The organism is Flavobacterium xylosi (assembly GCF_042787345.1).
Lineage (GTDB): Bacteria > Bacteroidota > Bacteroidia > Flavobacteriales > Flavobacteriaceae > Flavobacterium > Flavobacterium xylosi.
In genome coordinates this window covers 1-57,671 of sequence record NZ_JBHZPZ010000006.1, presented here as the reverse complement: position 1 = coordinate 57,671, position 57,671 = coordinate 1, and the positions used below count along the sequence as shown (strand labels likewise).

The window sequence follows — 57,671 nt, the reverse complement described above, 5'->3', positions numbered from 1 at the left end:
TCAATATAACTGGCTCCCTTTCCTTTGGAGAGGGCTGGGGAGAGGAAAAAATAATTTAACAATGATACAATCATCAGAATTAATATTAAATCCGGACGGTAGTGTTTACCATTTGAATTTAAAACCAGAACATATCGCAAATGACATCATCTTTGTAGGGGATCAAAATCGCGTGGAGAAAATCACACAATTTTTTGACAGTATTGAATTTTCGACACAAAAAAGAGAATTCAAAACGCAAACCGGAACTTTCAAAGGCAAAAGAATAACGGTGATGTCAACAGGAATTGGTCCTGATAATATTGATATTGTCATCAACGAACTGGATGCATTGGTTAATATCGATCTGGAAACCCGACAACCAAAAGAAAAGTTAACTTCATTGAACATCATCCGTATTGGAACTTCGGGTTCATTACAAGCAGATATTCCTGTGGATAGTTTTGTGATGTCAAAATTTGGTTTAGGATTAGACAATATGCTTCGCTCCTATCTGATTAATGAAGTTTCGAATATCGAAATGGAAGATGCTTTTGTAAAACACACCAATTGGGATTTAAGAAAAGGAAAACCATACGTGATTGCTTGTTCCGAAAAATTGGAAAAATTGATAGAAAGCGATAAAATGCACAAAGGAATCACAGCAACCGCCGGAGGTTTTTATGGTCCTCAAGGACGTGTTTTGCGATTGAATATTCAAGATGAAGATTTAAATTCAAAAATGGATAATTTCAAATTTGAAGACAATCGCATCACTAATCTGGAAATGGAAACTGCTGCTATTTATGGTCTTTCCGCACTTTTAGGACACAATGCATTGTCATTAAACGTTATAATTGCCAATCGTGCTTCGGGAACTTTTAGCGAAGATCCGTACAAAGCGGTTGATGAATTGATTGCTTATACGTTGAAGAAACTAGCATCTAATTAATTATTTAAGTAGTTTTTCTCGTTATTAGTTCCAAATGAAATTTCACTGAACTCCTATTAAAGTGAAGTAATCTTTTTCGGCAAAATGCTCAAAAAAGGATTTTCACTGTTGGGGAGCAAATCTTAAACTATGAAACTACGAATTGCCAGACATACCAACGATTTAGAAAAAATAAAATCTTTTTATATCGATATATTAGGATTAGAATTGCTGGGGACTTTCGATAATCACGATAATTACAATGGGGTTTTTATTGGAAAACCAAATTTAGATTGGCATTTAGAATTTACAAAATCAAATGATTTAGCCAACCATACTTTTGATGAAGACGATATTTTAGTATTTTACACTGAAACATTTTTAGAGCATAAAAAATTGATTAATAATTTATTAAATGGTTCTTTTTTAACAATAACTTCAAAGAATCCATATTGGAATGAAAACGGTAAAATGTTTCTTGATCCAGATGGTTATCGAATTGTTATTTCAGATTTAAAAATAAAATAAATGACGCAAGAAACAAACCGACTCACTCAACTATTAGAAGAAATGGAAAATTTATTTTCTACTCATTCTATTGTAGATTTTGACGTAAAACCTTTTGATTCTGCTTGGTCAAAAAAAGAAATTTTAGGGCATTTAATTGATTCTGCATTAAATAATATTCAACGATTTACTGAAATTCAATATAGTGAGAAACCTTATCAAGTAAGGAAATACAATCCTGACGAATTGGTTAAGGCAAATAATTACAAGTACAAAGATAATGGGGATTTATTCCAGCTTTGGCTTCACTTGAACAAACAGATTAGCTTTATTATGCATAATCAAACCCAAACTGCGCTGCAGTATTCCATTATCTTACCTGATGGACAACCGAAAGATTTAAGATTCCTGTTAATCGATTATATTGAACATTTGGAACATCATCTAAACCAAATAAAGAGCTAATGAATATTATTCTAGAAACCGAACGCCTTATTCTCAGAGAAATGCTGCCTTCAGATGCTGAAGCTTTATTTGAAATGGACAGTAATCCTAATGTACATCAATATCTTTGGAAAAAACCATTGACTTCTATCGACCAAGTATACAAATACATAGAAATGGTAAGAAATCAATATTTGGAAAACAATATTGGACGATTTGTTGTTGTTTTAAAAGAATCCAATGAATTAATCGGTTGGGCTGGAATAAAATACAATACTGAAATTGTAAATAATAAGATTCATTTTTATGATATTGGGTATCGCCTGAACGAAAAATTCTGGGGAAAAGGATACACCAGTGAAGCCAGCTTTGCTTGGCTGGATTATGGATTTAATGTAATGAAAATAAAAGTTATGGAAGCAGCAGCGCATACCGGTAATATTGCCTCAAACAGAATACTTCAAAAAATAGGAATGAGAATGACAGAACAATACTTGGAAGAAGGTGTTTCTTGGAATTGGTATGAATTAAAAAATCCTAAAGTATAATGAAAACAATAAAAATAGCGGGCGTTCCAGAACATTTCAACTTACCTTGGCACTTGTCAATAGAAAACGGAGATTTCGAAAAGGAAAACATCGATTTACTTTGGACTGAAGTTCCCGAAGGAACAGGGAAAATGTGCCAAATGCTTCGTGATGGCGAAACTGATATTGCCGTAATTCTAACCGAAGGAATTGTGAAAGATTTAGTTGCCGGGAATCCAAGTAAAATTGTTCAAATTTACGTCGAAAGTCCATTAATTTGGGGAATTCATGTCGCCGCAAATTCCAATTATAAAACAGTATCTGATTTAGAAAACAAGAAAGTGGCAATTTCCAGATTAGGTTCCGGTTCACAATTAATGGCATATGTCAATGCAGCCGACCAAGGATGGAAAACCGATGATTTAAAATTTGAAATCGTAAATACTATTGATGGAGCAGTCGAAGCTTTAACTAATGGAACTGCCGATTATTTTATGTGGGAACGTTTCATGACCAAGCCATTGGTCGATAAAGGAATCTTTAGACGAGTTGCTGATTGTCCCACTCCTTGGCCTTGTTTTGTAATTGCAGTCCGTGATGAAATTCTGGAAAATGAACCGGAAATGATTGCAAAAATCCTTAAAGTAATTAATAAAAAAACATCCGAATTTAAAGAAATTCCAAACATTGATGGAATTTTAGCTTCTAAGTATAATCAAAAAATAGAAGATATTCAAGAATGGCTATCTTTAACCGAATGGTCTAAAAAACCACTAACGGAGAAAATGTTAAACAATGTTCAAAATCAACTATTTCAGTTAAAAATTATAGATAAAAAAGTTACTTTTGATGAAATTGTAAAAGCATACTAGATTTTAGCTTTTATTGTTACTATGATAAAAATAAAAAATATTACTTTTCAAGGTATTAAACAAAAATTTCAGGTCAAAAAACCCTGGGACGATGTTATTATTTTTATTTTAAACATATTAATTGCTATTCCAGTATTTATTATTGTACATCAAAACTTAATAAATCCTAACTGGTTCTTTAATCTTGACAGAGTTATTTTGTTTATCCTAATTGTGGTAATTATTCAATTAATTCTACGCTTTTTGAGAACTATTATTCTGATTTGCATTGCCTTATATTTATTGGTCTTGTTCTACGGATCTGTGATAGGTAATTATGGTTTTAACAGTGTTTATGAAGATTACAATTCGATGATGTACACGATGTCAGACAACCCGTTTCCTCAGGATATAATCATAGCTAAATTACTACCCTTTCCCAACAAATCAAAAATCATAAATGCGATTGAATATCAGAATCCAAAAATCAGAAATTTTGCGATTATGGCTACTTCAAAATATTTCAAAGACATAAAAGGTTATTCTGATTATAGAACTATTATTCAATCTTTTGCTGTATTTAAAGAAATAAACCATAGATGGAATTATGTAAGTGACCCAAAAGAAGGAGATTATATTGCCTCGGCAACGGAATCATTACTTTATTTTTCAGGTGATTGCGACGATCATTCGATACTAATGGCAGCAAGCGTAAAGGCAATAGGAGGAACACCTAGATTGATTCATACAAAAGGACATATTTACCCAGAAATATTAATTGGTTCCAATATCGATTTAGAAAAGGTAAATTTTCTAATCAAGAATATTCTATTTGTAAATGAAAGCAATGGAAAACAGCTACATTATCACATAGACGAGCGAGGACAAGTTTGGCTAAACCTTGATTACACCGCTACTTATCCTGGAGGTCCCTTCTTATCCGAAGAAATATTGGGGGCTTTGACTTTAGATTAATTATTCTTTAAATTTCCGACGATTTCATAAGAATGAAGTCTTGCTGTATGTTCGAAAACAGCAGTTGCAATCATCAATTCATCTACTTTCGTTTTATCAAGAAATTGTTGCAGTTCTCTCTTTACTTTTTCCGGTCCTCCAATAAAGGTATACGCAATCATTTGTTGCAATGCAGCTTCCTCTATAGGATCCATAAAATCTTCATCAGGAGTAACGGGCGCTTTTAATTGTTGTCGATTTCCTGTGATAATGCCAAGAAATAATTTTTTGAAAGAAGTTGCTAATCGTGAAGCTTCTTCATCAGAATCAGCTGCAATCACGTTAACGCAAGCGATTACATAAGGTTCTTTAAGAAACTCCGAAGCTTGAAAATTATTACGGTAAATAGCTATAGCAATGTTCAGTTGTGCAGGGGCAAAATGACTTGCAAAAGCATAAGGCAAACCTAAAGCTGCAGCTAAATATGCACTGTCAGTACTGGAACCCAAAATCCATATCGGAATAGCTAATCCCTCTCCAGGAATAGAGCGAACACGACCATTTTTATTGGATGCAGACAAATACATTTGCAATTCCTGTACATTTTGAGGAAATTCCATTGCAGCGTGCTCATCTCGACGTAATGCCGCTGCGGTAAACTGATCCGTTCCAGGAGCGCGACCCAAACCTAAATCGATTCGGTTAGGAAAAAGTGTCGCAAGTGTTCCAAATTGTTCAGCAATTATTAATGGTGCATGATTGGGAAGCATAATACCCCCAGATCCGACTCTTAACGTGTGAGTTCCAGAAGCGATATGCCCAATCAGAATAGAAGTTGCGCTGCTGGCTATTCCTTCCATATTATGATGTTCAGCCAACCAAAATCGATTATAACCCCATTTTTCTGCATGTTGAGCGAGATCCAAACTGTTTTTAAACGTAACCGATGTTGTACCTCCTTCTCTAACTATTGCAAGATCAAGAACCGATATTTTTGTTTGTGACAAACTATTTTTATTCATTGGGAATCATTTACGATTTAACGGCAAAAATAAGGATTGTAACTTTGGTTTTGGTATAACCAAATAATAATACAAAGTTAAAATAACAATCACAATTGGTTTTTAATGATTCAGCCAGTACAAAAACTTACAAGATTCAACTAATGGATAAAAAGACTCCTCAAAATAATTGATAATTTTTGTGGCAATGGGAAAAAAGGAAAATTGTTTAGCCCTCTAAAATTAGATACTGATAAATATTTTTAAAGAATTCCAGTCTTTCTTTTTTATAAACGATCATTTCTCAACAGATTTATTTTCATATCAATATATTGCAATTGAAGATTGTTTTTTAACACATCATACTCAGCCGACAGCAATTGATTTTTTACTGCAGAATATAAAATAGTTTCTACTTTTCCACTGCTAAATTTAGCTTGAGTAGTGGCTAAAGAAGCTTTGGCAAACTTTTGTTTCTCTATCAATTTATGATGAAGCTGCAAATAATTTCTTTTGTTTTGTTCTTCCAATACGACTTGTTTGTCCAATTGTTGTTTTTCTTTTTCTATGGCGAATTTTGCCATATCACCTGCTATTTTTGATGCGCTGATTTTTTTGTTGTTTCTAAAGCCATTGAAAACAGGAACGCTCAATTGCATACCAACTTGTTGACTTTTATTGTCTTCTAATTGATTAAAAAAAGGATCTGTGTTGGCATTTGCTTGTTTAATATTTTTATAGTAAAAAGTGGAATACCCATAATAGGCTGACAATATGGGATAATTGCTGGCTCTTTCTAAACAAATCGACTTCAAACTGTTTTGATAATTGAGCTCGGCAAGTTTTATCTTAGGATTATACAACTCATTTTCAATATCCTTGGTTCGTTCCTTTAAATAAGGTTCTAATACAACTTCATCGATTGCCACATCCGTAACATTCATCAACTGGAATAGTTGTATTTTTTTAATAGCATACAATTGTTCGGTTTCTAAATTTCGGTTTTCTTCCTCCGAGAAACTCAATTGCATGTCATACAGATCGCTTTGTGGCTTACTGCCAATAGCGACTTCTTTTGTCACTCTGTCCAAGTTAAAAGCAGCTTGTTTGAGTTGTTCTTTTTGGATTTTCGATAATTCTTGCGTGTAAAGTGCCTGATAATAGCTTTCCAAAAGCTGCAGTTTATATTCGTTTTCTAAAACTTCTTTTTCGGCTTTGGCTTGTTCGATATTGATTTTATCTTTTTGAGCATTCGCAAATGCGCCGAAATCAATCAGATTCGTTCTGGCATTGAGATAAAAATTATCACTTTGAAAATTAGAACTTACCCTTGCATTAGTGGCTGGGTCAATCGTGGAACCTAAAATGTAGCCTTGTTGTCCATTTAAATTGATAGTTGGCAACATTCGATTTAAAACCGAATTTTGTGATCGCTCTGTTCTTTTTATTTCTAGCTGCCTAATTTTTATTTCGATCGTATTCTGCAAACCCGTTTCCATGCATTTTGTAAGCGACCAAGAATTTTCTTGACCGCTGGCAAAAGCACTAAAAATTAAAAATAAAAGTGTTATCACTGTTTCTTTATTCATATTTTAAATATTTCAAAACATCTGTTTTTGTTGCTTGATAGGCTCTTGACAAAACAATGATTAATGTTAAAACCAATAGTATAATAAAACCAAAAAGGAATGGAAACAAGGTCATTTCAATTCTAAAAGCAAAATTCTCTAACCACATATTCAACAAATAATAAGTAGGAAACAAAGCAATTAAAAAACCAATGATGCAATACAAAATATATTGTTTAGACAATTCTTTCAGTAGCACATTCGTTTCTGCACCAAGGGTTTTACGGATGGCTATTTCTTTCATGCTACTTTGTATCGAATACGAAGCCAAAGCAAACAAACCAAAAAGAGCAATGCCAATCACCACAAAATTTAGCAATGAAAATAGGTTCTTTTGTTTTACATAAGATTCATATGTTCTTGCATATTGTTTGTCTACAAAATCATATTTAAATGGGTAGTCAGTATCAACCGTTGCCCATAATTTGTCAATGTCAGCAATCGTATTTTCAATATTATCCGATTTTAGTTTTACGAAAACCTTATTGATGTTTTGAGCAATATCTACGGTTTTAAGATGATAGAAATACATTCCTGACACCATTACTTCAGGACTTAATAAATTAAAATCTTTAACAACTCCTATGATTTTTAACTTTCGTTCTTTAACAATAATTTCTTGTCCAATTGGCTCTTTCATACTCATTAATTTTTGGGCTGTTTCATTAATTAGTACAGAAGTAATGGTGTCTGTAGCGTATTTTTTATCAAGTCCCCTACCTTTTATGACTTTAATTTTCATCATTTCGAGCAAATCGTAATCTACCGCAATTGTTCGTCCTTTAAAAAGCTCTTCTTTATACAATACTCCACCTAATGAATCGTCTGAACCATCGAATGAAACCAGACCTGTAGAAGATTGTTCAACTCCTTTTATTTTAGCCAATTCTTGTTTAATAGTACTGTATTTGTTGTAAATATTTTGTCCAACCTTTTTCACTTCATAATCGGAATTAGGAAAATTCAAATTTATTTCAATCACTTGATCTCCTTTAAAGCCTAAATCTTTATTAGTTAGATAATCGATTTGCTGATACACAATATAAGAACCAACAATAAAGAAAGTAGCCACCATAAACTGGAAAATCAACATTCCGTTACGCAACCAGGTTCCGTTTTTACTTCTTCCAAAATTGCCTTTAAGAACTTTTAAAGTTTCGAAATTAGCAACATAAACGGCTGGAAGTATTCCTGCCACCAAAACTGTAATACTGAAAATCAGAATTAATTGCATATAAAACTGACTGCCAATTATTCGTAAACTCTTATTTAAAAATTCGTTGTAATACGGCAAAGTCAACTCAACAATAACCAATGCTAGTAAAATCGAAAACAAACTTATTAGAGCAGTTTCAAAAATAAATTGAATAACAATAGTACTTTTTGAAGCACCCACAACTTTACGAACACCAATTTCTTTAGCACGTTTAACTGCATTAGCTGTAGCCAAATTGATATAATTTACAATCGAAAGAATGAGTATTAAAACAGATAACCCGACCATAATCAACAAAAACTGATAATTCCCTCTGCCTTCAGGATATCCATCTGCAATAGAATGTAATCTCGCTTCTGAAAGTGGCTCTATAACTACATTAAAATAACCTATTTTCTTAGCCATTTCCTCGGGAGTAAACCCCTCCAGCTTAGCTATTCTTTCAATGAAATCGCCATTATACATTCTTTCCAAGCTCTTTCGAGTATTCTCAATTTTTGACGGATCTTTAACTTTTAAAAGTAATTTAAGGACAAAAGGAGATGTCGTATTCCCACTCGTCCATTCTTTCATTTTATTCATCACGACATCTGGAGCAATTGAGGAATTCCCTGGAATATTATACACAGCGCGTACCACAAACATTTGATCCAAACATTTTATTTGTTTTCCAATTGGATTTTCGTTACCAAAAACTCGTTTAGCAATATCATCTGAAATAGCAGCACTTGAATCATCTTTTAATGCCGAAACAGCATCTCCCTTAATAATTTCGAATGGAAATAGCGAAAAGAAATCAGCTTCAACATTGATAATTTTATCAACTATTTCTTTCTTGCCTTTGTAGATAATTTTATCCTTTTGATACCAACTGTCAGCATAAACGATCTTTTCTACATTAGCATCTTTATCTAAAATAGGTTTTAGGAATAAAGCACAATCTGAAAAAACGGGCATTCCTGTTAACTCTACTAAAACCTGATGCACATTGTCTTTTTCGGGATTCCAGGCGTCATAACTTTGTTCGTCGTTCCAATATAGTAAAGCGAAAATTAAGCCTGCAATTCCTATTGCTAGTCCGAAAACATTGAGAAATGAAAACAGTTTGTTTTGCTTTAAATGATAGATGAATATTTTTATATAGTTTAATAACATTATTTAGGTTTTGGTTAGTTATAAAAGGGTATAAATCTTTTTAATTATTCGTATTTTAAATATTTTAAAACATCCATTCTGGTTACTTGAAAAGCTTTTGCCAAAACAACAATTAATGTTAAAAACAGTAAAGACAGAAAAGCAATTGCAAAAGGAAGAATTTGAATTGTAATTCGGTATGCAAAATTTTCGAGCCATTTTTCTAATAATAAGTAGGCTGGAACAACGCCAATGACAAAACCTGCTGCACAAAAAACTATATATTGCTTTGATAATTCTTTGAGTAAAACATTGGTTTCGGCACCCAAGGTTTTTCGAATAGCGATTTCTCGTAATCTTCGCTCCATAGAGAAAGAAGCCAAAGCGAACAAACCGAAAATGGCAATAAGAACAACCACCACATTAAGGATTGAAAATAGATTTTTTTGTTTTACATATTCCTTAAAAGATCGTGCGTATTTTTTATCTACAAACTCATACGAGAACGGATATTCGGTATCAACTTTAGTCTTCCAAAATTGTTCAATATCGCTCATCGTTTCTTCAATATTTTCTCCCTTTACTTTTACAAAAATTGAATTTACACCTTGCAACATCAATGGCATTGTCTTTAGATGCGTAAACACCATTGGTGCGTTTTTTTGTTGAGGTCCTCTTAAATTGAAGTCTTTGACAACGCTGATTATTTTGAATTTCTCACCATCACGAGAAACAATTTCTTTTCCTACTGGCTGTTTGATTCCTAATATTTTTACAGCTGTTTCATTAACCATTACATTATTGATGGTGTCTGAAGCGAATTGAGAATTGAAATACCTTCCTTCACTTAATTTGATATTCATCATTTCCATCATTCCAAAATCAACAGCCATGTTTAGCCCTTGAATGCGAGCGTTTTGAAAAACATAATCGCTTGAAGAACGTGCACCATTTCCAAAAGAGAAATTTGCAGTAGCCACTTGATTAACGCCTTTCATTCTGCTCAATCTATCTTTTGTTGCCAAATAGTTCTTAAAAAAATCGTTCTTATAACTTGCCTCAGATTGTTTGTCAAATTTTTTCAGAAAATCAATTTCAATAACTTGATCACCCTTAAAGCCAAGGTTTTTATTGGTTAAGTAATTTACCTGTTGGTAGACAATCGTTGTGCCGATAATAAAAAAAACAGCTATAGCAAATTGAAAAACCAACATACTGTTGCGCAACCAAATTCCAGTCTTACTTCTGTTAAAATTCCCTTTTAAGACTTTTTGTGCTTCAAAACTTGAAATATATAGCGCTGGGAAAAATCCTCCTAATAAAACCACTGTTCCGAAAATAAATAACAATTGTAAATAGAATTGACTACCATAAATTTTCAAATCTTTGTCTAAAAGTTCATTATAATAAGGCAATGAAATCTCGACAATTACTAATGCGAAAAGAATAGAAAGGAGAACAATTACTAGTGTTTCCGAGATAAATTGAAATGTGATATTCCTTTTACTTGCACCCAGTACTTTGCGCACTCCTACCTCTTTTGCTCTCTTAATAGCACTGGCAGTAGCTAAATTTATATAATTAATAATGGAAAGAATCATTATTAAAATAGACAATCCTGCCATTATGATTAAATATTGATAATTTCCCACTCCTTCTGGATATCCCCAACCTCCTACTAATGAAGAATTGAGACGAGCCTCTTTAAGTGGTTCTAGATTTATAGCAACTATCCCATTTTCTTTTATTTGCTGTTGTAAACTAATATTGGCTTCTTTAGCTTCGGGTTTAATAACATTATCAATAAAAAGTTGCTCAATTTTTCGTTCTACTAACTCTTTTTTAGAATTATCCTTAAGTTTTATAAGTAAACAAAAATTAAAAGTCTCCCATTGGTCTAAACTCTGTGTTATAACTTTTTTAAAGTTATCTGTCATCACAACATCAGGAGCAAAAGAGCTTTTCATTTCATTTTTATAAACACCACTAACGGTATAAAAGTTTTCTCCAAATTTTATTTGCTTACCTATTGGGTTTTCTTTGTTAAAAAAAGTATTATAAATTTTCTCAGAAATAGCAATAGAAGAATCATCTTTTAAAGCATTTTTAGCATTTCCGAAAATAAAAGGAAAGGGGAAATAATCGAAAAATTTGTTTTGAGTATTAAATGCCTTCGCTATTTTTTGTTTTCTCCCATTATAGCTAAACAAATCTGAATCATACCAATTATAGCTGTAATTGTAACTTGCTACATTGGGATCATTTTTCAAATATTGTCCTATGGGAGCAACTGTATAAGGCCATTTATTGTTGTTCAAAGTATTTATAACCATATAAACGTTATCCTTTTCAGGATTCCATTTATCATAACTATGTTCGTCATTCCAATATAAAATGGCGAAAATCACGCCTGCAATACCAATGCTCAAACCCAAAACGTTGAGAAAAGAAAACAATTTATTTTGCTTTAAATGATAGAGAAATATTTTTATCCAATTGAGAATCATAACTTTTTGATTGATTTAATTTTGATTGATGAAGTTTAAGTGGTTTACAAAAGTATTTTGCAAAGCAACTTAAAAATGATTGTGATAATTGATATGAGAATAATTATCATTTTTATACTTTAAAAACATCAACATTTCTTTGATTTACCTTTTCAGAAATGACAACTCCATCTTTCATCAAAATTGTTTTTTGGGAAAAAGACGCATCGTACTCAGAATGTGTAACCATCAGGATCGTTGCTCCGTTGGAATGTAGATCAGTGAGCAATTCCATAACTTCATTTCCATTTTTGCTGTCTAGATTTCCTGTAGGTTCATCGGCAAGGATGATTTTCGGATCGTTAATTAAAGCTCTTGCCACGGCCACACGTTGTTGCTGCCCTCCGGAAAGTTGCTGCGGAAAATGTTTCAATCGGTGAGAAATTCCTAGTTTATCAGCTATTGCTTCTACTTTTTTCTTTCTGTCAGATGATGGAACTTTATTGTAAATCAACGGCAATTCAATATTGTCATAAACTGATAATTCATCTATTAGGTTGAAATTCTGAAAAATAAAGCCAATATTTTCTTTTCTTGCTTTCGATTTTTCTTTCTCTTTCAGCCCAAACATTTCCTGATTGAGTAACTGATAACTTCCGCTTGAAGCACTATCCAGCAATCCTACAATATTTAATAAAGTGGATTTTCCGCTTCCCGAAGGGCCCATGATGGATACAAAATCACCTTGATTAATGGTTAGTGAAACTTCACTCAATGCCATAGTTTCTACTTCTTCTGTTCTAAATACTTTTGAAAGATTTTTAATTGTGATCATACTATTCGTTTTTTGATTGATGCTATTTTTATCTGAATTAATTATTCACTACTTTTTTTATTCTAAATTCAAAACTTCGACTTCTTTATAGTCTTTATAAGAGGAAGTGATCACTTTTTCACCTGCTTTCAATCCGCCGAGTACTTCATAATATAATGGATTTTCTCGACCCAATTTGATTGTTTTTCTCTCTGCTTTGTTGCCATTGACTACAAAAATCCATTTTCCACTAGTTTCTTCGTTAAAGCTTCCTTTGGAAAGTACTACCGTCTTGGTTTTTTCTGACAGGTTTAATTTTACGCCAAAACTCAATCCTTGTTTTAAATCTAATTTTTCAGATGAAACAAAATCCAATTCTACTTGAAACCTTCCATTTTTTATTTCAGGAATCACTTTGGTTATTAGAACTTCGATGGATTTATTTTCAAAATCTACTGTTCCTTTTTGTTGCTCTGCAATTTTATCCAAATAAAATTCATCGATATCAGCTATCAATTTATAGCCTTTTCTGTCATCAATAGAACCAATACTTGTATTTTGTACATAGGTTTTCCCTAGTATAGGTTCAAAGGAAGAAAGTCTTCCAGAAATTGGTGCTGTAATAAGGAAATTCTTTTTATTCAATCTCAAAATATTCAAACTTTTATTCATGAAACCAATGGATTGATTCAATTGTCCAATCTGGACTTGATTTGCTAATTTTTCTTTTTTGACACTTTTTTTGATGATATTCATGCGCTCTTTTTGAAAACGATAATTTTCTTGGGTCTTTTCCCATTCATTTTTTGAAAGTATTTCTTTGTCAAAAAGTTTTTGGTTCAATTCAAATAAGTTTTTAGCATCAAGATAATCGTGTTCAATAGCAATCAAGTCTTTTTCTAAATTAAGCTCCTGATTTCTCAAATCGAGTTTGCCCTTATTCAAATTATTAATTTGTTCGATAATGGCCGTTTCTTGTTGCATGTACGCCAGTTCTGCATTAGGATTATATAAGCGCGCTAACGGTTGTCCTTTTACGACCATGTCTCCGTTTTCTACAAATATTTCCTGAACGGCTCCCCCTTCAATGATATTAATTAACATTGAATTTAAAGGAACGGCTTTTGCCTGAAAAGACATAAAATCTTCAAATAAATTATTTTCAACGGTCTTAATCGTAATTTCAACTTTTTTTACGTTCAAACTTCTTTTTTTGGTAGCAGAAGTAAAGACAAAATACCCGAAGAGTAAGATAATTGGCAAAGCAATTAAAAGATACTTATTTTTGTTAGTTTTACGTACGATTTTGGTGTCCATTGTTTATTTTTTGTATAGTCTATTAGGATAATCGTACCCGAAAATTAAAAACTGTAATAATCTTATTATTAGGTTTTTAATTATAATAAAATTTACACGGTGTCCATAATTGAACACTATTTGTCCGAAACCGAACAATGATTCCATTTTCTGAATAAAAAAATACAGATATTACGTTAGAATGAAAAAGACCAACGCCTCCATATTAGTCATAGACGACCAAGAAGACATTCTTTTTGCTTCCAAAATGCTCCTTAAAAAGCATTTTGAAAATATTTACACGCTCAATAACCCTAAAAATTTAGTTGAATTATTATCCCAAAACAACATTGATGCCGTTTTGCTCGATATGAATTACAGAATAGGATTTGAGGACGGCAGAGAAGGTTTGTATTTATTAAAAGAAATAAAAACGCTTTCGCCAAAAACTGTCGTTATTTTGATGACCGCTTTTGGTAAAGTAGAAACGGCTGTAGAAGGTTTAAAAGCTGGTGCTTTTGATTATATTTTGAAACCTTGGGAAAATGAAAAATTACTTAGCGTTGTGAAACAAGCCGTCGATAAAAGCCGGAAAGAGCAAAAGAAATCAAATAATATCGAGAGTGCAGATGTTTTTTTTGTTGGTAATTCAGATGTTATTAAAAAAGCCTATTCTCTGGCCGATAAAGTGGCCAAAACAGATGCCAATGTTTTAATCCTTGGCGAAAACGGAACCGGTAAATATGTTTTGTCACACCATATTTATCGCCAATCAGAACGGAAAAATAATCCTTTTGTTCACGTTGATTTGGGCTCGTTGAATTCCAATATTTTTGAAAGTGAGTTATTTGGCTATGCCAAGGGCGCTTTTACAGATGCGAAAGTTGATACGCCAGGACGTTTTGAAATGGCTCAAAACGGCACTATTTTTTTGGATGAAATAGGAAACGTCCCATTGCATTTACAATCTAAACTGTTGCAGGTTATTCAAACCAAAATGGTAACCCGATTAGGAGAATCAAAAGCAAGGCCATTAAATATTCGCATAATTACAGCTACCAATATGAATCTAAAACAAGAAGTTACGGATAAAAATTTCCGTGAAGATTTATATTATCGGATCAATACTATGGAAATTGTATTACCTCCATTGCGAGAACGAATTGAAGATAAAATTCCTTTGGCGCATTATCTTTTGCAAAAAATGATCACAAAATATGGACGGGACGAAATTATTTTTTACGAAAAAGCTTTGGAACAAATAGCAAATCACGCTTGGAATGGAAATATCCGAGAAATGGAGAACCGAATAGAACGTGCCGTCATTCTTTGCGAGAACAATCATATTACCGTTTCGGACTTGGATTTGGAGCAAATAACAACTTACGAAGAAAACCAAGACGATATTCAACTTTCGGCTGTCGAAAAAACAGCCATCGAAAAAATATTGTTCAAGAACAACAACAATATCAGTAAAACCGCTGAGGAATTGGGATTGTCCAGAGGATCATTATACCGACGTTTAGAAAAATATAATATCAACTAATATGTTTAAATCCTTGAAAACCTACCAACTCCTTTTTCTTCGATTGATTCTTATTCTTTCTATTGCTGGAATTTCCATCTTTCTTTTTCAAAAAGAATTGATTTTTACAGCTATATTTGGTCTTTTTACAGTTTTCTTACTTATCGTAGAAATGTATTTTTACATTAAAAATGCCTTTCTGCTGTACGACAGAACAATCGTTTCCATTTTGCAAAATGATTTCACCTCGGATTTTTCCAAACATAAATCGTATCAAAATTATTCTAACTTATTCAAGTTGTACGAAACGCTGAAAGGTAAAGAAAACGAGCAGGTTTCAAAAGATATTGTGTATCGTTCTATTCTAAATACTATCGAAACGGGAATTATTATTCTGCAAAAAGATAGAAACGACTGGAATATTTTTTTGATGAATGATTATTTTTCCAAGCATTTTGATGTACCAAAAGTTTCCAAATGGAAATACTTAAAAAATCAGTTGCCTTCTCTATGTGAAATTATTGAACAGCGGGATTTTCAAGAAATTAAAACGTCATTAGAAATACGTGTTAATCAGCAAGACACACAAACTTTTGTGATACAGACTTCCAGAAGTGAAATTTACAATCAGGATTATTTTATTGTTTCACTAGATTCGATTCAAAGTGTAATTGAGAAAAAAGAGAAAGAAGCCTGGAGCAATTTGATGAAAGTAATCTCGCATGAACTCTTGAATTCGATAACTCCAATTCGCTCACTTTCTCAGAATTTACAAGACTTGGTGCAACAGGAAACCATTTCGGCAGAAGATTTAGACGATATGAAAAGTAGTGTGACCACGATGTTGAGGAGAAGTGATCACTTGCAGCAATTTGTAGAAAGTTATCGAAAACTGGCCATGTTGCCTTCTCCCAAAAAACAAATAATGGAACTGTCAAAATTGATTGACAACAGCTGTCAAATTATGAATCCATTGTTTAAAAAGGAACACATAGAAGTCATAAATACTATTGCTTTTGACCGCAGACTTAATATTGACCCACAGCAGATAGAGCAAGTATTTATTAATCTTTTAACGAATTGCATTTACGCATTATCTAATTCAGAAAAAAAACAAATTATCATATCGGCAGAAGTCAAAGAAAACAGAATTTTTATCATGATTTCTGATAATGGGAAAGGAATTGAAAAAGAAATAGAAAACAAAATATTCTTGCCCTTCTTCACCACCCGAAAAGAAGGAGCCGGAATTGGTTTGACGCTGTCCAAAAGCATTGTTGAGGCTCATGGCGGCTACTTGGCATATAGAAATGATGAAGGAATGACTACTTTTGTGATGTGTTTGATTGATCCCTAACTAATATTTATGCTAAATTTTATCGCTCCACAGGTTTTGGGATTGATCCAGTAAAACCAATATAATATCTATTTTTAATTTCACTAAAAAGTATATAAACTATGTATTCCATAAAGTATAAGGCATAAAAAAACTCCATCATTTCTAATGGAGTTTATCTTGTGGGCGATGAGGGGTTCGAACCCCCGACCACTTCCGATAAAATCGGAATGCTATGAACCAGTTGAGCTAATCCTTTTTTGAAATTAATTCCTGAATTTTAATTCTACTTTTCCAAGATTTAATTTGTAATTCTCTTTGCTGAGCCTGTTCTTTTATTTCATACTTTTCGGTATAAACAACTTTCCAATCATTTACGTTACCAGTGAAACCTTTGCTCTTTTGATTGTGACGAATAATCCGCTCTTCTAAATTAGAAGTAAAACCAATATAATATCTATTTTTAATTTCACTAAAAAGTATATAAACTATGTATTCCATAAAGTATAAGGCATAAAAAAACTCCATCATTTCTAATGGAGTTTATCTTGTGGGCGATGAGGGGTTCGAACCCCCGACCCCCTCGGTGTAAACGAGGTGCTCTGAACCAGCTGAGCTAATCGCCCTATTTTTGCAGTTTGACAACTTTCGATGCCGTTATTGCGTGTGCAAATATACATCTAGAAATCGTATTTACAAGTAAATTCTAAAAATAAATTAATAAAATTTTCATTAAATCTTCTTTGGTACTCTTTAACAGCATTTTAAATAAAGGATGAAACCGAATGATTTTTTTGTATTGACTTCTTATAGTCTTACATTTGCGATATAAATAATAAAACATGGCAAGATTCAAAGAAAACGATTTACCAAAGTCAAAAATTACTGCAAGTTCGCTCAATAAAGCGACAATTATTTTTCAATATGCAGGAAATCATCGTTGGAAATTTTATGTTGGTTTAGTTTTTCTATTATTTACCGGTGCAACTGCTTTAGCTTTCCCTAAATTAATGGGAATGCTTATCGATTGTGTAAAAAACAAAGACAATTCTCAGGCGAATACTATCGCTTTGGGTTTGCTAGTTATTTTATTTTTCCAATCTATTTTCTCCTTTTTCAGACTGTCGTTATTTGTCAATTTCACGGAACATACTTTAGCAAATCTAAGATTAGCACTCTATAGTAATCTAGTAAAGTTGCCCATGTCGTTCTTTTCACAAAAACGTGTTGGTGAATTGAACAGTAGAATTAGTTCTGATATAACCCAAATACAAGACACCTTAACGTCAACAATTGCCGAATTCTTAAGACAATTCATTCTAATTATCGGGGGCGTTCTTTTATTGGCTAACGAAAGTATAAAATTAACGTTATTGATGTTATCAGTAGTGCCGCTTGTTGCTATTGCTGCAGTTATTTTTGGTCGATTTATTCGAAAATATTCAAAAAACGTTCAAGATAAAGTTGCTGAAAGCCAGGTTATTGTTGAAGAAACTATGCAAGGAATTACTATTGTTAAAGCTTTCGCCAATGAATGGTATGAAATTGCCCGCTATAACGGAAAAATAAAAGAGGTAGTTAAAATAGCTATTAAAGGAGGGAAATATAGAGGTTACTTCGCCTCATTTATCATTTTTTGTCTTTTTGGAGCCATTGTTGCCGTGGTTTGGTACGGTGTTCGTTTAAGCATCAGTGGAGAAATGAGTGTGGGCCAACTAATTTCATTTGTTTTATACTCCACTTTTGTGGGAGCTTCTTTTGGAGGAATTGCGGAACTTTATGCCCAAATCCAAAAAGCGATTGGCGCAACAGAACGTGTTTTTGAATTATTGGATGAAACTCCTGAAAAAATTAATTCGGTTCAAAACACTGCTGAAAACAAAAAAATAAAAGGGAATGTCACGTTCAAAAATGTAGCTTTCAGTTATCATTCGAGAAAAGAAATCAAAGTATTGAAAGACGTCAGTTTTACCGCTAATTTTGGTCAAAAAATAGCGATTGTAGGACCAAGTGGAACCGGAAAATCGACTATTGCTTCCTTATTATTACGTTTTTATAATATTGAAGAAGGAGAAATATTGGTTGATGGGAAAAATATTTATGATTATGATTTAGAAAAGCTTCGCGGGAACATGAGTATCGTTCCGCAAGATGTAATTTTATTTGGAGGAACCATTAGAGAAAATATTGCCTACGGAAAACCAAACGCCACCGAAGAAGAAATTATTTTAGCGGCGAAACAAGCCAATGCTTATAATTTTATTGAAAGTTTTCCCGAAAAATTTGAAACAATTGTAGGTGAACGAGGAATTAAATTGTCTGGTGGGCAAAGACAGCGTATTGCTATTGCAAGAGCATTGTTAAAAAACCCAAGCATTTTGATTCTGGATGAAGCCACATCATCATTAGACAGCGAAAGTGAAAAACTAGTTCAGGAAGCATTAGAAATTTTAATGCAAGGAAGAACCAGTATTATTATTGCTCACCGTCTTTCCACTATTAGAAGTGCAGATCAAATTTTAGTTTTGGATAAAGGAAGAATCACAGAGCAAGGAACACATCAGGAATTAATTGCTTTAGAAAATGGAATGTATAAAAATTTAAGTAATCTGCAGTTTAGCAATTCGTAGTATTCGTTATCAATTTGACGTAAAAAAACTCCATTCTGTAAACTGAATGGAGTTTTTTATGAAAATTTTTATAGATTCTAATATAATTGAATACTAAAAACTGATCACTGATCACTATCCTATTTCCCTTTTCTTCTTTTTCTTTCCGCTTTAATCATAGACAACTCACGACTGGTTTGCCCCGCTACAGATGTATTTTCTTCGGCACGACGAATCAAATATGGCATAACATCTTTGACAGGACCAAAAGGTAAATACTTAGCCACATTATAACCGTGAGCGGCTAAATTATAACTGATATTATCACTCATCCCGTATAATTGACCAAACCAAACTCGATCGTCGTTGGTTTTAATGCCTTTCTCTTGCATTAATTCCATTAGCGTATAAGTACTTGACTCATTATGTGTTCCTGCAAAAATAGCCATGGTATCAATATTATCAACCATATAGCGAACAGCAGTATCATAATTTTCATCTGTATCTTCCTTTGATGGACAAAGCGGCGATATATATCCCTTCTCGTTAGCTCTTACAATTTCTTTTTCCATATAAGCGCCGCGAACCAATTTCAATCCTATAAAGAATCCTTCTTTTTTAGCCTGTTCGTGCAATTTTTTCAAATAATCCAAACGATCCCAACGGTACATTTGTAATGTATTAAAAACAATGGCTTTTTCTTTATTGTATTTACGCATCATGTCCGTCACTAAATCATCAGCTGCATCTTGCATCCAACTTTCTTCACCATCAATAAGAAGAGCTACATTTTTAGAATGGGCATCTTTACAAACTAAGTCAAAACGTGCTACTACTCTATTCCATTCCGCTTGTTCTTCGGTTGTTAAGGTTTGTTTTTCTCCTAATTTTTCATACAATTCAAAACGTCCAAAACCAGTTGGTTTAAAAACTGCAAAGGGAATTGCTTTGCGTTCTTTGGCAAATTCTATGGTTTTCAAAGTCATTTCGAGGGCAGCATCAAACTGATCTTCTTCTTCTTTTCCTTCTACAGAATAATCCAATACCGAAGAAACGCCTTTAGTATACATTTTATCCACGACAGAAAGACAGTCCACTTCATTTACTCCTCCGCAAAAATGATCAAAAACAGTAGCACGAATCAAACCTTCAACTGGAAGATTTGCTTTTAAAGCAAAATTGGTAACAGCAGTCCCTATTCGAACCAAAGGTTGATTGTCAATCATTTTAAAAAGAAAATAAGCTCTGTCAAGCTCGGTATCACTTTTTAATGCAAAGGCAACTTGTGTATTATCAAATATTTTTTCCATTATTTGTTGAATTTTTGTACAAATATAGAGAGAGTTTTCAATATTATTTAGCAAAAATTACCTTATTTTGCGCTTTCAATTAATCAACAAAGATGCAAACAATTCAAGCCAACAATTACCCAATCTATTTCAATGAAAAAGGATATGAAGCACTTAACCTTTATCTAAAAGAAAATAAGTATTCGAATCTATTTATTATTGTAGATAGTAATACCAATGAGTTTTGTTTGCCAAATTTTCTGCCCTTTTTAGAAACAGAACTTACTATTGAAATCGTTGAATTCGAAGCAGGTGAACAAAATAAAAACATTGAAACTTGTGTCCAAATTTGGAATGTACTTACTGAACTTGGTTCCGACAGAAAAAGCCTTGTTATTAATTTAGGTGGTGGAGTTGTAACGGACCTCGGTGGCTTTGTTGCTTCAACATTCAAGAGAGGAGTTGACTTTATTCACATCCCCACCACTCTACTTTCTATGGTTGATGCTTCGGTAGGCGGAAAAAATGGAGTTGATTTAGGGAATTTAAAAAATCAAATTGGCGTTATCAATGTGCCTAAAATGGTGCTTATAGATACGCAATATCTAGAAACTTTACCGCAAAACGAAATGCGTTCCGGACTTGCTGAAATGCTGAAACACGGATTGATATATGATAAAGCGTATTGGGAGCAATTTTTGGATTTAAAAGCTATCGATTTTGCTGATTTTGATGAATTAATTTATCGTTCAGTTGAAATAAAAAATGAAATTGTTAAGCAAGATCCTACTGAAAAAAACATTCGTAAATCGCTGAATTTTGGTCATACTTTGGGTCATGCTATAGAAAGTTATTTTCTGGAAAATGAAAACAAGACTACTTTATTACACGGCGAAGCGATAGCTGCTGGAATGATATTGGAAAGTTATATCTCACTGCATAAAAAACTAATCAAGCAGGAGGAATATATTCAAATAAAATCTACCATAAAGAGTATTTATGAAGACATCCTATTTGATGAAAATGACATAGAACCAATTCTGGAACTACTGATTCATGACAAAAAAAATGAATATGGCACCATTCAATTTGCATTAATTGAAGGAATAGGGAAAATCAAAATTAATCAATCTGTTGAAAATGAATTAATTCTTCAAGCCTTCCAAGATTATAAATCATAATTATATTTTTAATAAAAAGGATTGCATTGCGTATATAATATTTTTTACATTTGCCACGATGAAAAAAAGTCAAAACAAAATAAATTATAGTTCCAATAAAAGCAGAAACAACATGTCTTTTCTAAGAATGTTGAAACGTTTTTATTCTATTAAAGGAAACTTTAGTTTTGATATTTTCCAATATTTGAAAGCAGATCATGAAAAGCTTCAAATTATTTATGCAAATATTCGGGTTTGAATTTTAGATTAGTTTATTTTTACATTACTTTCAATCTAAAATATTAAATATCAAATGAATACAAAATATTCTGATTTAATAAATCAAACTTATTATTTCCCTCAAGAAGAGTTTACATTAAACAAAGATAATCTTCAGTTTCACAATATTGATTTGATGAAACTTGTTGAACAATATGGTACGCCATTAAAGTTTACCTACCTGCCTCAAATATCCAATAACATCAACAAAGCCAAAAGCTGGTTTCGTAAGTCAATGGAGAAAAATAAATATGAGGCAAAATACTATTACTGCTATTGCACGAAAAGCTCTCATTTTGAATACATTATGAATGAAGCTTTCAAGAACAATATCCACATTGAAACTTCCTCTGCTTTTGATATCAACATCGTTGAAAATTTATTGGCAAACGGTAAAATCAACAAAAGCACTTATGTAATTTGTAATGGTTTCAAAAGAGATCAGTACATCGAAAATATTGCGCGAATTATCAATAATGGTCATAAAAATGCAATTCCAATTATTGATAATTATGAAGAGCTGGATCTTTTACAAGAACAAATAAAAGGGAAATTCAAAATCGGAATTCGTATTGCTGCCGAGGAAGAACCTAAATTTGAGTTCTACACTTCAAGATTAGGAATTGGATACAAAAACATTGTAAATTTTTACAAAAAACAAATTCAGGAAAATAAAAAATTGGAACTTAAAATGTTGCACTTTTTTATCAACACAGGTATAAATGACAATGCTTACTACTGGAATGAATTAGTAAAATGTATCAAAGTTTATATTGCATTAAAAAAAGAATGTCCTACGCTTGATGGATTGAATATTGGTGGTGGTTTTCCTATCAAAAATTCATTGGCATTTGAGTATGATTATCAATATATGATTGACGAAATTATCAATCAGATAAAAATTGCCTGTGACGAAGCAGAAGTAGATGTTCCAAATATTTTTACTGAATTTGGATCTTTTACAGTTGGAGAAAGTGGCGGTGCCATTTATCAGATATTGTATCAAAAACAACAAAATGACAGAGAGAAATGGAACATGATTGACTCCTCTTTTATCACAACTTTACCTGATACTTGGGCAATAAACAAGCGTTTCATTATGCTGGCTGTCAACCGTTGGAATGAAACTTATGAAAGAGTATTATTGGGCGGAATGACCTGTGATAGCGATGATTATTACAATTCTGAACAGAATATGAATGCCATTTATTTACCAAAATACAACAAAGAAAAACCATTATATATTGGTTTTTTCAATACTGGAGCCTATCAGGAAACTATTGGCGGATATGGAGGTCTACATCACTGTCTGATTCCTCAACCCAAACATATTTTAATTGATCGCGATGAAAATGGGATCCTTGCAACGGAAGTATTTTCGGAACAGCAAACATCAGAAGACGTATTAAAAATTTTAGGTTACGACAAAAAATAAATAATTAAATACACAATTAGTCAATTTAAAAATTCATTATATTTGAATATAGCATAGATTCAAATAATTAATTTTTAAATATTTAAATCCAATAAAATGAGTAAAGGACCTATCAGTCAGTTTATTGAAAAGCATTATTTGCATTTCAATTCTGCATCTTTAGTTGATGCTGCAAAAGCATACGAACAACAATTAGCAAATGGTGCCAAAATGATGGTGAGCATGGCTGGTGCAATGAGTACAGCCGAAATTGGAAAGATATTTTCTGAAATAATTCGTCAGGATAAGGTTCATATTATCTCTTGTACAGGTGCAAATCTTGAAGAAGATATTATGAATTTAGTGGCTCATTCACATTACGAAAGAGTACCGAATTATAGAGATTTGACTCCACAGGATGAGTGGGATTTACTAGAAAGAGGATTAAACCGTGTGACTGATACTTGTATTCCAGAGCATGAGGCATTCCGTCGTTTGCAAAAACATATTTATAAAATATGGAAAGATGCTGATGACAAAGGAGAAAGATATTTTCCGCATGAATTTATGTACAAAATGTTGCTTTCAGGCGTTCTTGAAGAATATTACGAAATTGACTTGAAAGACAGTTGGATGTACGCAGCCGCTGAGAAAAACTTACCTATTATAGTACCAGGATGGGAAGATAGCACAATGGGAAATATTTTTGCGTCGTATGTTATCAAAGGTGATTTGAAAGCTTCTACAATGAAATCCGGTATTGAATACATGGTTTTCTTGTCAGATTGGTATCCAAAAAACAGTACTAACGGTGTTGGTTTCTTCCAAATTGGTGGTGGAATTGCCGGTGATTTTCCAATATGTGTTGTTCCAATGTTGTATCAAGATATGGAAATGCATGATATTCCGTTTTGGAGTTACTTTTGTCAGATTTCAGATTCAACAACCAGTTATGGTTCGTACTCTGGAGCGGTACCGAACGAAAAAATTACTTGGGGTAAATTAGATATAAAAACTCCAAAGTTTATTATTGAGTCCGATGCTACAATTGTAGCACCTTTAATTTTCGCTTATTTATTAGATTTATAGAATAACCTTTATGAAAAGAGTAATTGTAGATTACGCAAAACTTACCAATGAAATTTTGAACCTTTTGGTTGAAAAATTTCCTGATGGTTATGATGATTCGAACATTGTACGTTTTAGAAATGCTAAAAACGAATTAATTGAAGCTGTAGAAGTGCGAACTGAAGATACTATTTATTTAGTAAAAGTCAGTACAAAACTCGCTGACAGAATTGAAAATTATGATGAAGATGATGAAATTGATAATGTTGTAGAGCCAATTAGCGGAATTGAACTTGATGACGATGATGCAATTGAAGATGATGATGATGACGATGATAATCTAGACAAACCAGACACTGATTCAGAAGACGGGGACGAAGATGATGATGATAAAAAAGTATTATCAGATGATTTTGACGATGAAGACGAAGACGAGGATTAAAAAATGCGTTGAAAAAAACATAAAAGGAACTCTCCATGAGTTCCTTTTTTTTTAAATTTAGAATTCAAAATACAAAGCCAAAATGACAACGTCTATTTTACACGCCACGCTTAAAGAAAACTTTGGTTTTGAAAAATTCAGACCCAATCAGGAAGACATTATAAATTGTATTCTCAATAGTCATGATACATTGGCAATTATGCCAACTGGTGGAGGAAAATCAATCTGTTTTCAACTACCCGCGTTAATTTTACCCGGAATTACAATAGTAATCTCTCCCCTGATTGCGTTGATGAAAGACCAGGTTGATAGTCTTAAAGCTAATGGTATTGCAGCCTGTTTTATCAACAGTAGCCAAACGGAAGACGAACGTCAATTTTATATTGAAAGCTTAAAATCAAACCAAATAAAATTAGTTTACGTAGCCCCTGAAAGTTTATCCTATCTGGATAATATTTTCAATAGTTTAAACATAAGTCTCATAGCTATTGATGAAGCCCACTGCATCTCGGCTTGGGGACATGATTTTCGTCCTGCTTATACTAACTTGGGTTATCTAAAAAAACGCTTCCCTTCTACTCCAATCTTAGCTTTAACAGCCACTGCGGATAAAGCTACACGCAAGGATATTAGCGATCAATTAAACTTGGTCAATCCTAGAACTTTTGTCGCTTCTTTTGACAGAAAAAATTTAAGTTTAGAAGTGCGTCCCGCTTTAGACAGAGTAAAACAAATTATAGATTTTATAAAAGAAAAGCCAAATGAGTCTGGCATTGTTTATTGCTTGAGCCGCAAAACAACCGAAGAACTCGCCGAGAAACTACAGAAAATTGGCATCAATGCAAAAGCATATCATGCAGGTTTGGATAATAAAATTCGTTCCAAAACCCAAGATGAATTCATTAACGATGATTGTCAGGTGGTTTGTGCTACAATAGCTTTTGGAATGGGTATTGACAAATCAAATGTGCGCTGGGTTATTCATTATAATTTACCCAAAAACATAGAAGGATATTACCAGGAAATTGGTCGTGCCGGTCGGGATGGATTACCTTCAGAAACGGTTTTGTTCGAAAGTTATGGCGATGTAATTCAACTTCAAAAATTTGCCTCACAGGGTTTAAATGCCGAGGTGCAATTGGCAAAACTGGAAAGAATGAAACAATACGCGGATGCTTTGAGCTGTCGCCGAAAAATATTGCTTTCTTATTTCGGGGAATTGGTTACCGAAAATTGTGGGAATTGCGACATTTGCAAAAATCCACCTGCCTTTTTTGACGGAACTATTATTGCCCAAAAGGCATTGTCTGCGATTATTCGTTTGCAGGAAACCGAACCGCTGCCTGTTATTATTGATTTTTTGCGTGGATCAAAAAATGCTTATATTTTCGAAAAAGGATATCAAAATCTAAAAACTTATGCCGTGGGTAACGATATCTCTTGGCACGACTGGAACCAATACATCATTCAGTTAATAAATCAAGGGATTTGCGAAATCGCTTTCCATCAACAAAATAAAATCCGATTAACATCTTTAGCTGCTGAAGTACTATTTGAAGGAGAAAAAGTACAATTGACAACTGTTCAGAAAATCAACATTGATAAATCTGAAATCAATGTAGTAAAAAGCAAATCCGTTGCTAATTCTCTTTTTGAAACTCTTAGAAAATTACGTTACGAAATTTCCAAAAAAGAAAATGTTCCCGCTTATGTGATTTTTAGCGATGCGGCTTTGCGCCAAATGGAAACCGAAAGACCAATGAGCGACGAAGAATTAATAACAATTGATGGCGTTGGGAAAGCAAAACTCGAAAAATACGGAGATGCATTTATAAAAGCTATCATTGATTTTCAGAAATCTAAAAATAGTAAGAAAAAGAAAGAGGCTACAACTTATAAAGAAACGCTACTTTTATTTCAAGATGGTCTTTCTGCAGAAGAGATTGCAGCCAAAAGAAAATTAGGCCTTACTACAATCATTTCTCATTTAGCCAAATTATATGTGGATGGACATGAAATCGATTTAAGTACATTCGCTTCGGAAGCGGAAGTCTCTAAAATTAAGATAGCACAAATTAAACTGGAATTCCCTACTACTTTGAAACCTTACTTCGACTTTTTTGAAGCACAACTTTCCTACGATACAATTAGAATCGGTTTAGCCATAATCGAAAAAGAAAAAAACATTTTAATTTAACATGATAAATTCATTTCCTCCTTTTATAAATTCTTCCACTGAAATTTTGATTTTAGGAACTATGCCTGGAGTGGCTTCTCTTTCCAAACAGGAATATTATGCTCATCAAAGAAATCATTTCTGGAAAATCATCTATACACTATTGGATGGATTACCAATTTCAGAAATTTTTAAAGAAAAGATAGAATTACTCCAAACGAATAAAATCGGATTATGGGATGTGCTAGAAAATTGTGAAAGAAAAGGAAGTCTGGATATTCATATTAAAAATCACAAAGAAAATGATTTTGAATCGCTCTTTAATAAATTTCCTGCTATTACTAAAATAGTTTTCAACGGAAAAGAAAGCCACAAATACTTTTTGAAAAAATTTGGACAAATAGAAGGCATTACTTATTTTGTTATGCCTTCTACAAGTCCCGCTAATACTATGTCTTTTGAAAATAAATTGAAAATTTGGTCCACATTTTTAGACTAAACTACAAATACCTTTTTTGAAAAACTTTTTGATGGTGTTTTTGATGGCCAATGATAATAAAACCAATGGCTCGTACAGAAACATCGGCATTAGAAGCTATTCCCATTCTTTTTAACTGTTCCTCTGAGAAACTTTTGAAAAGCAACAAAGTAGACTGCCTTACAGCAGAAAACTCCGTTAACAAATCCTGGATACTTCTTGCGTTTGCATTTGTATTATCTACATAATCATTCTCTTCAAAGCCCGGCAAAGGCGTTTTATCATTTCTTGAAATTCGAAGGGCGCGATAACTAAAAACACGTTCGGCATCAATAAGGTGTTGAATAATATCCTTGATTGTCCATTTGCCTTCGGCATAGCGAAAATCAAATTTATCCATGGGAATGTTTTGCACAAATTTGATAAAATCATGCAGACAAATTTCTAATTCTTCTAGTAAATCCACATTGCCTAAAGCATTAATATAGGGTGAATAAAACGCGGCATATTCATTTACGGGCAGTTGATTTGATTCCATATTTTTATATTAAGCTGAATTTCTACTTGCGTTTGTATTTCCAAAAAGAGAACGTGTCACAATTTTTTCATACACTTTAATTAAATCTATATTCGGGTTTTCCTCTTTATTAATTTCATTAATTCTCAATAAAGCATATTGTTGTATAGTCAACAGCGGCAATACAATATGTTCTCTAATATCAATTGAAGCTTTACCATCAGGATAATTTTCCATTAGTGCTTTATGACCGGCTATTTTCAACAATAATCGTTTTGTTTCTAAAAATTCATCATAAATAATTTGCCAGAATTCTCCAAATTCAGGATCTTTTCTCATATAAGCCGTTAATGGAAAAAAGGATTTAGCCAATGACATCATACTGTTCTCAAGAAGCGTTTTAAAAAATAACGAATTATCATAGACACTTTGCACTTTATCCCATTGATTGGTGTCCTCAAAATGTTTCAAGGCAGAACCAACCCCAAAAAAACCAGGCACATTTTGTTTCAATTGACTCCAAGATCCTACAAAAGGAATTGCTCTCAAATCAGCAAAATCTAAACTTTCTGATTTACTTCTTTTTGAAGGTCGGCTACCAATATTTGTTTTGGCATAATATTTCAAAGTACTCATTTGTTCCAAATATGGAATGAATTTAGGATGATTCTTGAAACTCAAATATTTCTCATAACCCAATTCCGCAAGTTGATCTAAAATTTCTTTTTCATTGATTGTCAACTCATTTTGACCTTTACTAAAAACCTGATTAGTGACACCCGCACTTAATAAATTCTCTAAATTATAACGACAAGAATCCAAAGTTCCAAAATTAGAACTTATTGTTTGCCCTTGTACGGTAATCTGAATTTCATTATTTTCAATGTTTGGACCTAATGAAGCGTAGAATTTATGCGTTTTTCCCCCACCACGGGCTGGCGGACCACCGCGACCATCAAAAAAGATGGCTTTTATACCATATTTTCTGGAGATTTCAGTAAGCTCTTCTTTTGCTTTGTAAATACTCCAATTTGCCATTAAATAACCTCCGTCTTTCGTACCGTCAGAAAAACCAAGCATTATTGTTTGCTTGTTATTTCTATCTTTAAGATGTTCAGCATAAGCAGAATTGGTATACAATTTCTCCATGATAGCATGCGCATTTTGCAAATCATCAACTGATTCAAAAAGAGGAATGATGTCAACTGATGGGTTTTCCCAGTTGCTTAATTTGAAAAGAGCAAAGGTTTCCATTACATTAAGTGCACTTTCATTATTGCTAATGATGTAACGGTTTGCGCCAAATTCCCCGTTCTTCTCCTGTATCGTTTTTATGGCCTGAATAGACTCAATAGTAGAACGTGTCATTTCGTTTTCGAATACATTCGAATCAAGATTACCGCTAACATTAGAAACCACGTCAAGCTTTTCTTCTTCTGTCAATTGAAAATAATTCTCCGGAAAAACAGAAGGATTTGATTTTAAATAATATTTCACTACATCATTAAAAACCGTGTCATGTATTTTACTGTTTTGACGAATATCTAAAGAAGCAAAATGGAAACCAAATAAATTCACCTTAATAAGAAGTGCATCAACTTCATCTAAATATAAAGATTGATGTTGATCTATAATAATTTGCTTTATTTTATTTAATTGCTCATTAAACTCATTCAAAGTGATAAAAATGTCACCTCGAGAATAAAACACTGATCTGTAAAGTTTATATTCAAGTTCAGACACCAAAACATCTACACCTGAAAAAGTTAACTTTCTTTTTAAATTTCTAATTTCAATATAATAGCATTTCAATATCGACGTTCTCAAACGCTCCGCAACTTTCAAAGTAATTTCTGTAGTCACAAATGGATTACCATCACGATCGCCGCCGGGCCAAAATCCGAGTTTAATTAATGGATTATTAATCGAATTTCCGTGAAAAATATTCTTTTGAAGATAATGAACCATCTCGCCGGAAGTTTCATAAAATACATTTTCAAGATACCAAATCAAACTGACTGCTTCATCATAAGGATTGGGCTTTTCGTTTTTTATAAACGGGGTTTTACCTAATTGAGCTAATAATTGTTTGATATCTAACAGGTTATTTGTTCGGATTGCATCCGTTAAATCATTGATAATACCCAATACAGCTCCAGGATAAAACTGTGTTGGATGAGCAGTCAAAACCGTTCGTACATTGAAGTTCTCTAAAAAATCAATCAGCTCCTCCTCCTTATCTTTAGCCTCTGACTTCTCTTTAATATCTCTCAAAGAACCTATTCCTTCCATATTGTTAACCACCGGAAAAGCAGCATCTTCAATCGCATCAAATAAAACGATTTGACGTTCAATATATTGAATAAAACGAAACATCAAATCAATTTTGTCCGTTTCTGAAGCGCTATGCAAATATTTTTTAGCAAAAAAATCTACAATTTCTTTAGGAGTCTCTTGTTTTTTAAAACCCGTATCGCAAACATCCGTAAATAAAGGAAGTAAAACACCCGTATTATCTATAGAATCAAACGGCAATGTTATAAAAACACTATTATAAATGTTGTATTTCGAAAGAACGTCTTGATTAAAACGTTCGATTTTTGGTAGTGTGTACATAATTCAATTGTGGTTGGTTTAATAGGAAAAATTGTCGTAAAAAAAACCCCAAGAATTAACTTGAGGTTATATTTTAAAATATAGCATTCAAGATTAATTACATGTTTTTAAAAATAGTATGCATTAATCGCTTTTTATCATTGATACTTTCTTCTAGAGAAATCATAGTTTCAGTTCTGTAAACACCATCGATATCATCAATCATAAAAATTACATCTTTAGCATGTTTGGTATCTTTCGCTCTAATTTTACAGAAAATATTAAACTTACCTGTAGTCACGGAAGCAACTGTTACGTAAGGAATTTCGTTAATTCTTTCCAAAACAAACTTCGTTTGAGATGTATTGTTAAGAAAAACACCAACATAAGCAATAAAAGAATACCCTAATTTATCATAATCGAGAACTAAAGAAGATCCCATTATAATTCCTGCATCTTCCATTTTTTTAACTCTGACATGTACCGTTCCAGCAGAAATTAACAATTTTTTTGCTATATCTGTAAATGGAACTCTTGTATTATCTATCAACATATCTAATATCTGGTGATCTACTTCATCTAAACGAAACTTACTCATAATTCTTTAATTTTTATTACTAATCACTATTACAAAGTATAAAAATATACATAAAAAACAACAAAATGATACTAAAATTATATTTTTATCATTCCGTTAACAACTTTTATGTCATTATCTAAATAAAAATCAGCTTTTTGATTTAATTTCGGAAAGTTATCAAATTCATCTTTATATAGTGCTCCTTTAGCATCATAGTCAAAATGACCGAAATAATTTTCCAAATCACCCACTTGTATTATGTAGGCATTGAAACAAATCTGATTTTCAATTAATTCTTCTTTGTATTGTGCTGCAAAATTGGTGATTATTTCATTACCATCATAATTTATCTTGATGTTTTTGTATATAAAATCATAAAAAACGACTTTATTTTGAGGAATATTCAAATATTTGTCAATTCCATTATCAACTATATCGTTTTCGCTAAGTATCGCAAAACTAGAAACTAAGGCCATGAAAACGTATTTTCTCGTTTCTTCTCTCTGATAATCATCCTGAAAATGCCCTGCTTCAAATAATAAAGTAGGAACTCCTAAATTCTGAAAAGTATCTCCAATACAATTAATATTAAAAGAATCATCAAAACGACCAATCTGATATGGTAAATACTCCTGCAAAACATCATTTATTCCTGCAATCAAGTTAATTGCTTTCAACCTGGATTCATTTATTTCACGTTCCTCATTATAAGAAGGCGCCAAAAAGGATAAGGTAGCCGGTTTGCCCGTATCACTTACTCCAAAGATTGTGCGTTGATCATGGAGGTTAAAACAATAATCAGGAGCAAAACCCTCAAAAACAGCTCTTAAAACCTTACTTTCTGGTTGCGTAAGGTCTTGAGAATCTCTATTCAAATCGACTTTATTCGCATTTTCACGCGTATATAAAGACGCTCCATCGGGATTTAACATTGGAATACAACAAAAAGTGAATGTTTTCAGGAATTGTTTTGCCAATTCTGAATCACTGTTTAGCACATATAAAAAATCAAAAAGTGCTTTAGTTGTTGTGCCTTCATTTCCATGCATTTGCGACCAAAGAAAAATTCTGGTTTTTCCAATTCCAATTTGATAGGAATAAATTGCTTTTTCAAGCACTGATTTACCAACAATTTTAAGTTGATTATCCCTGTTTAATTTCTGCAATAAAGGCTCAATTGAATCTATGGTAATGTAACGACCCTCTATAGATTCTTCTTTAAATTCCGTAAATAACTCTTCTAAATTCATACCGTATTATTTGATTTACAAAAGTAAACATCTTTATATTTACATTTGTAAACAATATTAATTTGAAATATTTTAGATCTGTAAACAGTTCTACTTCCGTTATTCGTTTAAATAAGTTCATTACTATTGACAATTGTCACCTGTTTTATTTTAATGTATCTATTTGTTAATTATCAATGACTTAAGGTGTCTTTAATAAACTAATACTTCGCCACTATTACACTAAAAAAACCATTTTACACTTTTAATTTTGGCGATTTGATTTATTTTGATTACATTTGTAACTAGCTTGTTTTAAAATATAATTTACAATGGTAAACATAGAGGATTTTATAAAAAGATTAGAAATCATACTGGATTATTATAGCCTGAATGCTTCTTCTTTTGCCGATAAAATTGGGGTTCAACGCTCGAGTTTGTCTCACCTGCTTTCCGGCAGAAACAAACCAAGCTTAGATTTTATTCTTAAAATTTTAGAAGTTTTTCCAGAAGTAGATTTGTACTGGATTTTGAATGGCAAAGGAACATTTCCAAAAAACACCCTCAATATTGAAAAAAGAGAAAACCAAGTGGAGGATGTTTTAAAACAAAATATCCCTACTCCTTTGAAGGAAGAAAAAATTTCAGAAAACTTATTTTCCGAAATACAGAATCCAATGAATAGAAATTCATTGGAAACAAAAAAAATGGAAAATCAAAATATGCCAAAAGATGTTTTTTCTAGCGAAGTAGAAAAAATTGTATTTTTTTATAAGAATGGAACTTTTAAGGTTTTTAACCCAAATTAAAGGATTTGTCTTTTAATTAAAACTTATGCTTTAAATCCCTTTTCGGGAACTTTGCCAAGTACGCCGATAAAATGTTTATTCAAAATAATTAAGTCCTCCTCTAGATTACCATTTGGCATTAACGGTTTTCCCAAATTGACGACTTTTTTTCCAAAATCAAAAGCAACTGGAATTATCGGAACATTTGCTTTCAGCGCTATATAATAAAAACCTGTTTTAAGAATAGTCGTTTTTTTTCGAGTTCCTTCAGGAAGCACGGCAAGTCGGAAAGTTTCTTTTCTTTGAAAAATAGCTGCAATCGAATCTACTTTATTTAGTCCTCCTGCTCTATCCAATGGCTCTCCTCCCATATATCTAAAATAAAATCCTAATGGAAAACGGAACAATTCTTTTTTACCCACCCAATTCATCTCTAAACCCGTAATTCCTCTGGTAAAAATACCCAGATAAAAATCATGCGCACTCGTGTGAGGCATGACCATCATGACACATTTCTTTATAGCTGGATCTATTGAACCTTCAATTTTCCAACCCATAAGCTTGAAAAATATCCATTCGTACAATTGTTTCTTCATTCTTATATTTATTTTAATACAAAATAAATAATTTAAATCTTATTTTTGAGAAAAACTGCAACTTATGATTAAAAAACTTTTCAGTTACCTTATTCCTATAAAAATTTATGAGGCAAAATCGGCTCTGAGTAAATCCATAGAAGTGACTTGGGCAAATGGTGAGTTGGTTTTAGATTCGGAAAATACTAATTATTCGTATGGCAGTTTGCAACGCATTTTGAAAGTTGGTCTGAAAAACATTGGTTACGAAAAAATTACTGCCATGGATTCCATTTTAGTTCTGGGTGTTGCCGGTGGAAGTGTTATAAAAACTTTGGTTGATGAAATTAAATTTGAAGGAAAAATAACGGGTGTTGAACTTGATTCTGAAATAATCAAAATAGCAAATAAATATTTTAAGCTTGATGAAATTAAAAATTTGGAAATTGTAATTGGAGACGCTTTTGAATTTGTTTTAAAAAACAAAAAGAAGTACGATTTGATAATTATCGATATTTTTCAAGATACTACTATGCCTAACTTTCTATTTGAAACTTTTTTTATCAATCGCATTTGTTATCATTTAAAAAATAAAGGCTTCGTACTTTTTAATACAATGATTATGAATGAAACACAAAATATGAGAAATAAAAAATATGTGGCTGATTTTTATGAACATCAATTTAAAATGAGAACTATTCCAAGAATTGAACTTCACAATGAATTAATCGTAATTGAAAAGCTCGTGTAGTAAAAGTTCGACTTGCGCTTTTAGAGTTGCGGGAATTATTTTGTACATTTAGATAGTATTCCCTAATCGATAATTAGATGAAAAAAATCATAAAAAAATTGCTGTTGGGAAATATTTCCAAGGTTGCAAAACCTGAATTTAATCCTGTTGAGAAGCGCATTCAAAATATAAAAGCGATTTGGAACAACGATCATCAGGATGATAATGGAATAGAAAAAATGGTTCGTTTATTTCTGTCCTCTTCCCAATTGCTGTTTCCGGGAATTTACATCAAATTTTTTGCTTTTAAAAAAGGAGCTGAATATGAGGATTTGGCAGTAGATTTTTATGTTTTACTTAAAGTCACATTCCCTTTAGTGCTTTTAGTAAGCGGTTTACACAACAACCCATTTCTTGTTGCACTTCTAGTTTATGTTTTACTGGAAACGATCTTGTATATACCAACATTGATTTTTGCTTCCGACTTATTTTCAAAACCACGGTCTTACAAAAGATCCATGTTATTACTTTTCCTTAACTATCTGGAAATTGTTTTTGCCTACGCCGTTTTATATTCTTGTGACAGTTATTTGAATAAACCTTTTAGCAACTGGTTTGATGCTGTTTATTTCAGTATCATAACTTCATCTTCCATTGGTTACGGAGATTTCTATCCGGTAACCACTCAGGGTAAATTTTTGGTAAGCACGCAAGCGCTGTTATTTTTATTTTTTGTGGTGTTATTTTTAAATTTTTTCTCCACTAAAATAAAATCGAAAGGATACTTTGAGCAAGAAAATGAAAATTAATTTACAACATCTTTCTGGCTTTTTCTAAATCTTCCGGAGTATCAATTCCAATTCCAATATGAGTGGTTTCGACCATTTTGATGCGTTTTCCAAATTCTAAATAGCGCAATTGCTCCAGTTTTTCGGATGCTTCCAAAGATTTCATCGGTAAATGGTAAAAATCTAATAATGCCTGTTTTCTAAATGCATAAATCCCGATGTGTTGAAAATAACGAACACCCACATTTTTCTCTCTTGCATATGGAATTACCGAACGCGAGAAGTACAACGCAAATTCGTTTTGATCCACGACCACTTTTACATTATTGGGATTATGGATTTCATCCTCATTTTTTATTTCGCGCATCAAAGAAGCCAAATCGACTTGTTGAGTCGCATCATGTCTGAAAATTTCAATTAGTTTTGCTAGTGGTTCCGCATCTATAAAAGGTTCGTCTCCCTGAACATTCACCACAACTGAAACATCAAGATGTTCAATCGCTTCCGCAATTCGATCACTTCCTGATTCGTGTTCCTTGATGCTCTTGATGGCTTTTCCACCATTAGAAATGATTTCATCATAAATTATATCTGAATCCGTCACCACAAAAACATCGTCAAACAATTGCGTGTTTATAGCGGCTTCATACGTTCTTAAAATCACGGTTTTGCCTCCCAAATCCTGCATCAGTTTTGCGGGAAATCGTGTGGAAGCGTAACGGGCGGGAATGACGGCTATTATTTTCATTTTTATATTGTTTTAATTTGCCACGAAGACACTAAGTCGCAAAGTCTTATTTTAAATTGCTGGTGCGAGCGTCCCGCTCGTATCTAACACAAATATATTAATTGTAATTTTTATAGTAACGATCGTTACGCTCGCACTCGCGGGGATTTTTTTATCGACACAATTAAGGTGCTTGCAATATCATAGATATCATCTAAGTATCTGTGAAATTATTCTTCTAATATCTTATTGTACAAACTATATTGCTCATCTATCAAAGATACTGTTGCAAAGATTAGCAAATTCCATTGGCTATCAGTTAAATCATATTCTTCATGATTAGCCCTAAAATGCACAATAGAGTTTCTTAATTTATAGAAATATTTATAATCAGTTTGCGTTTGAAGATATACCGAAGAATCAAGAAATACTCGGAATGCTTCTTTTGTATTTAATCTGGAAATACTAAATATCTTTTCGATGGCTTCGTCTTCTCTAGGTCTCCAACTAGTAACATTTTCTAATTCAGATGTAAATTCCAAAAATGTTAGCTCAGTAATTATTTTTTGGTGAAGATCTTTCAAATAATTTATTGGAAATAATCTTTCTACTAATCTGTATAATTCTAAAAACGAATGCTTATAATTTGTAGATAATAAACTATAAAGTAACAAACCATAAGATATGTTTTTTGAACTAACCAATGAAATATCTGAAACAAGTTCTAAAACAGATTTATTAAATTTTAAAATTAAATTATTAGGATTATTTGAATAAACATAAATTAAAATTCTGTGTAAATTCTCGTTTATTAGTAATGAACTGTCAGGTATTTTAAAAATTTGAAAAGGTTCTAAAAAATTTAATAAATCAATATAATTGTGTCCTTTATAGTCAATATCTTTATGTTGTGACATGATATTATCATCAAACTCAAGAAAATTTATTGTAGGGTTGATTCTTAAGTAATTTTCAGATATCAATAAAGTAATTAATCCTGCGTTACTATCATTTTCTTCTATTACTGTAGAATCATATTCATATTTTTGATTCGTGACACCTATTAAAATTAAAAAAATAAAATTATCAAATTCTACTCTTAAAGCTCTCACATTAGGTAAAACATTTAAACATTCAATAACTGCAGTTTCCGATAACCATCTTTTTTCTTCAGGATTTGTCGATATAAATCTTTTTCCAAATTCTGAAATAATATTAGCAGAATCAAATAATTGATTAATTAAATTTTCAAATGCCTTTATGTTCGAAGCAATCATATTTCTCATATATATGAAATTAATATGAAAGCCAACAAACATCCATCGAAACAATTTTACTTGCTTCTTCTATTAATACTTCAAAAGATTTTGTGAAAAATTCTCTTTCAAAATCTCCAACTCTTGAAGATTTAATAGATAACTTTTCACTTAAAAGATTTAAAGAAAGAAAATCTCCAAGTTGCGTGTTATTAAACAATTCTAATTTTTCTATTAAATTATCTAATTTTTTGAATACTTGAATCTTTATTAATTCAATTTCATCATGACTTCTTTCGACACCTGGTCTACCATAAATACTTTTTGCAATTGAGGTAATAAACCCTACTCTTGCGGGTTGGCTTTTGAATAATTCAATCCCATTTGAAAATCTATATTCATTATCACCGCTTTGATATCTACTAATTTGAATATCTAATAAAGTTAATCTTTTTAGTGAACCATAAAAAATATCAGAAAATGTTGGATTTTCAGTTGCTTCAATAAAATCTAATCTAGTAAATTCATCAGCAAGCCTTTCTTTTGTATCAACTTTTTCTTTTCTGCCTCCAAACGCTAAGTATAATTCAATTAAATCATTTGCGTGATATTGTCCCCCTTTTGTTCTTCTACTAGGATCATCCACAGTATAAACTTCCATTTCAGGTACTGATAATGCTATTTCATTAATCATTGTGCTGAAAACGGTTTCAATCTGTCTTCTTAAATTCCATGGCACTTGACCTGTATTAAGTATTAACATCCTGTAAATCAAACTATTAAGCTTTGTTGATATCCAAAATTCAATTCTTATTAATTGCAAATTATTAGCACCTTCTTCAATTGCTTCATTTAAAGCAGTTGTTCTTTGCATTCCATCAATTATAGTTAGATTTCCATCACTCGGAGAGTTAATTATTTCTGTTAATCTCTCAAAATTTATCTGAGGAATTTCTGCAAATTCTACATCGCTTACAATTAGCCCCAAAACAATCGGAGGTAAAATTGTTCCCGATTTTATATCCTTAACCATTTGTTTACGAATTCTCATTGCAGAACTTGATTTCAAAGGTTCTCTTTGTCCTTTTAACCCACCTTTCTTCCGATATATATTATTTACTAAATCCAAATAATCAGTAATAGTCATTTCTACAATTATTGAATAGCATTCAGTTCTATTATCCTTGAGTCTTGTAACATTATTTAATTGCATCTAAATTTATTTATATATTGTGATTTATGTTTTTAAAACTAACTAAATTTCTATTTAAAATTGAATTAATGTTTGTTGTAAATTGCTACTAAGCTCCAAATATAAGATTTATTTCACAAAATACTCTCAAACAATCTTCACTGAAGTCATACTCAAAGAACCCGCCAATAATTTATCATTAAACAAACTGAGTTCTTCCGTTTTTCCTTTTAATCCCAAAGTATAAATCAAAGGTAAATAATGCTCTGGTGTAGGAATTGCTAATTGGAACGCTTTGCTTTGTTTTTCAAAATCAATCAGCGGTTGGAAATTTCCGTCCAGTAAATAGTTGTTTACCTTTTCCTTTACTTCTATCGCCCAATCGTAACCGTAATTATCTTTGTCAAAATTGCGAAAATCAACCAATCTCAAATTATGAACGATATTCCCGCTGCCTACAATAAGGATTCCTTTGGTACGCAACGCACTTATTTTCTGAGCCAAATCAAAATGGTATTGCCCAGATTTCGTATAATCAATGCTCAACTGAATCACAGGAATATTGGCTTCGGGATATAAATGCTTGATTACACTCCAAGCTCCGTGATCTAAACCCCAATGTTCGTCTAGCTCTACTTCTACCGGTGTCAATAAATGTTTTATTTCTAATGCTAATTCTGGACTTCCTTTTGCAGGATATTCCACATCAAATAAACCTTGTGGAAAACCTCCAAAATCGTGAATTGTTCTTGGCATTTCCATTGCGGTAACTTTGGTTCCATTGGTAAACCAATGCGCCGAAATACATAAAATTGCATTGGGTTGCGGTAACGTTTTGGCCAAGTTCCTAAAACCAGTAACAAACTGATTTTCTTCAATTGCGTTCATTGGACTGCCATGTCCTAAAAACAGCACCGGCATTTTTTCGGTATTCGAAAAAGAACCTGATATTTTATGTAAGTCGTTTAATATGTTCATAGCTATTTTTTTACCGCAAATTCGCAAATTATATATTTTAACATTAAATAGAAAAATTTGCGAATTTGCGGTTATTTTTAAAATCATTCCACAAAATTCTCATCCTTAAAACCTATCAGATATAATTTATTTTTTGCTCGGGTCATAGCGGTGTACAACCATCGGATGTAATCTCGATTGATTCCATCCGGCAAATACGGCTGTTCTATAAAAACGGTATTCCACTGACCACCTTGCGATTTATGACAGGTTATTGCATACGAAAATTTAACCTGCAAGCCGTTGAAATATTCATTGGCTTTCACTTTCTGGAATTGGTTGAATTTGGTTTCTCCTTCATAATCTTTCAAAACTTCCTGATACAATCGGTTGGATTCTTCATAGGTTAAAGAAGGTGATTCGCTTTTTATGGTATCCAATAATAAAACGGTTTCAAACGGAATCTGACTTGGATAATCGACCATTCGTATTTTTACTTTGGCAAACTTAAAACCATACAATTCTTTGATATTGAAAATTTCCAACACTTCAATAATATCACCATTGGCAATAAAACCAGCTTCATCAGAATCTTTCAACCAAAAATAATTGTTCTTAACCACCATCAGGAAATCTCCCGTTGACAGTTCACTTTCTTTATCGAGGATTTTGGTTCGGATTTGCTCATTGTATTGATTTGCTCTTTTATTGGAACGAACAATAAACGCGGTGTCTTCGATACTGTAATTACTGTACGCCGAATTTATCGCATCCTGAATATCATACCCATCGGTCAATCGAACAATATCTTTAAATTTTCGAACATTAAATTTGAATTCCGTGATAAATGAATCTTTCAATAATTCCCGTAGTTCAGTTGCGTTATGCAAAATCCCAGAATTTTCTTCCTGACGCATTACTTCATCAAGCTCGATATGTTCTACTTCTTTGTCGTAATTCATACCCAAAGTTTGAATATCTAATGCGGGACTGATATCCAAATTCACCGGCGGCAACTGGGCAGTATCTCCCAATAAAATCATTTTGCAATTGGTTCCTGAATACACATACGAAATCAAATCATCTAATAAAGAACCGTTTTCGTATAACTTAGAATCTGAATTCGTATCTGAAATCATCGAAGCTTCATCGACGATAAAAATTGTATTCTTGTGTTTGTTTTGCTGCAACGTAAATGAAACGCCGCCACCCGAAGATTTCTTGGGGAAATATATTTTTTTATGAATCGTAAAAGCGGGTTTGTTCGAATAATTGGCAATTACTTTGGCTGCACGACCTGTTGGCGCAAGCAAAACATATTTCTTATTAATGTCTGCAAGATTATTTACAATAGTCGAAATCATTGTCGTTTTTCCCGTTCCTGCATACCCTTTTAGCACAAAAATGGTTCTATTATCGGGTTCCGTTAAAAAAATAGCAATTTTTTGAAAAAAAATATCCTGTTTGTAGGTGGGTTGAAAAGGGAATTTTTTCTGTAAAAGACTGTAAAACAAGGAGGAAGTCATGTGAAGTGGATTGCTATAAATGAACATCAAATATAAGTATGAAAATCAAGGGAATCGCATAAATTGACATTAGAATAAAAAAAAATTGTAAGTTTGTCACCGCTTTTACTCCTTTAAAGTTTCTAATGAAGAAATGGAATATAAATCCAAATATGTCAACACAAAATACAAACATAACCGAGAAGGTATATAAAAAACTTTCCATTCAGGTTTCCCTGACTGGGCTTTCGTTTTGCTGCTTTGATACGCTGAATGATACGGTTACTTCCTTTAATGAAGTGCATTTTGATACCTTTCATAAAGCGACAAAAATTGAGGATTTATTTGCCGATGCTTTTCGGGATTATCCTCAGTTAAAGGATTCGTACGATGAGATTCTGGTGATTCACAATAACAATCTTTCTACGTTTGTTCCTGCCCCACTTTTTGACGAGAACTTTCTAGGGAGTTATTTGCAATACAACACTAAGGTTTTTAAAACTGACTTTTTTGCTTTTGATGAAATCGCAAATTACGAAATGAATGCTGTTTATATTCCGTACGTGAATATCAACAATTTTTTTATCGATCAGTTTGGCGCTTTTGATTACAAACATGCCAATAGTATTTTAGTTTCCAAATTATTGGTTGCTTCCAAAAATAAAGATGACAAAAAAATGTTCGTTCATATGAATTCGGAACATTTTGAAATCATTGTGGTTCAAAACCAAAAATTACTGCTTTTCAATTCTTTCGATTATAAGACACCAGAGGATTTCTTGTATTACATATTATTCACTGCGGAACAATTGAACCTAAATCCAGAGAATTTTCCATTGGAACTAATCGGAAATATTGATACTGAAAGTGATTATTTCAAAATAGCTTACAAATACATTCGCAACGTTTCACTTATTGACGTAAACGATTTGCGATGGAACAATTATTTTTCTGAGGCCGAAAACAGAAATCATTTTATACTTTTCAACTCATGAGAATCATTTCAGGAAAATACAAAGGAAGACGCATTTCTCCTCCAAAAGGCCTACCCGTTCGTCCCACCACCGATATGTCAAAAGAAGCGTTATTCAATGTTTTGAATAACCATTTTAGTTTTGAAGGACTTAAAATATTAGATTTATTTGCCGGAACAGGAAATATCAGTTATGAATTTGCCTCTAGAGGAAGTACACCTATCACATCCGTTGATGGTGATTTTGGTTGCGTAAAATTTATCAAGCAAGTGGCGACGGAATTCGATTTTAATATTGCCGCCACAAAAAGTGATGTTTTCACTTATTTAGAAAGATGTAAAACTTCATACGATATCATATTTGCAGATCCGCCTTACGCCTTAGATCAAGCCACCTTTGAGAAAATTGTATCCTTAATTTTCGAAAAAGAATTACTTAATCAAGATGGAATGATGGTAATTGAACATTCTAAATACACCAAACTGGACCACATGATTAATTTCTCTTTCAAGAAAAGTTATGGTGGCTCTATTTTTAGTTTCTTCGAAATTGAATCGGATTCTGATGACGAAAATGACGAAGAATCTTCGGAAAATGATGGCGAAGAAGAATAGTCCTTATATATTTAATTAGGAATTGAAACACTTGACAATTTATCCAAAACCATTTGGTAAGTAGGTGTTTCAATTTCATATTTCAATCCTTCATTTACAACAAACTCAGTCAAAGAAAAAAGTTCAATTTTTCGCCCCGCCATCAAATCCCGATGCATGGAAGAAGTGGCATCACGAGGCGTTTTCTCTAATTTAAGAATTGTTTGCATGATAATATCAGCAGGTAAATTCAATCCTTTTACGGCAGCAATCATGGTAATTTCGTTTAATAAAGAAACGTAAACTCCTCTACTCGATTGACTGTCTAAAATCTCCCCGATATTTTGATCTAAATACGATGTGGCGGAAGCCAACGCCGAAATAAATATGAATTTTTCCCAAATCGTTTCTTCAATATCATCAACGAGATAGCTTTCGATTGAAGCTTTCTGAAAAATCGCCTGCAATTTATTTAATGTCGCAATTGGGGCTGTTCTTGATCCAAAAAAGAGTTTTTCATAAGCTCCAATCTTTTTAATAACACCGGAAGATACAATCATCGAAACAATATAAACACATCCTCGTAAAACTTCGTTATCAGGAAATAAATTACTGATCCGTTCTGGCGCATCGACACCATTATATAAAGGAAGGATAACCGTATTCTTGGTTATATTTTTTTTAATGGAGAGAAGGCTCTCTTCAATATCATACGTTTTTGTAGCGCAAATAAGGTAATCCAGTTTTCCAATTATTGTGGAATCATCGGAAACGATACTAGGAAAAACAGTTATTTCGCTTTCTTCTAAAATTATTTTCAACCCGTTTTGTGCTATTGCTTTCTGGGTTTCGCCACGAGCAATAAATATTATTTCAACAGAATCAGATTCGGCATACCCTTTGGCCAATAATCCACCAAAATAGCCACCTACTCCACCCATTCCTAAAATTCCAATTCTTGTTTTCATAAATACTTATTTTAAAATAAAAATTAAACCATTGAGAAATTAAGTTTCATTAAGCCTTATGACTTAATGAAACTTAATTTCTCAATGGTTCTCTTTTAGATTTCACAATCAATAAAAAAATGCAGACCTATAAGCCGGATTCTGTCTCTGATAAATCGGAGCCTTATCATTTATCTAGATCCCGTATTACTATGGGACTCAAGCTATCTACCCTTCAACAACGGACGAGAAGCCCTTAAATGCTGATATACTTGATATTTCACCGCATAGAGTTTACCTGGTTTCACTACAGCATTACCTGTACATACTTTCTGTTGCACTTGTCCTAATCCGATTGCTCGAACCGACGGGCGTTACCCGTTATGCTTCCCTATGGTGTCCGGACTTTCCTCCCTCTTGATTACTCAAAACGACGATAAGGCGGTCTGCGGTGCGAATTTACGACATTTATTCCTGTTTTTAGATTTTAGATTAGTTACTTTAACAAGTCTTTGACAACAAATTCATAATAAAATAGTTACCTTTAATAATTAACCATAAATCTTCTATTATGTCAAACATGTATCATTATGCAACCGTTTCTGAGGCTCTGGATGATTTAAATGAAAAAGGATATACCTTCGATTTTAATATTCACGGAGAAGACATTATTAAAAATCCTCATCGCTATGAAATTGAACATATTTACCGCTATGAAGGAGACAGTAATCCCGATGATGAATCAACGGTTTACGGTATAAAATCAAGTTCTGGTAAAAAAGGCGTTTTTGTAGCTGGATTTTCCGCAAATTCCGAAAATGATGCCGCAAGAGTTTTGACTGAAATCAGCATTAAAGGAAGAAACAAATAAGGTTTATTTGAGTTGTACTTTCTCAGTTATAAAACCTGTTTGTATTCTATTTTTTGAGAAAAAATCAAGATTTAATACCAAAATCCGATGTTACTTTCCGAAATTATAATAGAACGAATCAAGAAAGAAGGTCCCATATCTTTTCGGGATTTTATGGAGATGGCTTTGTATTATCCTGAATTGGGATATTATAATTCTGCTCCAAACAAGATTGGGGCAAATGGTGATTTTTACACCAGTGCCAATCTCACTGCCGCATTTGGCGCTATGATAGGCCGCCAAATAGAAGAAATGTGGGAAAACTTAGAAAAAAAATCTTTTAAAATTGTTGAATATGGTGCCGGAACTGGTTTATTATGCCATGATATTTTAGATTATCTCAAGAATAATAGCTCTTTATATGACAGCTTAACGTATTGCATTATTGAAAAAAGCTCCAGCATGCGAGAAATTCAAAAGAAACATTTGCATGAAAAAGTAAACTGGTATAACTCCATTCAAGAAATTCCTGAAATTAATGGCTGTATTTTATCTAATGAATTGATTGATAATTTCGCCGTTCATCAGGTAATTATGGAAGACCAACTTATGGAGGTATTTGTAGATTATAATGAGGACTTTATCGAAATTTTGAAACCCGCAAAAAAAGAACTTACCGATTATTTTACTTCATTAAATGTACAATTACCAAAAGGCTTCCGCACAGAAGTAAATCTTGAAGCTAAATCTTGGATAAAGGACGTTTCTCAATCCTTACAGAAAGGCTATATAATCACCATCGATTATGGATCTTTATCGGCTGAATTATACAACAACCGCAGGAGTTGCGGTACACTCTTATGTTATCAGAAACATCAAACAAACGAGAATCCCTATCAATTTATCGGTCAACAAGATATCACAACGCACATCAACTTTTCAGCACTTTCGAATTGGGGCTCCCAATACGGAATGGACTGTTGCGGAATCGTCGATCAAGCGCAATTTTTATTAGCGTTGGGTATTAAAGAATATCAAAATTCAGCTTTAAAAAACAATCCGGGGAATTTGCAAATGGCAATGCAGCAATCAATGATAAATTACAGATTATTGGTAGATATGGGAATGAAATTTAAAGTATTAATACAACAAAAAGGAGTGCCGGAATATCCGCTATCAGGATTGAAATTTTTGAATTCTTCAAAAGCAGTTATTAGCTAACAATCCCATCAGATTTCGAAATATTCAATATTTTTCAAATTGCAATTTATGAGGAGCAATTTACTTCGTCAGTTCGCTTCGTTCGTGTCCAGCTATCCTTTGCAATCTTATTCGCCGAACCCCGGCTCATAAGGATTTTCACTATTATCTGGGCTAGGGAATTTGGGAAATAAAAACCATTTGAAAAATTATAAAATCTTTCAATACTTATATTTTTCCATCTTTAAATTAAAACCTATATTTGCTTTCGAATAAAAATTCTATGGAACAATTTGTTGTCTCGGCTCGTAAATATCGTCCTCAAACATTTAAAGATGTTGTAGGCCAAAAAGCCATTACAAATACTTTATTGAATGCCATAGAAAGCAATCACCTTGCTTCTGCCCTATTATTTACAGGACCTCGTGGAGTTGGTAAAACTACTTGCGCTCGTATTTTGGCTCGAAAAATCAATCAGCCAGGTTATGACGATCCAAATGAGGATTTTGCTTTTAATGTTTTCGAATTAGATGCAGCTTCTAACAATTCAGTTGATGATATCCGTAATTTAATTGACCAAGTCCGTATTCCGCCACAAACCGGACAATACAAGGTTTATATTATTGATGAGGTTCACATGCTGTCATCGGCAGCTTTCAATGCTTTCCTGAAAACACTTGAAGAACCGCCAAAGCACGCCATTTTTATTTTGGCTACTACTGAAAAACATAAAATTATTCCAACGATACTTTCTCGTTGCCAAATATTTGATTTCAAGAGAATTACCGTAAAAGATGCCAAAGAACATCTTGCCGAAGTTGCAACTAGTCAAGGTGTAAATTTTGAAGATGACGCTTTGCATATTATTGCACAAAAAGCAGATGGCGCCATGCGTGATGCTTTGTCTATTTTTGACCGAGTGGTTTCTTTTTGTGGAAAAGATTTGACACGTCAGGCCGTTACCGAAAACCTGAATGTGTTAGATTATGAAACTTACATTTCAGTTACCGATTTAATTCTGGAAAATAAAATTCCTGAATTACTATTGGCTTTTAATGATATTCTTTCTAAAGGATTTGATTCGCATCATTTTGTTTCAGGATTAGCATCGCATTTTAGAGATTTATTGGTTTCAAAAACTCCTTCCACTTTATCATTATTGGAAGTTGGTGAACAAGCCCAACAAATGTATGGTGTGCAAGCACAAAAATGTAGTCAAGACTTTCTTTTGAAAGGAATTGAGATTGCAAATGATTGTGATTTAAAATACAAGCTAAGTCAAAACCAGCGATTACTTGTTGAACTTTGTTTAATGCAATTGGCCTCTATCACTTTTGATGGAGAAAAAAAAAAGTTGACAAATTTATAATTCCACCCACCTATTTTAGAAAGAATGATTACTCAATAACAGTTCAAACTAAAACTGAAGATTCAAAACCTGTTGTTCAAACTATAGAATCTGTTCAAGAAAAAGAACCGGATCCGATAATTATTGTTCCAACAATTGCAATTCCTGACCCTGCAGTAAAAATTGGCATTCCAAATTCAAGTGAAACAAAAGTTTCTGCCTTTTCATTGTCGAGTATTCGTGCCAAAAAAGCATTGGAAGAAAGCAATAAAGGAATTGTAAAAGAAGTACTTCATTTACCTACTGAGGCTTTCACGGAAACAGAAATGTTACTATTTTGGAATAAATATGCCCAACGTTTAGGAGATAAAGGCTATAAAATCATGGAATCGCTATTATTAATAAACGATCCAAAACTCAACGGAACTGCCATCACATTAGAATTGCCAAATGAAGGTTCAAAATTAGATTTTGAAAAAGAAGTCAACGGACTTTTAGGGCATTTGAAAGGTCATTTGCACAATCATGATATCACAATAGAAGTTCTTGTGAATGAAAGTGTTGAAAGTAAGAGAAATTTTAATGACCAGGACCGATACAACAGGCTTCTTGAAATAAATCCAAATATTGATTTATTGAGAACTACTTTTGGACTTGACCTCAATGTTTAAACTCAGGTGATTCATTTAAACTGAACCAATATACAACATCTATTCTTCGTGTGGACCTGTTCTTTTTTGCACTGAATTTATTTCTTTTTCAGCTGGATCTATTTCATGGGGATTTATTTTTCTTTCAATTTTTTTGTCTCGCTTAAGCCATATCATGGCAACCATTATATAAATAAAACCAGCAACCCATTCGTTTAGAAAAGAAAATAATATCGCTATAAAATATAAAATGAGGGTGATTTTTCCTTTCCTATCTTTTCCTACTGCTTTCGCTAACAATGAATCTTTGCCTTCGTTTGCAATAACTACACATTGGAGAATCCAAAAATGGATGGAGCATAAAAAAAGAATTACGCCATACAATGTCATTGTGGCTTTAGCAAAAAGATGCTCCCCCATCCAATTAGTTGAAATAGGTATCAATGACAACCAGAATAAGAAATGTAAGTTAGCCCAAAGTATATTGCCGTTTATTTTTGTAATACTTTGCATCAAATGATAATGATTTTTCCAATATATACCTAAATAAGTAAAACTCAAAATATAACTAATAAATTTTGGAAATAGAGGTATTAAATCACTGAAATTTCTTCCTTGAGGCACTTTGATTTCCAATATCATGATGGTTATTACTATTGCCAAAACACCATCACTGAACATTACTAATCTATGCTTTTCCATTTGGATACTTTTACATAAAGGTAATTCCAAATTTCAAATTAAATAGTTAAAAATCAGTTATTTAAATTATATTTTACCGAGATACATCGCTTTTACAATACCATCTGAAAGACCAATTTTAGGCACATAAATATTTCTTGCTCCACTCCATTTCATTGCATTAAGATAAATTCTTGTAGCAGGGATAATTACATCGGCACGATCGGGATTCAAACCCAATTCTGATATTCTTTGATCATATGTAAGTGTATTTAAAAAAGCATATTGAGAGTTCATATAAATATAAGACAAAGGTTTTTCTTGAGTTTTTCCCGACATTTTGAATAACTTATTAATATTTCCGCCGGAACCTATTAAGATAACTTCATCATAATCTTGGGTATTTATCTTAATCCATTTTTCAATTTCATCCCAAACCACATCACATACCATTTCATTGATTAAACGCACTGTCCCTGCTTTGAAAGATCTCGAATTTACCATTTTTCCATTTGAAAACAAGGTAAATTCAGTACTTCCACCACCTACATCTACAAAAAGGTAGGTTTGATCCGATTTTAATAAATGGTGTAAATCAGTTGAAGCAATTATTGCAGCTTCTTTTTTTCCGTCGATTATTTCTATTTTGATATCCGCTTTTTTCTTGATAAGGGCAACAACTTCTTTACCGTTATAAGCCTCTCTCATAGCCGAGGTGGCAAAGGCCATATAACGTTCCACTTTATGAACTTTCATTAACAAATAGAACGCTCTCATCGCATCACACATACGCTCCATATTCTCTTCAGAAATTTCACCTACGGTAAAGGCATCTTGTCCTAAACGAATTGGAACACGAACTAATGAACTTTTATTAAATTGAGTTTCTTTTCCATCTTGCTCAACAATATTGGTAATTAACAAACGCATTGCATTTGAACCAATATCAATCGCTGCATATTTTTTAATTTTAATCATGCTTATATTATGATTTGAAATCTATTTTTAATTTTAATTAATGATAAATAGTTTACCCCTAAGTAGCTTTTTCTACCAGGACTTCCACTTTGTTTTGATAATATTTATAAGTCTCCCATTGAGCCCTGAAAATAGGATCCTGATTTCTTACTCTATATTTATTATCCAATGTATAAGAATGATAACGGGCTTTCACGTTTCCTTTCCATCCTAAATTGAAATTGTCAATTAGTTCATTTTTAATTTCCTGATCATAAATTGGACAAGTAACTTCAACTCGACCATCCAGATTTCTGGTCATAAAATCAGCAGAAGAAATGTAAACTTCCGTTTGCCCGGCATTACCAAATATATAAATTCTAGAGTGTTCCAGATAATTGTCTACGATACTTATCGCTTCAATGTTTTCGCTCATTCCAGTAATACCGGGTATCAAGGAGCAAATCCCTCTTACTTCAAGTTGTATTTTCACTCCTGCTGTGCTTGCTTCGTATAATTTATCAATCATTTTAAAATCAGACAAACTGTTCATTTTTAATTTTATGAATGTTTTTCTGCCTGCTAATGCGTGCAAAATCTCTCTGTCTATCAATTTATAAAATCGAGATCGGGTATAATGAGGGGAAACAATAAGATGTTTGTAGCGATGCACTCTGTAATTGATATCAAAAAAATCAAATATTTTTGTGATGTCTTTTAGAATCTGTTGATGACTTGTAAAAAGGGTTACATCCGTATATACTTTTGCTGTAGATTCATTAAAATTTCCGGTGGAAATGAAACCATACCTTTTAATTTTATCCTTTTCAATTCTTTCAATAACACATATTTTACTATGCACTTTTAATCCTTTTATTCCAAAAATGAGTTCTATACCTTCAAGTTGCATTTGCTCTGCATAAGAAATATTAGAGGCTTCATCAAAACGTGCTTGCAATTCTATTTGAACAGTAACTTTCTTTCCATTTTTGGCTGCATTTATTAGCGAACTTATAATTTGAGAGTTTTTAGCCAATCTATATAAAGTAATTTTTATAGAAGTTACCTTTGGATCAAGGGCTGCTTCTCGCAAAAATTTTGTCAGATAAGAAAAAGACTGATAAGGCGCATTTAATAAATAATCTTTTTTACTTATTTTTTCTAACATACTCCCTTCAAGGCTTAAACCGGGAATCGGCAGTGGGTCATTAGTTTTATATAATAAATCAAATCTACCAAGATTTGGAAAATTCATGTAATCGCGTCTGTTATGGTATCTGCCACCAGGAATTATACTATCCGTAGCAACAATATTCATTTTATCCAGAAAAAACTGTAGCGTATCTTTGTCAATTAATTGATCATAAATAAACCGAACGGGTTCCCCTATACGTCTGTCTTTTACACTTGTGGTAATTTTTTCAATCATACTTTTACTCAAATCACTATCGATGTCTAATTGGGCATCTCTGGTAATTTTTATCATATGAGCCGAAATACTTTCGTAATCGAAAATATTAAAAATACTACTCAAATTATGCCTTATCACATCATCAATTAAGATGACATATTGTTTTTCATTATCTGAAGGCAGGACAACAAAACGATTTAATGTTTTTGGGATTTCAACAATTGCATATCGGACCTCATTATTAAGTTTCATAATGAGCTTTATCGCTAAATATCCCGAAGTATCTTTCAACAATGGGAATTCAGCTAAATCATTTAGTATGATCGTAACCAATTCAGGACTTAACTTTTGAATGAAAAAATCTTTTAAAAAAATTTCCTGATCGATAGAAATCTGATCTTCATTGATAATGAATATATTCTTAGACTCTAATGTAGCCTCAATCGTACTTAAAATTCGTAAACTTTCTGATTGCTGCTCTATTACAATTTCTGTTATATCTTTAACTAATTCTTGAGCCGAAATACCACCCAAATACTTTTCTCCTGATATTCCTGAAAGACTTAATCGTCTGATAGCTGCAAAACGAACTCTAAAAAACTCATCAAGATTATTAGAAAATATCCCTAAAAATCGCAGTCTGTCTAATAAAGGTACCGAATCATCTGCCGCCTCTTGAAGAACTCTTGCATTAAATGCTAACCAACTTTTTTCTCTATCAATATATTTATGTTCTGGCATGTACTTATTTTAAATCTTTGGGGAATATTATTTTTTTTGTTTTGCCTTTATCAATTTTTGTCCAATCATCCGTTTTAAACTGTAAAGATACAAACCCAGCTGTAGGAACATTATCAATAATGACATCCCCAAATTTATTAACAAAATTTGTAATAGCACCATTATGACCAAAAAGAATAACACTATCGAATAAATTATCACTTGATTTAATAACTTTCTCTAGTCTTTTTTCGTCGAATGTATAAAGGTCGTCTTTATAAATGATAGATTCAATAGGATAAGAAATATTTTGAGCAAAAATAAGTGCTGTGTCTGAAGCTCTTTTTGCGGAGCTGCTCCAGATAATATATGTTTTAGGGAGAATATCTTTGATTTTTAAAGAAACAAGATGGGCATCTTTAATTCCATGGTGTGTCAAAGGCCTTTCTTTGTCATGTAAAGGAGCATCCCAACTTGACTTTGCATGTCTAATTAAAATTAAATTTTTCATAAGAAAATAATCATTTAGAAATCGAAGTAAACTAAGTTCCAAGTAGCGAAATATTCCACAACAATTTACAAAAGAAAAGCTAATTTTTCGGCTTTTTTTTCTAAATATTTTTGGTACATTTAAAAAAATAAATAAAAATTATAATCAATTGTATTTAAAAAAGTTAGCGGTTAAAATTTAAGTTTTCATTATTTTTCTATTTTAGCCCGCGATTATTAATGTAATTGGCCGTAAAACGAACGTTTCAACGACTATTTAAGTCATTGGTAGGGAAACGTATTTATAATTGTTTTTTCTTACTAGTTTATCAGTTAAAAATGTAAAAACATAACTAAAATTTTAAAACAAATTTTAAAGTGTATGAGTAATAATTGAAGAATTATTAATTTATGGTAAAAAACTCCCCAAATCAAATTGTTAACCTACAAAACAATTTTTTTTATCGCTAAAGCTATTCTTTTTATTCTTAAAAAGAATTTTGCCTATGTGGGCACTACTATTTTATTTTGCAAGTCCTATTTCGCAAGTCTCAAGCGAAAATAACTTTAACTTTTAAATTAAGAAGGTAAAATTATTTAATTCAGATTTGAGATTATCCAAACAAAAATCATCAAGTACTCTTTCGAATGTTAAGAAAGCGCATAATTTACAGTCCAAATCTTTTTTGTGCAGGCGGCTTAGAGGGCCAATATATTTGAGCTTGAAGGACTGATTTCTTATGTGACTTAATGATCCGGCTAAATTTGGAACGGTTTCGAGGTCGGGAACCAACCATTCCGAATATTTTTTAATGGCGTTTTATTTAAATTTAGGGCATCGTTTGTCGTATTTAAATTCTGTGGTTTTGTAATAGTTCTCATTTTAGTTTTGTAACGGCTTCGTAAATTTTTTTTATGACGGATTATAAAAAATGTAAAAATAGTATTGTTTTAATAATAATTCTACGCAGTGGTTTATGCTATTATAGTAGGCTTTTTTACTAGTATTTTGGTGCCATATACCGTTGCTATTTTTCGAAATAAAATGAAAAATTATTAATTCGTTAAAAGTTAATAATAATATTAAATTGTACGGTTTATCGTGAAAAAATGGCGTTTATTGGACTATTTATGGTTCGAAAGCAATTTATTTTTTTTGTTCTTTTGATTTGTATATTTGCTCCTGTTTATGCAATATTTTTTGAGACAATTGATGATTTGATACAGTTTAGCTGATAAAGCATATTGATTTTTTAATGCAATAAAATTAATCCATTTCCAAAGTAGGAGCATAAACATTCATTTGTTTGTAATCGTGTATACTAGTAATTTTTTACTAGAAAAAAAACGATTTTCTTATCTGCTAAACAAGCATACTAGCTCTTAAATACCTCGTTTGATATATCATTAATTTTATTTTTAGACGTAATTAAAAGATCTATTGTGCTTTTGCACGGATGTTTTGATGCATTTTGGTAAAAAAAATTATTGAAAAACCGAATTTTCAGAAAAAAAAATGCAATTTTTTAATAAGATATATTATATTAATTTGAGATAAGACGTACTTTGGCTAAGAAAAATGCACTTTGTCGACAAAAGTTAATATAAATTGGATAAAATTTTCTTTGAGTAGTAAAACATCTATTTTTGTGGGTTCAAAGTGCTGAATTTTACTACTTTTAGTTTTTTATTTCTAAGATTGTAAAACTTATTAAGGTAATCAAATTATTTTGTGCAGCTAAATAAAAAAAGCAAGGCTATAAGTTGTCATTTTGTAGTGATTTTTACAATTGTCGTATGGAAGTGAATAGGATATCAAAATTAAAAAACTAATAAGAAAATTAAAGTATGAAGAACTCTACTATTGGTACTACTTTGTTTCAATTATCATTATTTTTTATTCTGCCTCTGGTAAAATTTATTTGTCTACGGTGGAATGCTATTGTTTCTAAAGACAATAGATTTTTAAAGCAATTCTTTAATTTCGAAAATGCCATTAATTCGTTCCCTGGTTCTGGTCAAAAGCGCAATAGCCGATTTTGTAACCCTGATGGTACTTTGATTTTTTTTCGTAATTATCGACTATGATTTTATTTCGAAATCCCCAACATTAAATTTAAATCTAATGTTGGGGATTCTGTGTGAATAATTGATTGCTACTCTTTTTTATTTCTAATATGCCCCCATCATACATGAAAAACTTTACTTCTATAAAAATTTCCCTATTTATTGCATTTCTCTTTTTTCTTTCTTTTGGAACAGTAACTGGGCAAACACCAGGATTAATTACTACACCAGCCTCTGCACCAGGCAACAGCGTTTTGGATCCCAATGGTGATGGTTATACATCTGCAAATACTTCTGGATTCATCTCAGATGATCAAATCGAAAGTGAAATTCCATATCGCTCTTTGGTTTTTATCAAGGTCGAGCCTAATGGTGATTTGTATGCGGGACCTAATTGTGGTTTTACTGATTTTGTTGACGAAGGTGATGAGGATCCTATTCAGCAATATATAGATGCGAACGGAAACTGGATGTTTAGAATGAGAATGGGTAAATCATCTCCAAATTCTAAAAGTTATAGCATATTAATTGATACCGACGGCCTTTTTGGAGGGAGCGGTCCCAATAGAGATCCTCAATTTTCTAGTTCAAATCCAGGTTTTGAAATTGAAATTGTCTTGGCAACTAATTTTGGTGTTTTTGTATATGATGTAAATAATGCGAAATGTACACCAGTTATTTCATACCTTGGAACTACCAATTATCAAAAATCGAAAGCACTTACTAACAATTGTGGAGATCCAGACTATTTTTATGATTTCTTCGTAAAAATGAGTGATTTGACCACCACTTTTGCTGCAGCAACACCGGCTCCTGTTACAATAAATGCAAGTACTCCAGTTCGTATGGCAGTTGTTGATAATATGGCTGCTAATAAATCAACAATATGCAATTTATCTTCGGCATCTGATGTAGCTGGAGTAGATTCTAGTTGTGGAAGTCTTAATAATTGTTTAACTGATCTTATTGATAATTATACACCTTGCCCTGCAGGTCAAGTATGCCAAGATCGTACAACCTGTCCTGCTATAAATGGGCCAATTTATACTGCTAATACCACTATCACAGGTACTTCAACAGAAGTTTCGGGTACTCTAATCACAGTTTCTGTTTATGCTAGTGATGGAGTGACATTGTTACGAACAGGAACCACTACCACAACAGGAACTACATGGACAATAAATGTTTCTGTGCTTAGTCCATCTGGTACATTAGCAACAGGACAGATTGTAAGAGCGACCGCAAAAGCAATTGGCAAAGGGACCTCTATAGATAATTGTAGCGAAAAAACTGTTTTAGGAGCACCATGTACGATAGCTGCTCCTACTTCAATAACCAGAACGAATGGTGATAAAGATATGATTGTAAATTATGCAACACTTACAGGTGTTGTTACGATTAATGTTTACAACGCTGATGGTTCTCTATGGAAAACACTTACAACTGGTAACGTAACCAGTAATCAAGCTTTACTGAATAATGGAACGCCTACTGCAAATGGATCTAAGGTTCCAGACGGAACATATTATGCCACAGTAACGTTACAAGGTTGTACTTCACCACGATTGGAAGTTTGTTTAGGTTCATATATATCAAATCCTCCAGCAGTTAGTTCACCATTAACAGCAGGTGAAACAACAATTTCAGGTACAGGCCAAATAGGTTTCAATATCATAGTATATGCAGATGGAGTGCAAATTGCTACTCAAAATAACTTATCAACTACAAATTGGTCTGTAACAGTTCCTGCATTAACTGCCTGTCAAGTTATTACTGCGAAACAAAATAGTATTTCAGATGTTAGGACGAATAATGGGTTTTGTAATTCCGCACCTTCGAACTCAGTTACTGTTACTAGAATTGCCGCTACTCCAACTATCACAACATTTAGTTGTGTTGCATCTCCGTTTGCTGCACGTGGCACTTCTTCGGAAAATGGTGCCACAATTACTTTATATCAACCTAATTCAGCGGGCACTATAGTAGGTACTGGCACTGTAATCGGAGGAAGTTGGTCTATTGTACCAACAGTTTCATCCGGAACTATAGTTGCAAAAATAAATGGAACATCGTGTGTATTAACAAGTGCAGATTCTGCGCCAGTTACCTATACAAGACAGTCTAGTACTACAGCCTATACTATTGGCATTACAGCGCCCACCGAGGGACAAAGTTTTGTTACTGGTACGATATCTGGAGGAACTTATCCTGTTAAAATAACGCTATATGAAGATGGATCGCCAATTGTTAATACTTCTGCCGTTCCTTACACCGTTGACGTGAATGCAGCAGGAAATTGGACAGTTAATGGTTTATCTCCAAATGATTTATATGTTGGTGGTATTATTCAAATATCTGTATCTGTTGGAGCTGGTTGCGAAAGCAATTTAAGCGCAACTCAGGTTACAGTTTTATGTAAAACACCAATTTTACAAACCTATACTGGGGGCAGTCAGTCCTATTGTTCAGGACGTCCTGGAAGTATCATTTTAAATTCATCTGAATCTGGTGTAATTTATGAATTAGTGAATGGAGCGGGAACCGCTGTTGGTCCATCTGCGGTTGGAACTGGTGGCCCTATTACCTTATCTACTTTTGCATTATCTGCCAATTTATTGAATATTTACGTTAAAGCATATAAATCATCCGATAATAATTGTGCAATAACTTCAACAGTACCAATCAATTTTGATACACAGCGTCCTTCACCTACAGTAACATTTAGTACCACATCGCTTTCAGTTCAGCAGGGAACAACTTCGCTTAATTATCCTTTTTCAGCCAAATCAAGTTCTCCTGTAGCGGATCTTTATAGTATTGATTATTCTATAGCAGCCAACAATCAAGGTTTTACTGATGTAACCACTGCGCAAGCTATTCCAGCTGCACCAGGTAATATCGTTCTAGTAATTCCAGCTTCCGCAGCTGTTGGAACATACACAGCAACTATGACTGTGAGCAGTAGTAGTGGCAATTCTTGTGTATCCATTTATAATTTTTCAATAACAATTTTTAGTGCATCATCACCACCCGTAATAAGCATGCAGCCTGCAAGTCAATCAATTTGTTCAGGTTCTTCAACCATATTATCAGTGACAGCTTCGAGTGCATCAACAATGTCTTATCAGTGGCAATCCTCAACTGCTTTTGGTGGAGTTTATGGAAATGTTTCCGGAGGTTCGGGGGCAACAACTGCAACCTATACTACACCAGCACTTACTAATACAACTTATTATCGCGTTTTAGTTACAAATTCATCTGGAACTACAACCAGTGAGGTGGCTACCGTAACTGTGAATGCGGCTGCCGCCCAAGCTATATCCGGAATTTCACCATTATGTAGTGGGACTTCAACAACTTGGACAAGCACCAACTCAGGAGGATCATGGTCTAGTGGCAATACAAGTGTTGCTACTGTAGATTCATTAACAGGATTGGTAACAGGGGCCTCCGAGGGAACATCAGAAATCACTTATTCTGTAACGGTTGGAGGATGTGTAAATACAGCAAATAAAACTGTAGCGGTAACTACTAGACCAGCAGCGCCAACAGCAAGTGTAACAGAACAACCAACATGTACTCTTGCCACTGGAACGATTACAGTAACGGCGCCAGCAAATGGTTCAGGAGTAAGTTATACCGTAACAGGAACAAGTCCAGTAGTTGCTGCACAAAGCAATGCAGCAGGAACTTTCTCAGGATTGGCTGCAGGAAACTATAACGTGACAACAACCGTTGGCGGATGTACTTCAAATACTACGGCTCTAACAGTAAATGCACAGCCAGCAACACCAGCAGCGC

50 protein-coding genes, 2 tRNA genes and 1 other RNA gene are annotated in these 57,671 nt (G+C 32.7%); 26 read left to right on the top strand and 27 right to left on the bottom strand.

Annotated elements, in window-relative coordinates; translation table 11 throughout:
- Positions 1–61 precede the first annotated feature (61 nt).
- From ACFX5E_RS06615 to ACFX5E_RS06590, 6 genes are all read left to right on the top strand, one after another.
- Positions 62–931 carry a nucleoside phosphorylase gene (locus ACFX5E_RS06615; RefSeq protein ID WP_379854401.1) on the top strand — a complete coding sequence of 290 codons (870 nt, stop codon included), beginning with the start codon at positions 62–64 and terminating at the stop codon, positions 929–931.
- A 129-nt stretch (positions 932–1,060) separates the two neighbouring features.
- Positions 1,061–1,438 carry a VOC family protein gene (locus ACFX5E_RS06610; RefSeq protein WP_379854400.1) on the top strand — a complete coding sequence of 126 codons (378 nt, stop codon included), beginning with the start codon at positions 1,061–1,063 and terminating at the stop codon, positions 1,436–1,438.
- Entirely contained in the window at positions 1,439–1,882 is a 444-nt protein-coding gene (locus tag ACFX5E_RS06605; RefSeq protein ID WP_379854399.1) for a DinB family protein, read from the top strand.
- Positions 1,882–2,409 carry a GNAT family N-acetyltransferase gene (locus ACFX5E_RS06600; RefSeq protein WP_379854398.1) on the top strand — a complete coding sequence of 176 codons (528 nt, stop codon included), beginning with the start codon at positions 1,882–1,884 and terminating at the stop codon, positions 2,407–2,409. Before ACFX5E_RS06605 ends, ACFX5E_RS06600 begins: the two co-directional genes overlap by 1 nt.
- Positions 2,409–3,260, top strand: a complete 852-nt coding sequence (locus ACFX5E_RS06595; RefSeq protein WP_379854397.1) for a substrate-binding domain-containing protein — start codon at positions 2,409–2,411, stop codon at positions 3,258–3,260. Before ACFX5E_RS06600 ends, ACFX5E_RS06595 begins: the two co-directional genes overlap by 1 nt.
- Positions 3,261–3,281: 21 nt before the next feature.
- Complete coding sequence (locus tag ACFX5E_RS06590; protein ID WP_379854396.1) at positions 3,282–4,214, top strand: transglutaminase; 933 nt, start codon at positions 3,282–3,284, stop codon at positions 4,212–4,214.
- Here the strand turns inward: ACFX5E_RS06590 and ACFX5E_RS06585 are convergent.
- The 6 genes from ACFX5E_RS06585 to ACFX5E_RS06560 form a co-directional block, all read right to left on the bottom strand.
- Positions 4,211–5,215: an LLM class flavin-dependent oxidoreductase gene (locus tag ACFX5E_RS06585; RefSeq protein WP_379854395.1), complete on the bottom strand. Its 1,005-nt coding sequence runs from the start codon at positions 5,213–5,215 to the stop codon at positions 4,211–4,213. The genes ACFX5E_RS06590 and ACFX5E_RS06585 overlap by 4 nt on opposite strands.
- Before the next feature lie 266 nt (positions 5,216–5,481).
- On the bottom strand, positions 5,482–6,783 hold the full coding sequence (locus ACFX5E_RS06580) for a TolC family protein (RefSeq protein WP_379854394.1): 1,302 nt from the start codon (positions 6,781–6,783) through the stop codon (positions 5,482–5,484).
- Positions 6,776–9,193: an ABC transporter permease gene (locus ACFX5E_RS06575; RefSeq protein WP_379854393.1), complete on the bottom strand. Its 2,418-nt coding sequence runs from the start codon at positions 9,191–9,193 to the stop codon at positions 6,776–6,778. Before ACFX5E_RS06575 ends, ACFX5E_RS06580 begins: the two co-directional genes overlap by 8 nt.
- A 44-nt stretch (positions 9,194–9,237) precedes the next feature.
- Positions 9,238–11,679, bottom strand: a complete 2,442-nt coding sequence (locus ACFX5E_RS06570; protein ID WP_379854392.1) for an ABC transporter permease — start codon at positions 11,677–11,679, stop codon at positions 9,238–9,240.
- 112 nt (positions 11,680–11,791) lie between these two features.
- Positions 11,792–12,493 (bottom strand): ABC transporter ATP-binding protein, encoded by a 702-nt coding sequence (locus ACFX5E_RS06565; RefSeq protein WP_379854391.1) that lies wholly within the window; start codon positions 12,491–12,493, stop codon positions 11,792–11,794.
- A gap of 57 nt (positions 12,494–12,550) precedes the next feature.
- Entirely contained in the window at positions 12,551–13,789 is a 1,239-nt protein-coding gene (locus ACFX5E_RS06560) for an efflux RND transporter periplasmic adaptor subunit (RefSeq protein ID WP_379854390.1), read from the bottom strand.
- A gap of 181 nt (positions 13,790–13,970) precedes the next feature.
- Here ACFX5E_RS06560 and ACFX5E_RS06555 point away from each other — a divergent pair, with 181 nt between their 5' ends.
- Together ACFX5E_RS06555 and ACFX5E_RS06550 are read left to right on the top strand one after the other, a co-directional pair.
- A complete protein-coding gene (locus ACFX5E_RS06555; protein ID WP_379854389.1) occupies positions 13,971–15,314 on the top strand; it encodes a sigma-54-dependent transcriptional regulator in 1,344 nt (447 codons plus the stop codon).
- 1 nt (position 15,315) lies between these two features.
- Positions 15,316–16,650, top strand: a complete 1,335-nt coding sequence (locus ACFX5E_RS06550; RefSeq protein ID WP_379854388.1) for a sensor histidine kinase — start codon at positions 15,316–15,318, stop codon at positions 16,648–16,650.
- 162 nt (positions 16,651–16,812) lie between these two features.
- Here ACFX5E_RS06550 and ACFX5E_RS06545 read toward each other — a convergent pair.
- The 3 genes from ACFX5E_RS06545 to ACFX5E_RS06535 all read right to left on the bottom strand — a co-directional run bounded on the left by ACFX5E_RS06545 (position 16,813) and on the right by ACFX5E_RS06535 (position 17,255).
- Positions 16,813–16,884: transfer RNA gene (locus tag ACFX5E_RS06545), tRNA-Lys, on the bottom strand.
- The gene (locus ACFX5E_RS06540) at positions 16,879–17,130 is read right to left on the bottom strand and encodes a GIY-YIG nuclease family protein (protein ID WP_379854387.1); all 252 of its coding nucleotides are present in this window, start codon (positions 17,128–17,130) and stop codon (positions 16,879–16,881) included. Before ACFX5E_RS06540 ends, ACFX5E_RS06545 begins: the two co-directional genes overlap by 6 nt.
- A gap of 50 nt (positions 17,131–17,180) precedes the next feature.
- Positions 17,181–17,255: transfer RNA gene (locus ACFX5E_RS06535), tRNA-Val, on the bottom strand.
- A 216-nt stretch (positions 17,256–17,471) separates the two neighbouring features.
- Here ACFX5E_RS06535 and ACFX5E_RS06530 point away from each other — a divergent pair.
- Positions 17,472–19,259: an ABC transporter ATP-binding protein gene (locus ACFX5E_RS06530; protein WP_379854386.1), complete on the top strand. Its 1,788-nt coding sequence runs from the start codon at positions 17,472–17,474 to the stop codon at positions 19,257–19,259.
- A 119-nt stretch (positions 19,260–19,378) separates the two neighbouring features.
- Here the strand turns inward: ACFX5E_RS06530 and ACFX5E_RS06525 are convergent, their stop codons facing one another.
- On the bottom strand, positions 19,379–20,548 hold the full coding sequence (locus ACFX5E_RS06525; protein WP_379854385.1) for a proline dehydrogenase family protein: 1,170 nt from the start codon (positions 20,546–20,548) through the stop codon (positions 19,379–19,381).
- A 92-nt stretch (positions 20,549–20,640) separates the two neighbouring features.
- Between ACFX5E_RS06525 and aroB the strand changes: the two genes are divergently transcribed.
- The 7 genes from aroB to ACFX5E_RS06490 all read left to right on the top strand — a co-directional run bounded on the left by aroB (position 20,641) and on the right by ACFX5E_RS06490 (position 27,565).
- A complete protein-coding gene (aroB, locus tag ACFX5E_RS06520) occupies positions 20,641–21,708 on the top strand; it encodes a 3-dehydroquinate synthase (protein ID WP_379854384.1) in 1,068 nt (355 codons plus the stop codon).
- 58 nt (positions 21,709–21,766) lie between these two features.
- Entirely contained in the window at positions 21,767–21,946 is a 180-nt protein-coding gene (locus tag ACFX5E_RS06515) for a hypothetical protein (protein ID WP_073208825.1), read from the top strand.
- Positions 21,947–22,000: 54 nt separating this feature from the next.
- Positions 22,001–23,401, top strand: a complete 1,401-nt coding sequence (locus tag ACFX5E_RS06510) for a type III PLP-dependent enzyme domain-containing protein (RefSeq protein ID WP_379854383.1) — start codon at positions 22,001–22,003, stop codon at positions 23,399–23,401.
- A 96-nt stretch (positions 23,402–23,497) separates the two neighbouring features.
- A complete protein-coding gene (locus ACFX5E_RS06505; protein WP_073208830.1) occupies positions 23,498–24,469 on the top strand; it encodes a deoxyhypusine synthase family protein in 972 nt (323 codons plus the stop codon).
- A gap of 10 nt (positions 24,470–24,479) precedes the next feature.
- Positions 24,480–24,890: a DNA primase gene (locus tag ACFX5E_RS06500; RefSeq protein WP_379854382.1), complete on the top strand. Its 411-nt coding sequence runs from the start codon at positions 24,480–24,482 to the stop codon at positions 24,888–24,890.
- An 82-nt stretch (positions 24,891–24,972) separates the two neighbouring features.
- Positions 24,973–27,087, top strand: coding sequence for a DNA helicase RecQ (recQ, locus tag ACFX5E_RS06495; protein ID WP_379854381.1), 2,115 nt, complete (start codon positions 24,973–24,975; stop codon positions 27,085–27,087).
- Position 27,088: 1 nt separating this feature from the next.
- Entirely contained in the window at positions 27,089–27,565 is a 477-nt protein-coding gene (locus ACFX5E_RS06490) for a DNA-deoxyinosine glycosylase (RefSeq protein ID WP_379854380.1), read from the top strand.
- Position 27,566: 1 nt separating this feature from the next.
- Here the strand turns inward: ACFX5E_RS06490 and ACFX5E_RS06485 are convergent, their stop codons facing one another.
- From ACFX5E_RS06485 to ACFX5E_RS06470, 4 genes are all read right to left on the bottom strand, one after another.
- Complete coding sequence (locus ACFX5E_RS06485; RefSeq protein ID WP_379854379.1) at positions 27,567–28,082, bottom strand: DinB family protein; 516 nt, start codon at positions 28,080–28,082, stop codon at positions 27,567–27,569.
- A 9-nt stretch (positions 28,083–28,091) separates the two neighbouring features.
- Positions 28,092–30,677 (bottom strand): phosphoenolpyruvate carboxylase, encoded by a 2,586-nt coding sequence (locus tag ACFX5E_RS06480; RefSeq protein ID WP_379854378.1) that lies wholly within the window; start codon positions 30,675–30,677, stop codon positions 28,092–28,094.
- A 97-nt stretch (positions 30,678–30,774) separates the two neighbouring features.
- Positions 30,775–31,254: an Lrp/AsnC family transcriptional regulator gene (locus tag ACFX5E_RS06475; RefSeq protein WP_066082003.1), complete on the bottom strand. Its 480-nt coding sequence runs from the start codon at positions 31,252–31,254 to the stop codon at positions 30,775–30,777.
- Positions 31,255–31,331: 77 nt separating this feature from the next.
- A complete protein-coding gene (locus ACFX5E_RS06470; protein ID WP_379854377.1) occupies positions 31,332–32,486 on the bottom strand; it encodes a M14 family metallopeptidase in 1,155 nt (384 codons plus the stop codon).
- 311 nt (positions 32,487–32,797) lie between these two features.
- Between ACFX5E_RS06470 and ACFX5E_RS06465 the strand changes: the two genes are divergently transcribed.
- A complete protein-coding gene (locus ACFX5E_RS06465) occupies positions 32,798–33,274 on the top strand; it encodes a helix-turn-helix domain-containing protein (RefSeq protein ID WP_379854376.1) in 477 nt (158 codons plus the stop codon).
- A 23-nt stretch (positions 33,275–33,297) separates the two neighbouring features.
- On the opposite strand, the gene ACFX5E_RS06460 is transcribed toward ACFX5E_RS06465, so the two are convergent.
- Positions 33,298–33,849: a 1-acyl-sn-glycerol-3-phosphate acyltransferase gene (locus tag ACFX5E_RS06460; protein WP_379854375.1), complete on the bottom strand. Its 552-nt coding sequence runs from the start codon at positions 33,847–33,849 to the stop codon at positions 33,298–33,300.
- 64 nt (positions 33,850–33,913) lie between these two features.
- On the opposite strand from ACFX5E_RS06460, the gene ACFX5E_RS06455 reads away from it, so the two are divergent.
- On the top strand, positions 33,914–34,579 hold the full coding sequence (locus ACFX5E_RS06455; RefSeq protein ID WP_379854374.1) for a spermidine synthase: 666 nt from the start codon (positions 33,914–33,916) through the stop codon (positions 34,577–34,579).
- Positions 34,580–34,656: 77 nt separating this feature from the next.
- On the top strand, positions 34,657–35,367 hold the full coding sequence (locus ACFX5E_RS06450; RefSeq protein WP_379854373.1) for a potassium channel family protein: 711 nt from the start codon (positions 34,657–34,659) through the stop codon (positions 35,365–35,367).
- A gap of 1 nt (position 35,368) precedes the next feature.
- Here the strand turns inward: ACFX5E_RS06450 and kdsB are convergent, their stop codons facing one another.
- The 5 genes from kdsB to ACFX5E_RS06425 all read right to left on the bottom strand — a co-directional run bounded on the left by kdsB (position 35,369) and on the right by ACFX5E_RS06425 (position 41,004).
- Positions 35,369–36,094: a 3-deoxy-manno-octulosonate cytidylyltransferase gene (gene kdsB, locus ACFX5E_RS06445; RefSeq protein WP_379854372.1), complete on the bottom strand. Its 726-nt coding sequence runs from the start codon at positions 36,092–36,094 to the stop codon at positions 35,369–35,371.
- A 209-nt stretch (positions 36,095–36,303) separates the two neighbouring features.
- Positions 36,304–37,359 carry a hypothetical protein gene (locus ACFX5E_RS06440; protein WP_379854371.1) on the bottom strand — a complete coding sequence of 352 codons (1,056 nt, stop codon included), beginning with the start codon at positions 37,357–37,359 and terminating at the stop codon, positions 36,304–36,306.
- Between the two features lie 10 nt (positions 37,360–37,369).
- Positions 37,370–38,542 (bottom strand): hypothetical protein, encoded by a 1,173-nt coding sequence (locus ACFX5E_RS06435; protein ID WP_379854370.1) that lies wholly within the window; start codon positions 38,540–38,542, stop codon positions 37,370–37,372.
- A gap of 126 nt (positions 38,543–38,668) precedes the next feature.
- Entirely contained in the window at positions 38,669–39,499 is an 831-nt protein-coding gene (gene ygiD, locus ACFX5E_RS06430) for a 4,5-DOPA-extradiol-dioxygenase (protein WP_379854369.1), read from the bottom strand.
- Positions 39,500–39,582: 83 nt separating this feature from the next.
- The gene (locus ACFX5E_RS06425) at positions 39,583–41,004 is read right to left on the bottom strand and encodes an ATP-dependent DNA helicase (protein ID WP_379854517.1); all 1,422 of its coding nucleotides are present in this window, start codon (positions 41,002–41,004) and stop codon (positions 39,583–39,585) included.
- Positions 41,005–41,156: 152 nt separating this feature from the next.
- On the opposite strand from ACFX5E_RS06425, the gene ACFX5E_RS06420 reads away from it, so the two are divergent.
- Both ACFX5E_RS06420 and ACFX5E_RS06415 read left to right on the top strand, forming a co-directional pair.
- Complete coding sequence (locus ACFX5E_RS06420; RefSeq protein WP_379854368.1) at positions 41,157–41,978, top strand: DUF3822 family protein; 822 nt, start codon at positions 41,157–41,159, stop codon at positions 41,976–41,978.
- Positions 41,975–42,571, top strand: a complete 597-nt coding sequence (locus ACFX5E_RS06415) for an RsmD family RNA methyltransferase (RefSeq protein ID WP_379854367.1) — start codon at positions 41,975–41,977, stop codon at positions 42,569–42,571. The genes ACFX5E_RS06420 and ACFX5E_RS06415 overlap by 4 nt, the downstream gene beginning before the upstream one ends.
- Before the next feature lie 11 nt (positions 42,572–42,582).
- On the opposite strand, the gene ACFX5E_RS06410 is transcribed toward ACFX5E_RS06415, so the two are convergent.
- Complete coding sequence (locus ACFX5E_RS06410; RefSeq protein WP_379854366.1) at positions 42,583–43,518, bottom strand: ketopantoate reductase family protein; 936 nt, start codon at positions 43,516–43,518, stop codon at positions 42,583–42,585.
- A gap of 114 nt (positions 43,519–43,632) precedes the next feature.
- Positions 43,633–43,950: RNase P RNA component class A (rnpB, locus tag ACFX5E_RS06405), an RNA gene on the bottom strand.
- 118 nt (positions 43,951–44,068) lie between these two features.
- Here rnpB and ACFX5E_RS06400 point away from each other — a divergent pair.
- The 3 genes from ACFX5E_RS06400 (at position 44,069) to dnaX (ending at position 46,916) form a co-directional block, all read left to right on the top strand.
- A complete protein-coding gene (locus ACFX5E_RS06400; protein ID WP_379854365.1) occupies positions 44,069–44,368 on the top strand; it encodes a hypothetical protein in 300 nt (99 codons plus the stop codon).
- A gap of 87 nt (positions 44,369–44,455) precedes the next feature.
- Positions 44,456–45,568 carry a class I SAM-dependent methyltransferase gene (locus tag ACFX5E_RS06395; RefSeq protein WP_379854364.1) on the top strand — a complete coding sequence of 371 codons (1,113 nt, stop codon included), beginning with the start codon at positions 44,456–44,458 and terminating at the stop codon, positions 45,566–45,568.
- Between the two features lie 262 nt (positions 45,569–45,830).
- The gene (gene dnaX, locus ACFX5E_RS06390) at positions 45,831–46,916 is read left to right on the top strand and encodes a DNA polymerase III subunit gamma/tau (protein ID WP_379854363.1); all 1,086 of its coding nucleotides are present in this window, start codon (positions 45,831–45,833) and stop codon (positions 46,914–46,916) included.
- A 94-nt stretch (positions 46,917–47,010) separates the two neighbouring features.
- Here the strand turns inward: dnaX and ACFX5E_RS06385 are convergent, their stop codons facing one another.
- Positions 47,011–47,142, bottom strand: a complete 132-nt coding sequence (locus ACFX5E_RS06385; protein WP_379854362.1) for a hypothetical protein — start codon at positions 47,140–47,142, stop codon at positions 47,011–47,013.
- A gap of 7 nt (positions 47,143–47,149) precedes the next feature.
- Here ACFX5E_RS06385 and ACFX5E_RS06380 point away from each other — a divergent pair, with 7 nt between their 5' ends.
- Positions 47,150–47,566 (top strand): DNA polymerase III subunit gamma/tau, encoded by a 417-nt coding sequence (locus ACFX5E_RS06380; protein WP_379854361.1) that lies wholly within the window; start codon positions 47,150–47,152, stop codon positions 47,564–47,566.
- A 39-nt stretch (positions 47,567–47,605) separates the two neighbouring features.
- Here the strand turns inward: ACFX5E_RS06380 and ACFX5E_RS06375 are convergent, their stop codons facing one another.
- From ACFX5E_RS06375 to ACFX5E_RS06360, 4 genes are all read right to left on the bottom strand, one after another.
- Positions 47,606–48,247, bottom strand: a complete 642-nt coding sequence (locus ACFX5E_RS06375; protein ID WP_379854360.1) for a TMEM175 family protein — start codon at positions 48,245–48,247, stop codon at positions 47,606–47,608.
- 66 nt (positions 48,248–48,313) lie between these two features.
- Positions 48,314–49,204 carry a Ppx/GppA phosphatase family protein gene (locus ACFX5E_RS06370; RefSeq protein WP_379854358.1) on the bottom strand — a complete coding sequence of 297 codons (891 nt, stop codon included), beginning with the start codon at positions 49,202–49,204 and terminating at the stop codon, positions 48,314–48,316.
- Between the two features lie 58 nt (positions 49,205–49,262).
- Complete coding sequence (ppk1, locus tag ACFX5E_RS06365; RefSeq protein ID WP_379854357.1) at positions 49,263–51,335, bottom strand: polyphosphate kinase 1; 2,073 nt, start codon at positions 51,333–51,335, stop codon at positions 49,263–49,265.
- Positions 51,336–51,339: 4 nt separating this feature from the next.
- The gene (locus ACFX5E_RS06360; RefSeq protein ID WP_379854356.1) at positions 51,340–51,825 is read right to left on the bottom strand and encodes a SixA phosphatase family protein; all 486 of its coding nucleotides are present in this window, start codon (positions 51,823–51,825) and stop codon (positions 51,340–51,342) included.
- A gap of 2,155 nt (positions 51,826–53,980) precedes the next feature.
- On the opposite strand from ACFX5E_RS06360, the gene ACFX5E_RS06355 reads away from it, so the two are divergent.
- A partial coding sequence (locus tag ACFX5E_RS06355) for a beta strand repeat-containing protein (RefSeq protein ID WP_379854355.1) occupies positions 53,981–57,671 on the top strand: 3,691 nt, incomplete at its 3' end.

What these genes read in the sequence shown, in the direction of transcription:
- ACFX5E_RS06440 (WP_379854371.1), bottom strand. Translation starts at nt 37,359, where the DNA reads ATGAGAAATATGATTGCTTCGAACATAAAGGCATTTGAAAATTTAATT.
- ACFX5E_RS06550 (WP_379854388.1), top strand. Translation starts at nt 15,316, where the DNA reads ATGTTTAAATCCTTGAAAACCTACCAACTCCTTTTTCTTCGATTGATT.
- ACFX5E_RS06475 (WP_066082003.1), bottom strand. Translation starts at nt 31,254, where the DNA reads ATGAGTAAGTTTCGTTTAGATGAAGTAGATCACCAGATATTAGATATG.
- ACFX5E_RS06415 (WP_379854367.1), top strand. Translation starts at nt 41,975, where the DNA reads ATGAGAATCATTTCAGGAAAATACAAAGGAAGACGCATTTCTCCTCCA.
- ACFX5E_RS06410 (WP_379854366.1), bottom strand. Translation starts at nt 43,518, where the DNA reads ATGAAAACAAGAATTGGAATTTTAGGAATGGGTGGAGTAGGTGGCTAT.
- ACFX5E_RS06530 (WP_379854386.1), top strand. Translation starts at nt 17,472, where the DNA reads ATGGCAAGATTCAAAGAAAACGATTTACCAAAGTCAAAAATTACTGCA.
- ACFX5E_RS06580 (WP_379854394.1), bottom strand. Translation starts at nt 6,783, where the DNA reads ATGAATAAAGAAACAGTGATAACACTTTTATTTTTAATTTTTAGTGCT.
- ACFX5E_RS06375 (WP_379854360.1), bottom strand. Translation starts at nt 48,247, where the DNA reads ATGGAAAAGCATAGATTAGTAATGTTCAGTGATGGTGTTTTGGCAATA.
- ACFX5E_RS06500 (WP_379854382.1), top strand. Translation starts at nt 24,480, where the DNA reads ATGAAAAGAGTAATTGTAGATTACGCAAAACTTACCAATGAAATTTTG.
- ACFX5E_RS06595 (WP_379854397.1), top strand. Translation starts at nt 2,409, where the DNA reads ATGAAAACAATAAAAATAGCGGGCGTTCCAGAACATTTCAACTTACCT.
- ACFX5E_RS06525 (WP_379854385.1), bottom strand. Translation starts at nt 20,548, where the DNA reads ATGGAAAAAATATTTGATAATACACAAGTTGCCTTTGCATTAAAAAGT.
- ACFX5E_RS06575 (WP_379854393.1), bottom strand. Translation starts at nt 9,193, where the DNA reads ATGTTATTAAACTATATAAAAATATTCATCTATCATTTAAAGCAAAAC.
- ACFX5E_RS06460 (WP_379854375.1), bottom strand. Translation starts at nt 33,849, where the DNA reads ATGAAGAAACAATTGTACGAATGGATATTTTTCAAGCTTATGGGTTGG.
- ACFX5E_RS06455 (WP_379854374.1), top strand. Translation starts at nt 33,914, where the DNA reads ATGATTAAAAAACTTTTCAGTTACCTTATTCCTATAAAAATTTATGAG.
- ACFX5E_RS06425 (WP_379854517.1), bottom strand. Translation starts at nt 41,004, where the DNA reads ATGACTTCCTCCTTGTTTTACAGTCTTTTACAGAAAAAATTCCCTTTT.
- ACFX5E_RS06610 (WP_379854400.1), top strand. Translation starts at nt 1,061, where the DNA reads ATGAAACTACGAATTGCCAGACATACCAACGATTTAGAAAAAATAAAA.
- ACFX5E_RS06485 (WP_379854379.1), bottom strand. Translation starts at nt 28,082, where the DNA reads ATGGAATCAAATCAACTGCCCGTAAATGAATATGCCGCGTTTTATTCA.
- ACFX5E_RS06360 (WP_379854356.1), bottom strand. Translation starts at nt 51,825, where the DNA reads ATGAAAAATTTAATTTTAATTAGACATGCAAAGTCAAGTTGGGATGCT.
- ppk1 (WP_379854357.1), bottom strand. Translation starts at nt 51,335, where the DNA reads ATGCCAGAACATAAATATATTGATAGAGAAAAAAGTTGGTTAGCATTT.
- ACFX5E_RS06370 (WP_379854358.1), bottom strand. Translation starts at nt 49,204, where the DNA reads ATGATTAAAATTAAAAAATATGCAGCGATTGATATTGGTTCAAATGCA.
- ACFX5E_RS06615 (WP_379854401.1), top strand. Translation starts at nt 62, where the DNA reads ATGATACAATCATCAGAATTAATATTAAATCCGGACGGTAGTGTTTAC.
- ACFX5E_RS06395 (WP_379854364.1), top strand. Translation starts at nt 44,456, where the DNA reads ATGTTACTTTCCGAAATTATAATAGAACGAATCAAGAAAGAAGGTCCC.
- ACFX5E_RS06490 (WP_379854380.1), top strand. Translation starts at nt 27,089, where the DNA reads ATGATAAATTCATTTCCTCCTTTTATAAATTCTTCCACTGAAATTTTG.
- ACFX5E_RS06450 (WP_379854373.1), top strand. Translation starts at nt 34,657, where the DNA reads ATGAAAAAAATCATAAAAAAATTGCTGTTGGGAAATATTTCCAAGGTT.
- ACFX5E_RS06605 (WP_379854399.1), top strand. Translation starts at nt 1,439, where the DNA reads ATGACGCAAGAAACAAACCGACTCACTCAACTATTAGAAGAAATGGAA.
- ACFX5E_RS06400 (WP_379854365.1), top strand. Translation starts at nt 44,069, where the DNA reads ATGTCAAACATGTATCATTATGCAACCGTTTCTGAGGCTCTGGATGAT.
- ACFX5E_RS06565 (WP_379854391.1), bottom strand. Translation starts at nt 12,493, where the DNA reads ATGATCACAATTAAAAATCTTTCAAAAGTATTTAGAACAGAAGAAGTA.
- ACFX5E_RS06470 (WP_379854377.1), bottom strand. Translation starts at nt 32,486, where the DNA reads ATGAATTTAGAAGAGTTATTTACGGAATTTAAAGAAGAATCTATAGAG.
- aroB (WP_379854384.1), top strand. Translation starts at nt 20,641, where the DNA reads ATGCAAACAATTCAAGCCAACAATTACCCAATCTATTTCAATGAAAAA.
- ACFX5E_RS06570 (WP_379854392.1), bottom strand. Translation starts at nt 11,679, where the DNA reads ATGATTCTCAATTGGATAAAAATATTTCTCTATCATTTAAAGCAAAAT.
- ACFX5E_RS06560 (WP_379854390.1), bottom strand. Translation starts at nt 13,789, where the DNA reads ATGGACACCAAAATCGTACGTAAAACTAACAAAAATAAGTATCTTTTA.
- ACFX5E_RS06600 (WP_379854398.1), top strand. Translation starts at nt 1,882, where the DNA reads ATGAATATTATTCTAGAAACCGAACGCCTTATTCTCAGAGAAATGCTG.
- kdsB (WP_379854372.1), bottom strand. Translation starts at nt 36,094, where the DNA reads ATGAAAATAATAGCCGTCATTCCCGCCCGTTACGCTTCCACACGATTT.
- ACFX5E_RS06420 (WP_379854368.1), top strand. Translation starts at nt 41,157, where the DNA reads ATGTCAACACAAAATACAAACATAACCGAGAAGGTATATAAAAAACTT.
- ACFX5E_RS06510 (WP_379854383.1), top strand. Translation starts at nt 22,001, where the DNA reads ATGAATACAAAATATTCTGATTTAATAAATCAAACTTATTATTTCCCT.
- ACFX5E_RS06465 (WP_379854376.1), top strand. Translation starts at nt 32,798, where the DNA reads ATGGTAAACATAGAGGATTTTATAAAAAGATTAGAAATCATACTGGAT.
- ACFX5E_RS06435 (WP_379854370.1), bottom strand. Translation starts at nt 38,542, where the DNA reads ATGCAATTAAATAATGTTACAAGACTCAAGGATAATAGAACTGAATGC.
- ACFX5E_RS06505 (WP_073208830.1), top strand. Translation starts at nt 23,498, where the DNA reads ATGAGTAAAGGACCTATCAGTCAGTTTATTGAAAAGCATTATTTGCAT.
- ACFX5E_RS06555 (WP_379854389.1), top strand. Translation starts at nt 13,971, where the DNA reads ATGAAAAAGACCAACGCCTCCATATTAGTCATAGACGACCAAGAAGAC.
- ygiD (WP_379854369.1), bottom strand. Translation starts at nt 39,499, where the DNA reads ATGAACATATTAAACGACTTACATAAAATATCAGGTTCTTTTTCGAAT.
- ACFX5E_RS06540 (WP_379854387.1), bottom strand. Translation starts at nt 17,130, where the DNA reads ATGGAATACATAGTTTATATACTTTTTAGTGAAATTAAAAATAGATAT.
- ACFX5E_RS06480 (WP_379854378.1), bottom strand. Translation starts at nt 30,677, where the DNA reads ATGTACACACTACCAAAAATCGAACGTTTTAATCAAGACGTTCTTTCG.
- ACFX5E_RS06590 (WP_379854396.1), top strand. Translation starts at nt 3,282, where the DNA reads ATGATAAAAATAAAAAATATTACTTTTCAAGGTATTAAACAAAAATTT.
- ACFX5E_RS06585 (WP_379854395.1), bottom strand. Translation starts at nt 5,215, where the DNA reads ATGAATAAAAATAGTTTGTCACAAACAAAAATATCGGTTCTTGATCTT.
- ACFX5E_RS06515 (WP_073208825.1), top strand. Translation starts at nt 21,767, where the DNA reads ATGAAAAAAAGTCAAAACAAAATAAATTATAGTTCCAATAAAAGCAGA.
- recQ (WP_379854381.1), top strand. Translation starts at nt 24,973, where the DNA reads ATGACAACGTCTATTTTACACGCCACGCTTAAAGAAAACTTTGGTTTT.
- dnaX (WP_379854363.1), top strand. Translation starts at nt 45,831, where the DNA reads ATGGAACAATTTGTTGTCTCGGCTCGTAAATATCGTCCTCAAACATTT.